The 56,863-nt window shown below is 69.5% G+C and carries 52 protein-coding genes (1 of these 52 cut by a window edge); 24 read left to right on the forward strand and 28 right to left on the reverse strand.

Annotated features, from left to right (window positions below):
• Positions 1 to 470 precede the first annotated feature (470 nt).
• Together ACLBYD_RS06885 and ACLBYD_RS06890 are read right to left on the reverse strand one after the other, a co-directional pair.
• Complete coding sequence (locus ACLBYD_RS06885; protein WP_447815873.1) at positions 471 to 1,211, reverse strand: DUF3159 domain-containing protein; 741 nt, start codon at positions 1,209 to 1,211, stop codon at positions 471 to 473.
• Between the two features lie 76 nt (positions 1,212 to 1,287).
• Entirely contained in the window at positions 1,288 to 1,662 is a 375-nt protein-coding gene (locus ACLBYD_RS06890; RefSeq protein ID WP_016694463.1) for an OB-fold nucleic acid binding domain-containing protein, read from the reverse strand.
• 183 nt (positions 1,663 to 1,845) lie between these two features.
• Here ACLBYD_RS06890 and ACLBYD_RS06895 point away from each other — a divergent pair, with 183 nt between their 5' ends.
• The gene (locus ACLBYD_RS06895; protein ID WP_447815874.1) at positions 1,846 to 2,577 is read left to right on the forward strand and encodes an alpha/beta fold hydrolase; all 732 of its coding nucleotides are present in this window, start codon (positions 1,846 to 1,848) and stop codon (positions 2,575 to 2,577) included.
• Between the two features lie 12 nt (positions 2,578 to 2,589).
• Here the strand turns inward: ACLBYD_RS06895 and ACLBYD_RS06900 are convergent, their stop codons facing one another.
• Together ACLBYD_RS06900 and dut are read right to left on the reverse strand one after the other, a co-directional pair.
• Entirely contained in the window at positions 2,590 to 3,462 is an 873-nt protein-coding gene (locus tag ACLBYD_RS06900) for a DUF3710 domain-containing protein (RefSeq protein ID WP_447815875.1), read from the reverse strand.
• A gap of 1 nt (position 3,463) precedes the next feature.
• A complete protein-coding gene (dut, locus tag ACLBYD_RS06905; protein WP_016694466.1) occupies positions 3,464 to 3,934 on the reverse strand; it encodes a dUTP diphosphatase in 471 nt (156 codons plus the stop codon).
• A gap of 126 nt (positions 3,935 to 4,060) precedes the next feature.
• Here dut and ACLBYD_RS06910 point away from each other — a divergent pair, with 126 nt between their 5' ends.
• The gene (locus tag ACLBYD_RS06910) at positions 4,061 to 4,513 is read left to right on the forward strand and encodes a DUF3093 domain-containing protein (RefSeq protein ID WP_060650904.1); all 453 of its coding nucleotides are present in this window, start codon (positions 4,061 to 4,063) and stop codon (positions 4,511 to 4,513) included.
• A gap of 168 nt (positions 4,514 to 4,681) precedes the next feature.
• Here ACLBYD_RS06910 and ACLBYD_RS06915 read toward each other — a convergent pair whose 3' ends face one another.
• Positions 4,682 to 4,984 (reverse strand): DUF4193 domain-containing protein, encoded by a 303-nt coding sequence (locus tag ACLBYD_RS06915; protein ID WP_006551346.1) that lies wholly within the window; start codon positions 4,982 to 4,984, stop codon positions 4,682 to 4,684.
• A gap of 360 nt (positions 4,985 to 5,344) precedes the next feature.
• Between ACLBYD_RS06915 and cei the strand changes: the two genes are divergently transcribed.
• Positions 5,345 to 6,028 (forward strand): envelope integrity protein Cei, encoded by a 684-nt coding sequence (gene cei / locus ACLBYD_RS06920; RefSeq protein WP_060650905.1) that lies wholly within the window; start codon positions 5,345 to 5,347, stop codon positions 6,026 to 6,028.
• Positions 6,029 to 6,114: 86 nt separating this feature from the next.
• On the opposite strand, the gene ACLBYD_RS06925 is transcribed toward cei, so the two are convergent.
• A complete protein-coding gene (locus ACLBYD_RS06925; RefSeq protein WP_447816055.1) occupies positions 6,115 to 7,008 on the reverse strand; it encodes an inositol monophosphatase family protein in 894 nt (297 codons plus the stop codon).
• A gap of 101 nt (positions 7,009 to 7,109) precedes the next feature.
• Here ACLBYD_RS06925 and ppgK point away from each other — a divergent pair, with 101 nt between their 5' ends.
• Together ppgK and ACLBYD_RS06935 are read left to right on the forward strand one after the other, a co-directional pair.
• Entirely contained in the window at positions 7,110 to 7,895 is a 786-nt protein-coding gene (ppgK, locus tag ACLBYD_RS06930) for a polyphosphate--glucose phosphotransferase (RefSeq protein ID WP_447815876.1), read from the forward strand.
• Between the two features lie 134 nt (positions 7,896 to 8,029).
• Positions 8,030 to 9,403 (forward strand): RNA polymerase sigma factor, encoded by a 1,374-nt coding sequence (locus ACLBYD_RS06935; RefSeq protein WP_447815877.1) that lies wholly within the window; start codon positions 8,030 to 8,032, stop codon positions 9,401 to 9,403.
• An 86-nt stretch (positions 9,404 to 9,489) separates the two neighbouring features.
• On the opposite strand, the gene ACLBYD_RS06940 is transcribed toward ACLBYD_RS06935, so the two are convergent.
• The 3 genes from ACLBYD_RS06940 to ACLBYD_RS06950 are packed head-to-tail and all read right to left on the reverse strand — an operon-like array spanning position 9,490 to position 11,587.
• Positions 9,490 to 10,704, reverse strand: coding sequence for a cation:proton antiporter (locus ACLBYD_RS06940; RefSeq protein ID WP_447815878.1), 1,215 nt, complete (start codon positions 10,702 to 10,704; stop codon positions 9,490 to 9,492).
• 9 nt (positions 10,705 to 10,713) lie between these two features.
• The gene (locus ACLBYD_RS06945) at positions 10,714 to 11,196 is read right to left on the reverse strand and encodes a cation:proton antiporter regulatory subunit (protein ID WP_060650909.1); all 483 of its coding nucleotides are present in this window, start codon (positions 11,194 to 11,196) and stop codon (positions 10,714 to 10,716) included.
• 10 nt (positions 11,197 to 11,206) lie between these two features.
• On the reverse strand, positions 11,207 to 11,587 hold the full coding sequence (locus tag ACLBYD_RS06950; protein WP_447815879.1) for a DUF952 domain-containing protein: 381 nt from the start codon (positions 11,585 to 11,587) through the stop codon (positions 11,207 to 11,209).
• A gap of 258 nt (positions 11,588 to 11,845) precedes the next feature.
• Between ACLBYD_RS06950 and ACLBYD_RS06955 the strand changes: the two genes are divergently transcribed.
• Complete coding sequence (locus ACLBYD_RS06955; RefSeq protein ID WP_006551338.1) at positions 11,846 to 12,040, forward strand: DUF7455 domain-containing protein; 195 nt, start codon at positions 11,846 to 11,848, stop codon at positions 12,038 to 12,040.
• A 70-nt stretch (positions 12,041 to 12,110) separates the two neighbouring features.
• Here the strand turns inward: ACLBYD_RS06955 and ACLBYD_RS06960 are convergent, their stop codons facing one another.
• Positions 12,111 to 13,838: a DEAD/DEAH box helicase gene (locus ACLBYD_RS06960; RefSeq protein ID WP_447815880.1), complete on the reverse strand. Its 1,728-nt coding sequence runs from the start codon at positions 13,836 to 13,838 to the stop codon at positions 12,111 to 12,113.
• Positions 13,839 to 14,049: 211 nt separating this feature from the next.
• Between ACLBYD_RS06960 and ACLBYD_RS06965 the strand changes: the two genes are divergently transcribed.
• Positions 14,050 to 15,387, forward strand: coding sequence for a YihY/virulence factor BrkB family protein (locus tag ACLBYD_RS06965; RefSeq protein WP_447815881.1), 1,338 nt, complete (start codon positions 14,050 to 14,052; stop codon positions 15,385 to 15,387).
• Here ACLBYD_RS06965 and ACLBYD_RS06970 read toward each other — a convergent pair.
• Positions 15,360 to 15,596 carry a DUF3039 domain-containing protein gene (locus ACLBYD_RS06970; RefSeq protein ID WP_006551335.1) on the reverse strand — a complete coding sequence of 79 codons (237 nt, stop codon included), beginning with the start codon at positions 15,594 to 15,596 and terminating at the stop codon, positions 15,360 to 15,362. The genes ACLBYD_RS06965 and ACLBYD_RS06970 overlap by 28 nt on opposite strands.
• Positions 15,597 to 15,669: 73 nt before the next feature.
• On the opposite strand from ACLBYD_RS06970, the gene ACLBYD_RS06975 reads away from it, so the two are divergent.
• The 3 genes from ACLBYD_RS06975 to ACLBYD_RS06985 all read left to right on the forward strand — a co-directional run bounded on the left by ACLBYD_RS06975 (position 15,670) and on the right by ACLBYD_RS06985 (position 18,676).
• Positions 15,670 to 16,029, forward strand: coding sequence for a DUF3099 domain-containing protein (locus ACLBYD_RS06975; protein ID WP_006551334.1), 360 nt, complete (start codon positions 15,670 to 15,672; stop codon positions 16,027 to 16,029).
• 37 nt (positions 16,030 to 16,066) lie between these two features.
• Positions 16,067 to 17,545 carry a DUF7782 domain-containing protein gene (locus ACLBYD_RS06980; protein ID WP_447815882.1) on the forward strand — a complete coding sequence of 493 codons (1,479 nt, stop codon included), beginning with the start codon at positions 16,067 to 16,069 and terminating at the stop codon, positions 17,543 to 17,545.
• Positions 17,546 to 17,713: 168 nt separating this feature from the next.
• Positions 17,714 to 18,676: a sigma-70 family RNA polymerase sigma factor gene (locus ACLBYD_RS06985; RefSeq protein ID WP_016692730.1), complete on the forward strand. Its 963-nt coding sequence runs from the start codon at positions 17,714 to 17,716 to the stop codon at positions 18,674 to 18,676.
• A 105-nt stretch (positions 18,677 to 18,781) separates the two neighbouring features.
• Here the strand turns inward: ACLBYD_RS06985 and ACLBYD_RS06990 are convergent, their stop codons facing one another.
• Both ACLBYD_RS06990 and ACLBYD_RS06995 read right to left on the reverse strand, forming a co-directional pair.
• Positions 18,782 to 21,550 carry a bifunctional acetate--CoA ligase family protein/GNAT family N-acetyltransferase gene (locus tag ACLBYD_RS06990; protein WP_447815883.1) on the reverse strand — a complete coding sequence of 923 codons (2,769 nt, stop codon included), beginning with the start codon at positions 21,548 to 21,550 and terminating at the stop codon, positions 18,782 to 18,784.
• Entirely contained in the window at positions 21,543 to 22,814 is a 1,272-nt protein-coding gene (locus tag ACLBYD_RS06995) for an acetoin utilization protein AcuC (protein ID WP_447815884.1), read from the reverse strand. Before ACLBYD_RS06995 ends, ACLBYD_RS06990 begins: the two co-directional genes overlap by 8 nt.
• Before the next feature lie 104 nt (positions 22,815 to 22,918).
• Between ACLBYD_RS06995 and ACLBYD_RS07000 the strand changes: the two genes are divergently transcribed.
• Both ACLBYD_RS07000 and galE read left to right on the forward strand, forming a co-directional pair.
• Entirely contained in the window at positions 22,919 to 23,605 is a 687-nt protein-coding gene (locus ACLBYD_RS07000) for a metal-dependent transcriptional regulator (RefSeq protein WP_016692727.1), read from the forward strand.
• A 45-nt stretch (positions 23,606 to 23,650) separates the two neighbouring features.
• Positions 23,651 to 24,643, forward strand: a complete 993-nt coding sequence (gene galE, locus ACLBYD_RS07005) for a UDP-glucose 4-epimerase GalE (protein WP_447815885.1) — start codon at positions 23,651 to 23,653, stop codon at positions 24,641 to 24,643.
• 19 nt (positions 24,644 to 24,662) lie between these two features.
• On the opposite strand, the gene ACLBYD_RS07010 is transcribed toward galE, so the two are convergent.
• Together ACLBYD_RS07010 and ACLBYD_RS07015 are read right to left on the reverse strand one after the other, a co-directional pair.
• Positions 24,663 to 25,799, reverse strand: coding sequence for a DUF4192 domain-containing protein (locus ACLBYD_RS07010; protein WP_447815886.1), 1,137 nt, complete (start codon positions 25,797 to 25,799; stop codon positions 24,663 to 24,665).
• Between the two features lie 171 nt (positions 25,800 to 25,970).
• Positions 25,971 to 26,717 carry a sensor domain-containing protein gene (locus ACLBYD_RS07015; RefSeq protein WP_447815887.1) on the reverse strand — a complete coding sequence of 249 codons (747 nt, stop codon included), beginning with the start codon at positions 26,715 to 26,717 and terminating at the stop codon, positions 25,971 to 25,973.
• 147 nt (positions 26,718 to 26,864) lie between these two features.
• Here ACLBYD_RS07015 and ACLBYD_RS07020 point away from each other — a divergent pair, with 147 nt between their 5' ends.
• From ACLBYD_RS07020 to ACLBYD_RS07035, 4 genes are all read left to right on the forward strand, one after another.
• Positions 26,865 to 27,887, forward strand: a complete 1,023-nt coding sequence (locus ACLBYD_RS07020; protein WP_016692723.1) for a proteasome assembly chaperone family protein — start codon at positions 26,865 to 26,867, stop codon at positions 27,885 to 27,887.
• A gap of 173 nt (positions 27,888 to 28,060) precedes the next feature.
• Entirely contained in the window at positions 28,061 to 29,098 is a 1,038-nt protein-coding gene (locus tag ACLBYD_RS07025; protein WP_060650917.1) for an alpha/beta fold hydrolase, read from the forward strand.
• A gap of 88 nt (positions 29,099 to 29,186) precedes the next feature.
• Entirely contained in the window at positions 29,187 to 31,691 is a 2,505-nt protein-coding gene (locus ACLBYD_RS07030; RefSeq protein WP_447815888.1) for a DEAD/DEAH box helicase, read from the forward strand.
• A 41-nt stretch (positions 31,692 to 31,732) separates the two neighbouring features.
• Positions 31,733 to 32,500 (forward strand): LysR family substrate-binding domain-containing protein, encoded by a 768-nt coding sequence (locus ACLBYD_RS07035; RefSeq protein ID WP_447815889.1) that lies wholly within the window; start codon positions 31,733 to 31,735, stop codon positions 32,498 to 32,500.
• A 10-nt stretch (positions 32,501 to 32,510) separates the two neighbouring features.
• Here the strand turns inward: ACLBYD_RS07035 and ACLBYD_RS07040 are convergent, their stop codons facing one another.
• Positions 32,511 to 33,440 carry a hydrogen peroxide-inducible genes activator gene (locus tag ACLBYD_RS07040; protein WP_064256232.1) on the reverse strand — a complete coding sequence of 310 codons (930 nt, stop codon included), beginning with the start codon at positions 33,438 to 33,440 and terminating at the stop codon, positions 32,511 to 32,513.
• A 67-nt stretch (positions 33,441 to 33,507) separates the two neighbouring features.
• Positions 33,508 to 34,218 (reverse strand): hypothetical protein, encoded by a 711-nt coding sequence (locus ACLBYD_RS07045; protein WP_447815890.1) that lies wholly within the window; start codon positions 34,216 to 34,218, stop codon positions 33,508 to 33,510.
• Between the two features lie 102 nt (positions 34,219 to 34,320).
• On the opposite strand from ACLBYD_RS07045, the gene ACLBYD_RS07050 reads away from it, so the two are divergent.
• Complete coding sequence (locus ACLBYD_RS07050) at positions 34,321 to 34,587, forward strand: hypothetical protein (RefSeq protein ID WP_088898209.1); 267 nt, start codon at positions 34,321 to 34,323, stop codon at positions 34,585 to 34,587.
• Here the strand turns inward: ACLBYD_RS07050 and ACLBYD_RS07055 are convergent.
• The gene (locus ACLBYD_RS07055; RefSeq protein ID WP_051424907.1) at positions 34,547 to 35,740 is read right to left on the reverse strand and encodes an aminotransferase family protein; all 1,194 of its coding nucleotides are present in this window, start codon (positions 35,738 to 35,740) and stop codon (positions 34,547 to 34,549) included. The two genes, ACLBYD_RS07050 and ACLBYD_RS07055, sit on opposite strands and share 41 nt — an antisense overlap.
• Before the next feature lie 124 nt (positions 35,741 to 35,864).
• On the opposite strand from ACLBYD_RS07055, the gene ACLBYD_RS07060 reads away from it, so the two are divergent.
• On the forward strand, positions 35,865 to 36,812 hold the full coding sequence (locus ACLBYD_RS07060) for a TIGR03621 family F420-dependent LLM class oxidoreductase (RefSeq protein ID WP_447815891.1): 948 nt from the start codon (positions 35,865 to 35,867) through the stop codon (positions 36,810 to 36,812).
• 67 nt (positions 36,813 to 36,879) lie between these two features.
• Positions 36,880 to 40,773 carry an ATP-dependent RNA helicase HrpA gene (hrpA, locus tag ACLBYD_RS07065; protein WP_447815892.1) on the forward strand — a complete coding sequence of 1,298 codons (3,894 nt, stop codon included), beginning with the start codon at positions 36,880 to 36,882 and terminating at the stop codon, positions 40,771 to 40,773.
• A 12-nt stretch (positions 40,774 to 40,785) separates the two neighbouring features.
• On the opposite strand, the gene nrdR is transcribed toward hrpA, so the two are convergent.
• Both nrdR and ACLBYD_RS07075 read right to left on the reverse strand, forming a co-directional pair.
• Entirely contained in the window at positions 40,786 to 41,256 is a 471-nt protein-coding gene (nrdR, locus tag ACLBYD_RS07070; RefSeq protein ID WP_059381265.1) for a transcriptional regulator NrdR, read from the reverse strand.
• 194 nt (positions 41,257 to 41,450) lie between these two features.
• Entirely contained in the window at positions 41,451 to 41,720 is a 270-nt protein-coding gene (locus ACLBYD_RS07075; RefSeq protein WP_447815893.1) for a LysM peptidoglycan-binding domain-containing protein, read from the reverse strand.
• A gap of 589 nt (positions 41,721 to 42,309) precedes the next feature.
• Here ACLBYD_RS07075 and lexA point away from each other — a divergent pair.
• Positions 42,310 to 43,020, forward strand: coding sequence for a transcriptional repressor LexA (gene lexA / locus ACLBYD_RS07080; RefSeq protein ID WP_258259327.1), 711 nt, complete (start codon positions 42,310 to 42,312; stop codon positions 43,018 to 43,020).
• 79 nt (positions 43,021 to 43,099) lie between these two features.
• Here lexA and ACLBYD_RS07085 read toward each other — a convergent pair whose 3' ends face one another.
• The 3 genes from ACLBYD_RS07085 to ptsP form a co-directional block, all read right to left on the reverse strand.
• Complete coding sequence (locus ACLBYD_RS07085; protein WP_060650925.1) at positions 43,100 to 44,242, reverse strand: acyl-CoA dehydrogenase family protein; 1,143 nt, start codon at positions 44,240 to 44,242, stop codon at positions 43,100 to 43,102.
• Between the two features lie 171 nt (positions 44,243 to 44,413).
• Positions 44,414 to 45,706 (reverse strand): uracil-xanthine permease family protein, encoded by a 1,293-nt coding sequence (locus ACLBYD_RS07090; protein WP_447815894.1) that lies wholly within the window; start codon positions 45,704 to 45,706, stop codon positions 44,414 to 44,416.
• A gap of 154 nt (positions 45,707 to 45,860) precedes the next feature.
• Positions 45,861 to 47,528 (reverse strand): phosphoenolpyruvate--protein phosphotransferase, encoded by a 1,668-nt coding sequence (ptsP, locus tag ACLBYD_RS07095; RefSeq protein ID WP_447815895.1) that lies wholly within the window; start codon positions 47,526 to 47,528, stop codon positions 45,861 to 45,863.
• Positions 47,529 to 47,660: 132 nt separating this feature from the next.
• Here ptsP and ACLBYD_RS07100 point away from each other — a divergent pair, with 132 nt between their 5' ends.
• The 4 genes from ACLBYD_RS07100 to ACLBYD_RS07115 all read left to right on the forward strand — a co-directional run bounded on the left by ACLBYD_RS07100 (position 47,661) and on the right by ACLBYD_RS07115 (position 51,874).
• A complete protein-coding gene (locus ACLBYD_RS07100; protein ID WP_447815896.1) occupies positions 47,661 to 48,428 on the forward strand; it encodes a DeoR/GlpR family DNA-binding transcription regulator in 768 nt (255 codons plus the stop codon).
• Complete coding sequence (pfkB, locus tag ACLBYD_RS07105) at positions 48,425 to 49,414, forward strand: 1-phosphofructokinase (RefSeq protein WP_447815897.1); 990 nt, start codon at positions 48,425 to 48,427, stop codon at positions 49,412 to 49,414. The genes ACLBYD_RS07100 and pfkB overlap by 4 nt, the downstream gene beginning before the upstream one ends.
• 8 nt (positions 49,415 to 49,422) lie before the next feature.
• Positions 49,423 to 51,513: a PTS fructose transporter subunit IIABC gene (locus ACLBYD_RS07110; protein WP_447815898.1), complete on the forward strand. Its 2,091-nt coding sequence runs from the start codon at positions 49,423 to 49,425 to the stop codon at positions 51,511 to 51,513.
• 103 nt (positions 51,514 to 51,616) lie between these two features.
• A complete protein-coding gene (locus tag ACLBYD_RS07115; protein WP_006551308.1) occupies positions 51,617 to 51,874 on the forward strand; it encodes an HPr family phosphocarrier protein in 258 nt (85 codons plus the stop codon).
• Positions 51,875 to 51,901: 27 nt separating this feature from the next.
• Here ACLBYD_RS07115 and ACLBYD_RS07120 read toward each other — a convergent pair whose 3' ends face one another.
• From ACLBYD_RS07120 to ACLBYD_RS07140, 5 genes are all read right to left on the reverse strand, one after another.
• Entirely contained in the window at positions 51,902 to 52,942 is a 1,041-nt protein-coding gene (locus ACLBYD_RS07120; protein WP_447815899.1) for a hypothetical protein, read from the reverse strand.
• The gene (hflX, locus tag ACLBYD_RS07125) at positions 52,942 to 54,408 is read right to left on the reverse strand and encodes a GTPase HflX (protein ID WP_447815900.1); all 1,467 of its coding nucleotides are present in this window, start codon (positions 54,406 to 54,408) and stop codon (positions 52,942 to 52,944) included. Before hflX ends, ACLBYD_RS07120 begins: the two co-directional genes overlap by 1 nt.
• Positions 54,409 to 54,513: 105 nt before the next feature.
• Entirely contained in the window at positions 54,514 to 55,380 is an 867-nt protein-coding gene (gene dapF, locus ACLBYD_RS07130; protein ID WP_447815901.1) for a diaminopimelate epimerase, read from the reverse strand.
• Positions 55,381 to 55,390: 10 nt separating this feature from the next.
• Complete coding sequence (miaA, locus tag ACLBYD_RS07135; RefSeq protein WP_447815902.1) at positions 55,391 to 56,353, reverse strand: tRNA (adenosine(37)-N6)-dimethylallyltransferase MiaA; 963 nt, start codon at positions 56,351 to 56,353, stop codon at positions 55,391 to 55,393.
• Positions 56,350 to 56,863, reverse strand: the 3' portion of a protein-coding gene (locus tag ACLBYD_RS07140; protein WP_447815903.1) for a hypothetical protein. It continues 200 nt past the right edge of the window; 514 of the gene's 714 nt are visible here — the last part of the coding sequence; its start codon lies off the right edge, out of view; it ends in the stop codon at positions 56,350 to 56,352. Before ACLBYD_RS07140 ends, miaA begins: the two co-directional genes overlap by 4 nt.

Below are 56,863 nucleotides of genomic sequence, written 5' to 3' on the forward strand. Positions count from 1 at the left end.
GACACCACCTGCTGGTCCTGACCGTGAGACACCAGCCGACGTCGACCTGGAGAAAGGACCCGAGAGCGCTGCCCCTTCCCGAAGCCCGACCGGGGTGTCACGCTGGAGGGGGTGAAGGGACCGGACTCGATGCCGATGCCGCTATGGCGGACCGCCCAGCGGTTACGCCGTGACTAGCTTGGCACCCGGCCCTTCGCCACTACAGCAGCCCGAACGACGCCAGATGACCCACCTCCGGCGAGGTCGCATACGTCAGCGTGGGCGCTTCGGCACCCCGATCCGGCGTCGATGCCTCCGGTCACACCGCGCTATCTCACCACGTCCGCCGCTCGGACGGCGCTACCGCACGTCACCACGAAGGATTGACAGGACCTATAGCCAGCTAGTCGCGGAGTCTGTGCCGACTAGTTGCAGAGCCGGTGCCGACTAGTCGCGGAGCCGGTGCCGACTAGTCGCGGAGCCGGTGCCGACTAGTCGCGGAGCCGGTGCCGACCGGGGAGCCGAGGCTGCCCGTCGTGCGCGCCGTGCTCGTCGCGGGGCTTGTTCGACAGCCCGTCGTCCGTCGCCGGATCGTCGGCCGGCGCGTCGCCGACCGTCTCCGCGGGCGCGGGTTCGACGATGCGGTCGGCACGCCGGACCGCCCAGAGGGTCACGAGCAGGGCAAGAGCGGTGAGCGGCCAGCCCATGCCTATCCGGGCCACCGCGAGCCAGCCGGTGCGGTCCTCGTCGTAGAGGTGGTTCTGCACGAGATAACGACCGAGGAAGACCAGGGTCCACGCGAGGGTCGCGACGTCGTAGGCGCGCACCGCGGTGGTATGCGAACGCCACCGCGATCCCTGGCCGTTGAGCATCCCCCAGATCACGCCCACGAGCGGTCTGCGGACGAGCACGGACAACAGGAATGCGCCCCCGTAGACCAGGCTCGCGTAGATCCCGAAGAGGAAGTATCCCTTCGCGTCGCCGGTGCGATGAGCGATGAAGGCACACAGGGCGACTCCGAAGAAGCCCGAGATCGCGGGCTGGATCGGGGTGCGCTGGATCAGGCGCCACACGAGCACCGCGAGGGCGACGCCCAGCGCGGACCAGATGGCGACGGTGAGGCCCCACAGGCTGTTGACGGGGACGAACACCAGCACCGGCAGCGTCGAATAGATCAACCCGCTGATCCCACCGAGTTGTTCGAGCATCGTCTGCTGGTTGGTGTCGCTCACTCCTACGAGCCTGCCACATCCGGCACAGGGGTACGACCCTGCGTGCACCAGGGGCACCACTCCGCGCCCACAGAGGTCAGGCGGGCTCGCGCAGCTCGTAGTAGGGGTTGTAGATCACCTTGCGTCCGTCGCGTTCGCCGACACGACCGCGGACCGTCAACGTACGCCCGGGCTCGATCCCCGGAATGCGCCGACGACCGATCCACACGAGCTGGATCGAGTCGGTCCCGTCGAAGAACTCCGCCTCGACGACGGCGGCAGCGGCACGCGAACACGACTCGACACTGCGAAGACGTCCGTACATGGTCACTTCCTGACCGCGGGCGCATTCGACGACGGGTAGGGCGCCCGTGGAGTGCGAGGATTCGGCCATCTCCTCGGCATCGAGTTCTTCGATGTCCTCGGTGAGCCGCCGTGTGAGCCGACGCAGGTAGCCGGCCGGGGAAGCCATAACACGCTCCTGTACGGAAGGGGCACGGATCTCGTGCCACCGGACTCTTCTTCGCCCGCCACTGTAGACCCATTCTCGCCGGATACAAGTTGCACGGTGCACACGCGCGTGCAGCCACCGGTCGTCCTGCTGTGCGGGCAGGTGAGCGCGGTCTCCGGGGTTCGATGGTGCAGGATCGTCCGCATGTCCCACAGCGAATCCCCGGTCCCCCCGACCGCCGGCACCGCGGTCGTGCTTCCCGGCACGGGTTCGGACGCATGCTTCGCCGAGAAGGCGTTCGGCGCCGAACTCCGACGGCGGAGCATCACCCCGATCGCCGTCGATCCGGATCCGCGCGGTGTGGTGGCGCGCTATCTCACCGCGCTCGACGAGGCGGCCGAGAACGGGCCGATCCTCGTCGGAGGGGTGTCGATCGGTGCAGCCGTCGCGTTGAGGTGGGCATACGACAATCCGGACCGGGTCGTCGGCGTCCTCGCTGCCCTACCTGCGTGGACCGGCGATCCGCGGGAGGCGCCGGCCGCCGCGAGCGCGCGGTGGACGGCCTCCGAACTGCGCGCCCACGGGCTCGATACGGTCACCGCTGCGATGACGGCGTCGAGTCCGCCCTGGCTCGCCCGGGAATTGACGCGCTCGTGGAGCGCCCAGTGGCCCGATCTCCCGTCCGCGCTGGACGAGGCCGCACACTACCGGGCACTCGACGTCGACGAACTGCGTGCCGTGACCGCGCCGGTCGGTATCGCCGCCGCGGTGGACGACGCGGTTCATCCGCTCGCAGTGGGGCGGCAATGGTCGCGGGAGATTCCTCACGCGGAACTCGCGACGGTGACACTCGAACAGGTCGGGGACGACCTCTCCGTGCTCGGGAGGTTGTGCCTCGCCGCGCTCGACAGGATCGTCCCCGTCCCGAACCGATGATCGGTACCGGCCTCAGAAGCCGAGTTGCTGCATCGCCGAACCGGATTCGCCGCGGCGTGGCGGCGTCTGCCGGGCGGGCGGGACCTGCTGCGTCTGCTGGGCGGGCTGTTCCGGCGGGGCCGTCCGCGGAGCGGGTTGCGCCGGAGCTGCGCCCTGTTGCTGCTGCGCGGCGGCCTGCTGTTGCTGCTGCGCGGCGGCCTGCTGTTGCTGCTCCTGCGCCGCGACGAGCTGGCGGGTGAGTGCCTCGGGCAACACGATCGGCAGCGGTGTACGGACCGGATGGGGTTCGGATCCGCGACGGACGACGGTGCCGGAGATCACCGACCGTGCGATCCCGACGAGTTCGGAGTCGGCTCCGGCGTTCCCCGATGGCGCCGCGACGACGCAGCGGATCATCCAGCGGAAGCCGTCGACACCGATGAACCGGAGATCCGCGTTCGTGGTCCTGCCGTGCAGTTCGCGACCCCACGGCCCCGATTCGATGCTGACCTCGGCCTTGTCGTTGCGCAGCGTCTCCGCGAGCTCGGCGGCGACCTCACGCCACTGTCCCGGCGACTTCGGTGCGGCGTACGCGGAGACCGTGATGCGCCCGAACTGGGTCACGAGATGGACGTTCTGCGGCGTCCCGTTCGGAGCCATCTCGACCTGGATCTGACCACCGGCCGGCAGCGGTACGAGCACGGATCCGAGGTCGAGACGGGAGGCGGTCACCGTCTCCTCGTCGACCTCGTCGATGTCGTACGGGCCGGAATCGGCCGCACTTCCGGTGGCGTACTCGTCGTACTTCTCGTCGGCGGGCTCGTCGTACGCGCCGAGGTCGCCGGCGGAAGCGGCGTCGGTCGCCTCGACGTTCGACCCGCGGTCCTTGCGGCGTCGTCCGAACATGTCAGGAACCCTCCTTCACGAGGCCGGCGTGCCCGCCGCTCGATCCGTATCCGCCGCTGCCCCGCGCCGTGTCGTCGAGCTCGTCCACTTCGACGAAATCGACGAGTTCGACACGCTGGACGAGCAGCTGCGCGATGCGGTCGCCTCGGCGGAGTTCGACGGCGCGCTCGGTGTCGTGGTTGATCAGACACACCTTGATCTCTCCACGGTAGCCCGCGTCGACCGTCCCGGGAGTGTTCACGACGGACAGGCCGAACTTGGCGGCGAGGCCCGAACGCGGGTGGATCAGGCCGACCGTGCCCACGGGCAGCGCGACGGCGATGCCGGTGCCGACGAGCGCCCGCTCCCCCGGGCCGAGGGTCACGTCGACCGACGTGCACAGGTCCACACCGGCGTCACCGGGGTGGGCACGAGTGGGCACGGGAAGCTCCGGATCGAGCCGGCGCAGCGGTATCGGGGGAAGATCGGTCACGTCGTCCGAGACTACTCGCGTGCCGGGTCGCTCCACCGAGGCGACTATCCTTACGGTGTGTCCCGTTCCTCGCGCACCTCACCGACTACCCCTCCGACGGCCGACGCTCCGACCTTCTCGGAGCGGATGTGGGTGCCGTGGTGGTGGTGGCCGATCGGGCTCGGTGTGGCCGCCCTGCTCGCGGCCGAGCTGCACATGGGCGCCCCGGGGATGTACGCGTGGCTTCCCTACGTCCTTCTGCTCCCGGTCCCGATCTGGGTCCTGACCTGGCTCTCACGCAGCCGGGTCGAGGTGGTCGGCGGCGAACTCGTCGTCGGTCGCGCACATCTGCCCGTCGACGTGATCTCGCGGGGTGTGGTGGTTCCGGCGTCGGCCAAGAGCGCCGCGATGGGACGCCAGCTCGATCCGGCGGCGTTCGTCCAGCACCGTCCCTGGGTGCGGACCATGGCGCTCGTCGTGCTCGACGACCCGGAGGATCCGACACCCTACTGGCTGGTGAGCACGCGGCGGCCTGCCGAACTGCTCGCGGCGTTGGGTTGCGACGAGTCGGGCCGCAAGGACGATCCGACCCGCAAGTAGGGCTGCTCGAACGGGCATCGGTCCCCGTATACGACAGGGCCCCGGATGCCGGGAACAGCAGAGGCTGCCGCGGCGCCGGGGCACACAGGAGGGAGACGCGGGTGACCACGGCGCACCGTCGTCACCCGGCCTCGTTTCGCACCTATGTCCTCACGCTGCCCTATGTCCTCACGCTGCACAGTCCCGGCAGATCATGACACCGTTCTCCTCGCTCGCGAGTCTGCTCCGGTGATGCACCAGGAAACAGCTCGAGCAGGTGAATTCGTCGGCCTGCTTCGGGACGACACGCACCGACAGCTCTTCGCCGGACAGATCCGCCCCGGGCAGCTCGAAGGACTCGGCGGTGTCCGATTCGTCGACGTCCACCACAGCGGACTGGGCCTCGTTGCGCCGGGCCTTCAGTTCCTCGAGTGAATCCTCCGACACATCGTCGCTGTCGGTCCGCCGGGGTGCGTCGTAGTCAGTCGCCATTTCCTCTTACCTTCTAGTACTCGTACCGGTAGCCGGCCGGGACACGGACGGTGCTCCCGGCCAGGGCAACGCACGGCCGTCCGTTGGAGTTCCCGACGGGTGTGCCATTGCTGTGGCATACCCGAATTCACTCTGTTTTCGCGCCGCACGCCCCTTCTTGGACGGTTCGGCCGCCGAACAATAGCCGACCTCACGCACGAATATGCAATCGATGCGTGGAAACGCCGGAAATTGTCTGGCAATCGTCATCAACAACACAACGACTCGTGACATTTCCTCGGGTCGGCGGTTCCACCGACCACGTCCGCGACCTCTACAGTGAGTGCGACGAACACGGCATGACACGAGAGGCAGGGCCGCGTGGTTTCCCTGATCACCGAAGGAAGCGCAACCGATGACCGCGGCCGTCCGTTCCGTCGGCGCCGGGTGGTCCCGGCCGCCGTGGCGGGTGCCGTCCTCGCCGCAGGCACCATCGTCGTGTGGTCCTCCGTGTTCACCTCGTCCGAGCCCGTCACGACCACCGTGGCGTGCAACGCTCCCCCGACCGAGGCCACCGACCCCGAAGGCCCGCAACCGGCTCCGCTCGGCGAGGTCGTGGACCGGTCGACGCTGCTCGAGGTCGAACCCGCTCCCCTGGCGGCCACCCGGGTGCGCGTCTACAACGCCAACGGCGAACGCGGCCAGGCCACGCACGTGGCCGCTCAGCTGAGCGATTACGGTTTCTCGAGCCCGCCCGACGTGCAGGCCGGCAACGATCCGGTCTACGTCGACCAGAACATGCAGTGCCAGGGGCAGATCCGCTTCGGCGAGGCCGGACGCGCTGCTGCGTCCTCGGTGTGGTTGCTCGCCCCGTGCGCCGAGTTGGTGCAGGACACACGCGAGGACGACACGGTCGACCTCGCGCTGGGAACCTACTTCCGGGACATCTCCCCCGGGGCGGATGCCGAGGAGGTCCTGCGGGCGCTACGCGAGGTCCCGGTGGGCGAGGAGACGGCTCCGCTCGACCTCGATCTGCTCACGGCCGCACGCAATGCCCGGTGCTGAATCTCTTTTCACAGACCGTGCATCCTGTTTTTCGTCACTGCTGCGGTAAAAGGTGACGAACGACAATTCTCGATGTGACGAATCGGTCAATTCGGAATTGCGTCGAGCGCTCCGATTTCGGTGAGCAGAGTTTCGAAATCGGCGGCGATCCCCGGCGCGGCCGCGACCGTGAGCTCCCCGTCGTCCCCGGTGCCGCTCGGGACACGCACCACCGCACCGGCTTCCGCGGCGACGAGCGCCCCCGCCGCCCAGTCCCAGGGACCGAGTCCGTGTTCGTAGTGGGCGTCGACCCTGCCGGCCGCGACCATGCACAGGTCCAGGGCGGCCGCTCCGACACGCCGGATGTCGCGCACCCTCGGTAGCAGCGCCGCCACCAGCTCACCCTGACGTGCGCGTCGTGCCGGCGAGTACGAGAAGCCGGTCGCCACGAGCGCCAGTCGCGGATCGGTCACGGGATTGCATCGCAACGGCACCCGCGTGCCGTCGACGTCCAGATGGGCACCGAGACCCTCTGCCGCCGAGAACGTCTCCCCCGAGGCGATGTCGACGACGGCACCGGCCACCGAGCGTCCGTCGACCCGCGCGGCCACCGAGACCGCCGAGGCGGGGAGTCCGTAGACGAAGTTGACGGTGCCGTCGATGGGATCGACCACCCAGACGACTCCGCTCGCGGCAGCCGACGTCCCGCCGTCGGTCCCGGTCTCCTCGCCGAGGAAGGCGTCGCCGGGCCGCAGTTCCGTGAGCCGGGCCCGGATGAGTTCCTCGCTCTCGGTGTCGGCGGCGGTGACGGGATCGGTCACCGTCGATTTCGTCCCCACACGGGCGGCCTCCCCCGAGCCCGGAGGACCGAACAGCTCGACCCGGCGTGCACGGACGTAGAAGGCGGCCTCACGTGCGACGGTCACCGCCACATCCCTCAACGCGGACAACTCGGATTCGGAGAGTGTTCTCTGTGCATGCACGAACCGATCCGAACACAGTGCCGACGGTTTCGCCACCGCCCCCGCACCCGGTGACACCGGGCATTATCGTTTCCACACGAGCGGAGCAGCCGGCCCCACCCAGCGAGAGGAAGTACGCAATGGCACAGGACGTCCCCACGGACCGATCGACTCCCGTCAACCACGGATTCGGAGTCGACATCGGGGGCAGTGGCGTCAAGGGTGCCGTGGTGGATCTCGACACGGGCCGTCCGGTCGGCGACCGCATCAGGATCCTCACTCCGCAACCGTCCACCCCCGAGGCCGTGGCGAAGACGGTGGCGCAGATCGTCGAACAGGCCAGCTGGACGGGTCCCGTCGGTGTGACCCTGCCGAGCGTGGTCACCGGAGGCGTCGCCCGCACCGCCGCCAACATCGACAAGTCGTGGATCGGCACCGACGCCGGATCCCTCTTCTCGCGGGTGCTCGGCGGCCGGGACGTCTCGGTGCTCAACGACGCGGACGCCGCGGGAATCGCCGAAGACCGCTTCGGTGCCGCCAAGGACACCGACGGCGTGGTGATCCTCCTGACCTTCGGCACCGGGATCGGTTCGGCCGTGCTGCACAACGGTGTACTGCTGCCCAACACCGAGTTCGGGCACATGGAGGTCGACGGCAAGGAGGCCGAGCACCGCGCCGCCTCGTCGGTCAAGGAGCGCAACGACCTGTCGTACAAGCAGTGGGCCAAGGAGGTCTCCCGCGTCCTCACCCGCTTCGAGGATCTGCTCTGGCCCGACCTGTTCATCGCGGGCGGCGGCATCAGCCGCAAGCACGAGAAGTGGATCCCGCTCCTGACCAACCGCACCCCGGTGGTCCCCGCCGAACTGCGCAACGCGGCGGGAATCGTAGGGGCTGCTTATGCTGCGAAAACAGGTGTCACTCCCTGAGTCCGGCGCATCGGCCGCCCGAGGGATCGTTACAATGGTCCCCAGCAGGCCGGAACCGGCTCTCATCCCGACAGACCTCTCCGCCGGAATCACTCTGGCGCGACGCCGCACTACCTCGTCACGAAAGGGCGTACGTGGCAGCCACCGACATCCACACCGCTGATTCCGCCAACGAATCGGCACCCGTTGCGGACGCTTCGAGCGTCGCAGGCGCTGCGGACTCCGCGGAGGGCACCGCACCCGGTGCCGAGCCGCCGGCGAAGAAGACCGCTGCGAAGAAGGCCCCCGCGAAGAAGGCAGCCGCCAAGAAGGCTCCTGCGAAGAAGGCAGCCGCCAAGAAGACCACCGCGAAGAAGGCAGCAAAGAAGGCCACGAAGGCTGCGGGTTCGGGCGACGAGGACTTCGACGCCACCGAGGAAGCGGACCTCGCAGACCTCGAGGTCTCGGAGGGTGATCTCGCCGGCGCCGAGGATGTCGTGGTCGACGACGACGAGCCCAGCGAGAAGGACAAGGCTTCGGGCGACTTCGTCTGGGACGAGGAGGAGTCCGAGGCGCTGCGTCAGGCACGCAAGGACGCCGAGCTCACCGCGTCGGCCGACTCCGTGCGCGCCTACCTCAAGCAGATCGGCAAGGTCGCCCTCCTCAACGCCGAGGAGGAGGTCGAGCTCGCCAAGCGCATCGAGGCCGGTCTGTACGCGACCCACATGCTGCAGCAGCTGGCGGAGAAGGGCGAGAAGCTCCCCGTCGCCCAGCGCCGCGACCTGAACTGGATCTGCCGCGACGGCAACCGCGCCAAGAACCACCTGCTCGAGGCGAACCTCCGTCTCGTCGTCTCGCTCGCCAAGCGTTACACCGGCCGCGGCATGGCGTTCCTGGACCTGATCCAGGAAGGCAACCTCGGTCTGATCCGCGCGGTCGAGAAGTTCGACTACACCAAGGGTTACAAGTTCTCCACCTACGCCACCTGGTGGATCCGTCAGGCCATCACCCGCGCCATGGCCGACCAGGCCCGCACCATCCGTATCCCGGTGCACATGGTCGAGGTCATCAACAAGCTCGGTCGTATCCAGCGCGAGCTGCTCCAGGATCTGGGCCGCGAGCCCACGCCCGAGGAGCTCGCCAAGGAAATGGACATCACGCCGGAGAAGGTGCTGGAGATCCAGCAGTACGCGCGTGAGCCCATCTCGCTCGACCAGACGATCGGCGACGAGGGCGACAGCCAGCTCGGCGACTTCATCGAGGACTCCGAGGCCGTCGTGGCCGTCGACGCCGTCTCCTTCACCCTGCTGCAGGATCAGCTGCAGTCGGTGCTCGAGACCCTGTCCGAGCGCGAAGCGGGCGTCGTGCGTCTGCGCTTCGGCCTCACCGACGGCCAGCCGCGCACCCTCGACGAGATCGGTCAGGTCTACGGCGTGACGCGCGAGCGCATCCGTCAGATCGAGTCGAAGACCATGTCGAAGCTGCGCCACCCGTCGCGGTCGCAGGTGCTGCGCGACTACCTCGACTGACATCCGGAACGAAGAACGAGGGCCATCCGATCGGGTGGCCCTCGTTCTTCGTTCCNGGACCGCGGGGCCCGCCGGAGAAGGGGCCGCTAGAGAAGCTCCGGTTCGTCTCCGGGAAGGCGCTGTCGCCCGTCGCCTCCGGGGAGTCGCGTGGATGCGAACCGCATCACCGGTTCGACGACCCGCGCGGCCACCGGACCGAGCACGGCGGTGATCATCACGTATGCCGAAGCGATCGCCGCGAGGCGACTGTCGACGTGTCCGGAGGCGACGGCCAGACCGGCGATCACGATGGAGAACTCTCCCCGGGCGATGAGTGCCGCGCCGGCGCGCGCCCGGCCCATCACGGCGATACCGTGACGGGCCGCCGCGATCCATCCGGTGACGAGCTTCGTCAGCGCGGTCAGCACGGCCAGCAGGATCGCCCAGCCGAGCACCGGCGGTATCGCCGTCGGATCGGTGTTGAGTCCGAAGAAGACGAAGAAGATGGCGGCGAACAGGTCGCGGAGCGGTTCGAGGACCCGGACCGCGTTGTGTGCCGTCGAACCGGAGATGGCGATGCCCAGCAGGAAGGCGCCCACGGCCGCGGACACCTGCAGAGCCGACGCGATCCCCGCCACCAGCAGCGCTGCGCCGAGCAGCTTGAGCAACAGCGTTTCCCGATCGGGGCTGTCGAGCACGACCGAGACGTAGCGCCCGTATCGCACCACCAGCACCAACACCACGGTGACGAGACCGAGTGAGATCGCGACGGCTTCGAGGCCGCCGAGCAGACTCACGCCCGCCAGGATCGCGGTGAGGATCGGGAGGTAGACGGCCATCGCGAGATCCTCGAAGACGAGGATCGACAGGACGACCGGTGTCTCGCGGTTGCCGAGGCGCCCCAGATCGGCGAGGACCTTCGCCACGATCCCGGACGACGAGATGTATGTGACACCCGCGAGCACGAAGGCGCCGATGGGTCCGAGACCCAGGATCAGCGCGACGGCGGCTCCCGGCACCGCGTTCAGGGCGAGGTCGAGCAGGCCTGCCATCCGCGAGCGTCGCAGGCCGCTGATCAATTCGTTCGCGGTGTACTCGAGACCGAGCAGCAACAGCAGCAGGACCACGCCGATCTCGCTGGCGATGTGACTGAATGCCCCGATGTCGCCGAGCTGGATGAAGCCACCGTTGCCGAAGCACAGGCCGCCGATCAGATAGAACGGGATCGGCGACATGCCGATCCGCGCCGCGAGCCGTCCGAGGACGCCGAGTCCGAAGAACACCGCACCCAGTTCGATGAGTGCGAGTGTCGTCGTGTCCATTCTGCGGGATCAGCCGTTGCGCAGGATCCTGGCGGCCGCGTCGAGACCGTCGGCCGTGCCGACCGCCACCAGGATGTCCCCACCCGTGAGAACGAAGTCGGGTGTCGGAGACGGCATGACCTGACCGGCACGCATCACGGCCACCACCGACACGCCGGTGCGGGTGCGCAACGCGGTGTCGCCCAGTACCGCTCCGTCGAACCGGGAATCCTCGTTGATGTGGAGCTGGCGGGTGAGGATTCCGGGCAGGTCGCGGTGGTCCTCACGCAACTGGGCGACGAGCTGTGGGGCACCGAGCAGATTGCTGAGCGTCGCCGCCTCCTCGACCGTGAGGGGCAGGGAGGCCGCACACGCGTCGGGGTCGCCCGCCTTCGAGATGATGAGGTCGCTGTGACCGTCCCGATGGGTGATGACCCCGATGCGGCGCCCGGAGGCCAGTTCGAAGTCCTTGCGTACACCGATCCCGGGAAGCGGCGTCACGTCGACGATCATGGTCGAAAGACTAGTCCTCCGGACCGACGGCGTCCGCTCGCTCCCGGTCCAGGGGCGGGAACCGACCGTCCGGTCCCGGCAGGTAGGGCGTCACCTCCACGACGGCGTCGACGGGCAGCGGCCCGTAGAGGTGAGGAAAGCGCATCGACTCCGGGTCCTCCGGTACGCCGGGTTCGAAACGGAGCGGGTCGACGAGTCGCGTCGGGTCGACGCGCAGCAGGAGGAGGTCCGTGCGGCCGGAGTACAACCGGTCGGCGGGCAGGTGCACCTGGTGCGGCGTGGACAGGTGGACGAAACCCTGGGTCCCGAGGGAGTCCGGCGCAACCGCCCCGAGGGGTCGGAAGCGGTCCCAATCGTCGCGGGAGATGAGGTGCAGCAGGGTCTCGGTCATGGCGTCATTGTGCGTCGGACAGCTCGTCCGGGGCGTTCCCGGCCCCCTCGAGCTCTGCGCTGTGAGCGAACACACTGTGCGGAAAATGGCCATGTCGCAGCGTTTTCGCTGTTCGATGCGTGAAACACGCCACCATTGGGCATCCAGGGGAACAACACGTGAATACGAATCGTCTGTCAGAGTAGATCCACCGCGCCGGCCGGTGCGGCGGACCAGACCCCGGCACCCGATATGAGCGGTGGCCAGTTTGGAGGAGTCATGCCCGGTACGTTGACCAGCCCGAAGTTGACCGCTGCAGATCGCTGCGATCGGTGCAATGCCGCCGCTCGTGTCCGCGCCGTCCTTCCGACCGGCGGAGAACTGTTGTTCTGCGGGCACCACGCGAACGAGCACACCGACCGCCTCCGTGAACTCGGAGCGACGATCGTGAGCGAGTCCGACGCCACCGTGTGATCCGCCGTCCGGAACCACGGTTCCGAGACCCGACCGAACGGGCGANCGAGGTGGTCGCCCGTTCTCGTCGTCACCAGCTGCGCAGGATCGCGATCCGGTCGCGCAGTTGCTCGGCGGTCGCCATCGCCGTCGGCGGACCCCCGCACTGGCGACGCAGTTCGCCGTGGATCACCCCGTGCGGCTTCCTGGTCCGGTGGTGCACGACCGCGACGAGCGAGTTGAGTTCGCGGCGGAGCTGGGCGAGGGTGTCGGCGGTCTCGACACGCTCGGTCACCTGGGGCGGCGGCGTGGGTGCCGGTTCGGACTTCGGCTTGTTCAGCTGCTGTTCCTGACGCTGCCGCAGCAGCGCCCGCATCTGTTCCGCGTCGAGCAGACCCGGGAGCCCCAGATAATCGGCCTCCTCGTCGGAACCCGCGAATGTCGCGGTGCCGAACGAGGATCCGTCGTAGATGACCTGATCGAGTTCGGCGTCCGCCCCGAGCGAATGGTAGGCCTTCTCGTCCTCGCCGGGCTCGTCCTTGCGCCGGTTCGCGTCGGCGAGCAGCTCGTCGTCGAAGCCCTCCTTGACCCGGTGCGGCTTGCCGAGGACGTGGTCGCGCTGGGCCTCGAGCTGGCTGGCGAGCTCGAGCAGCACCGGCACTGACGGCAGGAAGACGCTGGCCGTCTCCCCCTTACGCCGCGACCGCACGAAGCGGCCGATCGCCTGCGCGAAGAACAACGGGGTCGAGGCGCTGGTCGCGTACACACCCACCGCCAGTCGCGGGACGTCGACGCCCTCGGACACCATGCGCACGGCGACCATCCACCTCTGGTTGCCCTCGCTGAACTGCGAGATGCGGTCGGAGGCGGTGGGATCGTCCGAGAGCACGACGGTCGGCATCTCGCCGGTGATCGTCTCGAGGATCTTCGCGTACGCACGCGCGGTGGTCTGGTCGGTGGCGATGACGAGCCCACCGGCGTCCGGCATGCCGCCGGCACGCAGCTGCTGCAGACGGGTGTTCGCCGCCCCCAGCACGGCAGGAATCCAGTCGCCCTGGGGGTCGAGGGCCGTCCGCCACGCCCGGGCGGTCTGCTCGGCGCTGAGGGGCTCTCCCAGTCGCGCGGTGAACTCCTCCCCCGCACTCGTGCGCCAGCGCGCCTCGCCCGAGTACGCGAGGAACACGACGGGGCGCACGACGCCGTCGGCGAGTGCGTCGGCGTAGCCGTAGGCGTGGTCGGCCTTGGACTGCAGCAGACCGTCCTCGTTCGGCTCGTAGCTCACGAACGGGATCGCACTGTCGTCGCTGCGGAAGGGCGTACCGGTCAGCGCCAGACGGCGGGTCGCGTCCCCGAACGCCTCGAGAATGCCCTCACCCCAGCTCTTCGCGTCGCCACCGTGGTGGATCTCGTCGAGGATCACCAGGGTGCGACGCGCCTCCGTGCGCACACGGTGCTTGAACGGGTGCGAGGCGACCTGCGCGTAGGTGACCACGACGCCCTGGTAGTCGCTCGACGTCTGCCCGGTGGAGTTCGTGAAGTTCGAGTCGAGCGCGATGCCGATGCGGGCCGCGGCACCCGCCCACTGGTGCTTGAGGTGCTCGGTGGGGGCGACCACCGTGATCTGGTCGACAGTCCGGTCGCGCAGCAATTCCGACGCCACCCGGAGGGCGAAGGTCGTCTTACCGGCACCGGGGGTCGCGACGGCGAGGAAGTCGCGCGGCTTCGTCGCGAGGTACTTGGTGAGGGCGCGGCGCTGCCAGGCACGCAGCTGGGCCACAGGGGCGGAGGTCGTAGCTTGTCCGACGGTTTCGGTGCTCACCGGTTTCTCGTGCTCCTTGTCCGCTTCGCTCGGGTCGGTGCCACCGCACTCGTCCGGGCGCCGACCGTCATGCAGCCTATCGTCTCGGAGCCCGCGAACCCGCCGAAGCCGCGGCGTCGGCGGGTTCTCCGAGGACTGCGTGGCAGAATTCGAGACGCCCTCACCTGCCTGTGCGCGCACGCGAGCGTGTCTTCAGGAATTCTGGAAGTAGATGAACGACACACCACGATCCCCCGCACAGGCAACCTCCGGCCGCGTTCGCCGCGCGGTCGGAAAGGGCTGGGAGGTCGTGACGCACACCCTGTCGTCGGCCTGGGACCACTCGATCTTCAGCAAGGCGGCGACCGCGGCCTTCTGGCAGACCCTCTCGCTGCCGCCCCTGGTGCTCGGTCTGCTCGGCAGTCTCGGTTACGTCGGTGGCTGGTTCGGTCCCGACACGGTGGAGATCATCACGTCGAAGACCGTCACCTTCCTCCGCTCGGTCTTCAGCGACAGCGTGGTCGACCAGATCATCGAACCCACCGTCGAGGACGTCCTCCGTCGGGGTCGCGCCGACGTGATGTCGTTGGGCTTCGTGTTGTCGCTGTGGGCAGGATCGTCGGCGATCTCGACGTTCGTGGATTCGATCGTCGAAGCGCACCACCAGCAGGACCATCGCCACCCGGTGTGGCAGCGGATCTTCGGTCTGCTCCTCTACGTGGTCTTCCTGATCCTGGCGGTGTTCACGATGCCGCTCGTCGCGCTCGGACCCACCCTGATCGGCCGGTTGCTGCCCGACGCCTGGTTCGATGTCGGCTCACGGATCATCGACACCTTCTACTTCCCCGCGGTGGGCCTGCTCCTGCTGATCGGTCTGACGACCCTGTACAAGGTGGCGCTGCCGAAGTCACTGCCGTGGCACCGACTGCTCGGTGGCGCGGTGCTGGCCGGGGTGTTCTTCCTCGCGTCGAGCGTGATCCTGCGGTGGTACCTGACGTGGGTCGCGGCCACGGGCTACACCTACGGCGCGCTCGCCGCCCCGATCGCGTTCCTGCTGTTCACGTTCTTCCTGGGTTTCGCCGTGGTCCTCGGAGCGGAGTTCAACGCCACGGTGCAACAGTTCTGGCCGGCGCGCGCCACGCGTCTGGAGCAGTGGCGGATCTGGCTCGCGGAGCAGTCGGCCCGTGATCCGTCGCCCGACAGCGGGCCGGTGACGAACCTCACCCGCCGGTTGACGAGCTCCACGACCATCCGGCTGTCGGACCTGATCCGGCCCGGGGATCGCCAACCCGAGTCGTGGCCGATCGACGGGAAACCCGCCGAGTCGGATGCGGCGCCGGACGACCGGCCTGCCCCCCACGACGACACTGCCTCGCACGACAACGCTGCCTCGCACGACGACAAGGCCGGGGGATCCGAAGTTCCCCCGGCCCAGACCGAACTTCCGCCGGTGGAGGCAGTATCACCGTCTTCGCCGGCAGCAAGACCGTCGCCGGAATCACCCGACGCCGCGGCGGACGACGAGGTGTTCCACCAGGTGTCTCAGTCGCCCTTGCGCAAACCGTCGTAGACTTTCTTGCATTCGGGGCACACCGGCGAGCCGGGCTTCGGCGACCGGGTCACCGGAAAGACCTCACCGCACAGCGCGACCACATGGGTACCCATGACCGCACTCTCGGCGATCTTGTTCTTCTTCACGTAGTGGAAGAACTTCGGGGTGTCGTCGTCGGTCGTTTCGTCGGTGGTGGTATCCGGCCGTTCCTTGATATCCGTGCTCACGTGTCCATGATGCCGCACGGAAGGGCCGGATGTGTATGTGCGTGCGAGGGCCCGGCGTGGGAAGGTGGAAGACATGGCGAGAACTCACGGTTTCGGCGGATCCCCCGAGAACGGATCGCCCGACAACCCGGTTCTGATCACCGCGGCGGAGGCGTCGCTCGAGGATCAGCACCGAGCACGGGTTCGCAAGTACCTCACCATCATGTCGGTCCGCATCCCCGCCCTGTTGCTGGCGGCGATCGCGTACGGCGTATGGGCCAATCCCTGGATCTCGATGGCGATCATCGGGGTGTCGATCCCGCTGCCGTGGATCGCCGTCCTCATCGCCAACGACCGGCCGCCGCGTCGCAAGGACGAACCGAGCCGCTGGGACGGCCGCTTCGACGACGCCCCGGCGATCGAGTCGTCCCGACACCATGTGATCGACGGCTGAGAGGGACCCCCGACGGGGCGCTTGCGAGAATGTCGTGGTGGACCGCGACCTTCTCCTGTCTCTCTGCCCGGCTCTGCGCACCGCACTGATCCGGTGCCGCTACGACCTCGACACCGTGCGGGAACTGCTCGGACCCGAGGCGCACGCCGCCCTCGGACGCAGTGAACCCGTCCCCGCCCGGCGCATCGCGCGTGGTGCGGGCGATCTCGGCGTGCTCGTGCGACTGTTCCTCCTCCAGGACACCTGCCCCGAGGACGAGGTCGCGCAGGCTCTCGCTCCGGTGACGACGGAACAGGCCGTGCAGGCGGGGCTCGTCGAACGCGACGGCGACGGTGTGCGGGCCGCGCTCGACCTGCGACCGCTCGACGCCGGGACCGGTAGCCGCTGGGTGCTGTCCGATCTCGACGGCTCGATCCGGCCCGTCCCGACCCGCCCCGATCACGTCCTCGGCGTCGGTCAGGCCTCCCTGTCGCTGCTGCAGGCCACCCCGACCGATCGGGTCGGTTCGGTGCTCGACCTCGGCACCGGTTGCGGGGTGCAGGCCATCCGCGCCGCGGACCACGCGGACGAGGTCACCGCCACCGACATCAATCCCCGTTGCCTGACCCTGGCCGCCGCGAGCGCCGCGCTGAACGAGATCGACATCGATCTTCTCGAAGGGTCGTGGTTCGAGCCGGTCGCCGACCGGACCTTCGACCGCATCGTCGCGAACCCGCCGTTCGTGGTGAGCGCGGGACGCGTCGAGCACAGCTACCGCGACTCCGGTCTCGACCTCGACGGCGCCAGCCGGCTCATGATCTCGCAGGCCGCCGAGCACCTGAATCCCGGCGGCACCGCCGCGATGCTCGCGTCCTGGGTGCACGTCGAGGGTGAGGACTGGCGGGCGCGGGTCGCATCGTGGTTGCCGTCACACGGCGTCGATGCCTGGGTCGTGCAACGTGATGTCGCCGACCCTGCCCTGTACGTCGGGACGTGGCTGCGCGACGGCGACGCCGATCAGCGCGAGCCGGAGGTCGCGGTGCGCGCCGAGCAGTGGCTCGACCACTTCGAGGAGCACGGCGTCGAGGGCGTCGGGTTCGGGTTCGTCTACCTGCGCCGCACCGACCTGCCGTCCGACGTGATGGCCGAGGATCTGCGGCACGCGTTCACCGATGCGCTGGGTGACGAGGCGGTCGACTACTTCCGTCGCCTCGACTGGCTGCGTACGCACGAGGTGCTCGACGCCCGTTTCGCGGTGCGGCCCGACACGGCCCTCGAGCGGGTGCACCTGCCCGGCGAGGACGGGTGGGACCAGGTGGTCGTGCGGGTGCACCGCAGTGGCGGTCCGGCCTGGCAGCACGAGGTGGACGATCTCGCGGCCGCCCTGCTCGGCGGCATGCGCGCCGACGGTCTTCCGCTCGGGGATCTCGTTTCGCTGCTCGCGGCCGCGCACGACGAGGACGAGGACGACCTCCTCACGCAATCGGTGGGCCTCGTGCACGGCTTGGTGCGGCACGGGTTGATCGAGCCCGTCTGACCCCCTTCGGGGCGTTCCTGAGGTTCCACGATTCGGTTCTCTCAGCAACTTCTCAGGAGCTCATCGGGTTGGTGCAGGTCAGCGCGGTGGTACTCGGAGACCGACGGGAACTCCACCGCTTCGCCGGTCGTTGAACCCTGTGAGACACCACCGATGAGGAGGCACGTCATGGCACGCCCCGAAACCACCGCTCGCTTCGATTCCGACCTGGACGGTCAGAGCCCCGCAGCCGATCTCGTTCGCGTCTACCTGAACGGCATCGGACGGACTGCTCTGCTCACCGCAGCCGACGAGGTGGAATTGGCCAAGCGGATCGAGGCCGGCCTGTATGCCAAGCACCTGCTCGAGACGAAGAAGCGTCTGTCGGCGGCGAAGAAGCGCGACCTCGCGATCATCGTCCGCGAAGGACAGGCCGCTCGCAGCCACCTGCTCGAGGCGAACCTGCGCCTCGTCGTCTCGCTGGCGAAGCGTTACACCGGACGCGGTATGCCCCTGCTGGACCTCATCCAGGAGGGCAACCTCGGCCTGATCCGTGCGATGGAGAAGTTCGACTACGCGAAGGGCTTCAAGTTCTCGACCTACGCGACGTGGTGGATCCGTCAGGCCATCACCCGCGGAATGGCTGACCAGAGCCGCACGATCCGGCTCCCCGTCCACCTCGTCGAACAGGTCAACAAGCTCGCCCGCATCAAGCGTGAGCTGCACCAGCAGCTCGGCCGCGAGGCGACCGACGAGGAACTCGCCAACGAGTCGGGTATCCCCGTCGAGAAGATCGCCGACCTGCTCGACCACAGCCGCGACCCGGTGAGCCTCGACATGCCCGTCGGCAACGACGAGGAGGCCCCGCTGGGCGACTTCATCGAGGACGCCGAGGCGACGTCCGCCGAGACCGCCGTCATCGCCGGCCTCCTGCACAGCGACGTCCGCAGCGTCCTCGCGACGCTCGACGAGCGCGAACAGCAGGTCATCCGGCTGCGCTACGGCCTCGACGACGGCCAGCCCCGCACCCTCGATCAGATCGGCAAGCTCTTCGGGCTGTCCCGTGAGCGTGTCCGCCAGATCGAACGCGAAGTAATGGCCAAGCTCCGCGAAGGAGACCGCGCCGAGCGCCTTCGCGCCTACGCCAGCTGACCGGGCGCGTCAGCGGTATCCGATCCCCGAGAACCGGGCTGGGTTCTCGGGGATCGTTGCCGTTCGAGGGCCTTTTCCGGCAGGTGGTCGGCCACCGGACTGCCGTCAGCGCAGACGGCGCGGTCCGAGGTCGAGCGGGTGCGGTTCGGGCCCGATCCGCACGTGCGCGTCGGTGAGTTCGGCTCCCACCACCGAGGCCAGGACCGGTTCGCACACCAGTTCACGCACCTCGGGCAGGTCGTCGGCGAGCGCCGAGATCCGCTGGACGAAGTCGACGAGTGCCGGCTTGTTCACCGGTGCGGCATTGCGATAGCCCGAGAGCAACGGCGCCGCCTTCGGCGCGTCGATCAACTCGACCGCCTCGTCCTCCGTGAGCGGAAGAACCCGGTAGGCGCGGTCGCCGAGCAGGTCGGAGATCACACCGGCGAGACCGAACGAGATGAGCGAACCGAACGACGGGTCGTCCTGCACACGGATCGCGCAACCGATGCCCTTGTGGGCCATCCGCTGCACGTGCATCAACGGCTCCCCCGACACCGCGGCCAGGTCGCGATAGGCGATCCGTACCGAATCGGCGTCGACGAGATCGAGCCGGACCCCGCTCAGATCGGGCCGGTGCCGCCACTGCGCACCGGTGGCCTTGACCGCCACGGGGAAGCCGATCTCGTCCGCCGCCGCGACCGCCTCCTCCTCGGTGGTGACGGCGCGGAAGTCCGCGACCTCGACTCCGTAGCAGGACAGCAGCAGGGCCGCCTCGGTGTCCGACAGGTAGCGACCCTCGGGAGTCGTCTCGAGCCAGCCGTCCACGAGCGCACGGGCGCGCTCGGGATCGATGCCCGCCGGTCGCACGACCTGCGAGGGTGGACGACTGCGCCACTTCGCGTACCGCCACGCCCGCCCCAGGGCGAGCGCGGCTCGTTCCGGCCCGGGATAGGACGGCACGGATCCGCGCATCGGAGTGCCGTCCGGTCCGCGTACGGCCAGCACGTCGGGGATGCCCTCTGTCGCCAGGAAGGTGGTGACCACGGGCTTCTCCGACCCGGCGACGGCGTCGCGCAGGGCCTGGGCGTAGGGCTGGACGTCGACGGCGACCGGCGGGACGAAGACCGCGATGACCGAGTCGACGTCGGGTGAGTCGAGCGCCCGGGCGACGGCGTCGGCGAACTCCTCCGGCGACGCCTGCGCGCCGAGATCCACCGCGTCCGGTGCCTGCAGGCCCTGTCCGCGGGCGGCGTCGACGGCGAGCAGGCCCAGGGCGGTGGAGTTGCCGACCACGGCGACGCGGGGACCGGCGGGCAGCGGCTGGTAACCGAACAGCAGCGCCGAGTCGAAGAGCTGGCCGATGGACTCGACCTGGACGACGCCGGCCTGCTCGAACAGGTATCGCACGATGGTGTCGTCCATCTCCCCCGTGCGGGCGGCGAGCGCCGGGGGCACCGCGTGGCGGCCGCTCTTGACGGCGACGATCGGCTTGCTGCGCGCCACCCGCCGCGCGATGCGCGAGAACTTGCGCGGGTTGCCGAAGCTCTCCAGATACAGCAGCACCACTTCGGTGGCAGGATCGGTGTCCCAGTACTGGAGCAGGTCGTTGCCGGACAGGTCGGCACGGTTACCGGCCGAGACGAAGGACGACAGTCCGACACCCGTCTTGGCAGCCTCATCGAGGATCGCGATGCCGAGGGCGCCGGACTGGCAGAAGAAACCGACGTTGCCGGACGCCGGAAGTACCGGCGCGAGGGTCGCGTTGAGCCGGATGGCGGGATCGTTGTTGGCGACACCGAGAGCGTTCGGACCGATGAGCCGCATACCGTGCGACCGCGCGGCCAGGGTGAGCCGCCGCTCGGCGTCGCGGCCCTCCGGTCCGGTCTCGCCGAAACCGGACGAGACGACGAGCAGCGCCTTGACGCCCTTCGCGAGACAGTCGTCGAGCACCGAGTCGATCGATTCGGCGGGTACGGCGGCGACCGCGAGGTCGATCTCGTCGGGGATGTCGCGGACAGTCGGGTAGGCGCGGACACCCCGGACGGACCGGTGTTCGGCGTTGACCGGGTAGACCGGCCCGGTGAACCCGCTGCGCAGCATGTTCACCAGCACCGCGTTGCCCACCTTGCGGCTGTCGGTGGAGGCACCGATGACGGCGACACTGCCGGGACCGAGGATGTTGCGCACGCTGCGCGCCTCGGCAGCGCGTTCGCGGGCGTTGCGGACCGAGACGAGGGCCTCGGTGGGGTCGATCGCGAACTCGAGCCGGACGACTCCCCCTTCGAAGCTGCGGCTGACCTGGTAGCCGGCCTCCCGGAAGACCGTGATCATGTGCCGGTTCTCGGCGAGGACCTCGGCGACGAAGGTGTGCAGTCCGTTCTCGGCGGCCGCGCCGGCGAGATGTTCGAGCAGGATCGGACCGAGACCGCGTCCCTGGTGGGCGTCGGCGACGGTGAAGGCCACCTCGGCGGAGAGGCCGTCGCCCTCGTGCGAGAGTCCCTCGTACCGCCCGACGGCGATGATCTCGTCGCCGAGCACCGCGACGAACGCCACTCGCGACTTGTGGTCGACGACCGTGAAGTTGAACAGGTCCTTCTTCGAGATCGTCGGGTACGGACCGAAGTACCGCAGATAGCGGGTGCGTTCGGACAGCTTGCCGTGAAAGGCGACGATCCCGTCGGCGTCCTCGGGGACGATCGGCCGTAGGTGCACGACACCACCGTCCGAGGCCAGCACGTCGGCGACCCAGTGCCGCGGATAGTCGCGGGCGCGCGCCAGCGCCGCCTCGCGCGCGGGGTCGGTCTCCCCCGTCGTCCAGGCGCCCTGTGCGGGTGCGGGCCCCGCCGCAGACGCGGAGTCCGGTGCCGCCGCGGGATTCTGCCGGTCAGTCACGGGGGTCCTCCGGGTCCAGGCCGAGCAGCGGGAAGGCCGCCCGCCTCGTGGCGATGATCGCCGAATCGATGCGGGTCAGTGCACGGTCCAGGGAGGCGATTCCCGTTTCCGGGGTGCCGCCGGGACCGTCCCACGGCAGGTACGAGACGTCGGAGCCCTCCCCCATGACGGTGGGCAGTTCGACGCTCGGCGTGAGAGCGCCGACGCGCTCGCTCCAGTCCGCCGGGATCGGGGTGCTCAAATCGATCTCGCGGTCCAGCGCTGCGGCGATCAGGTGGGTCCACGCACGCGGCACCACCCGCACGAGGCCGTAACCGCCGCCGCCCACGGCGAGCCAGCGGCCCTCGCAGTAGCGATCGGCAAGATCGCGCATCGCGAGATACGACGCGCGCTGGCCGTCGACGGTCAGGGACAGGTCGGCCAGGGGGTCCTCGCGGTGGCTGTCGGCACCGCACTGACTGATGAGGATCTGGGGGCGGAACGCCGCGACCGCGCCCGGTACGACGGCGTGGAAGGCGCGCAACCACAGGGCGTCCACGGTGCCCGGCAGCACCGGCAGATTGATCGCGGTGCCCTCGGCCGGACCCGAGCCGACCTCGCTGGACCAGCCGGTGTTGGGCCACAGCGTCGCCGGATGCTGGTGCAGGGAGATGGTCAGGACGCGGGGATCGCCGAGGAAGGCGTGCTGGACGCCGTCGCCGTGGTGGGCGTCGACGTCGATGTAGGCGATGCGGTCGTAACCGTGGTCGAGCAGCCACGAAATCGCGATGGCGGCGTCGTTGTAGACGCAGAATCCCGCGGCCCAGTCGGCCATCGCGTGATGCATGCCGCCCCCGATGCTCACCGCGCGGCGGGCCCGGCCGCTCGCGATCTCGCGTGCGGCGGCGAGGGTTCCTCCGGCGAGCGTCGCGCTGGCCTCGTGCATGCGGGGGAAGATCGGGTTGTCCTCGGTGCCGAGACCGTGGGGGGCGTCGGCCGGGGGTGCCGCTCCCTCGGGGGCGGAGCCCGCGCGCTTGACCGCGTCGACGTAGGACGAGGTGTGGATGCGCAGCAGATCGGTGTCGTCCGCAGGGGACGGGCGCACCGTCTCGACGCCTTCGAGGAGACCGAGACTGCGGGACAGCGCCATCGTGAGATCGAGACGCGTGGGATTCATCGGATGTGTCGGACCCCACCGGTAATCGAGGTAGTCGGGGCTCCACACCACTATCCGATCGCCGCTCAGCTGTGTCGTACCGCCCGCCGCGGTGGAGCTCGTGGTCATGGACACAGACGCTACTGGTCCACCCACGGACATGCGAGCCTCGGAGGGCGCCCCCACCGTCCTGTTCGCACGGTTAGAATCGGCCCAGACGAAGGGGTGTGAGAGTGAAGGACCTGGTCGATACAACGGAGATGTATCTCCGGACCATCTACGACTTGGAAGAGGAAGGCGTGGTGCCGCTGCGCGCGCGTATCGCCGAGCGCCTCGAACAGAGCGGACCGACGGTCAGCCAGACCGTGGCCCGTATGGAACGCGACGGCCTGCTCCGGGTCGCCGGCGACCGCCACCTGCAGCTCACCGAGAAGGGCCGCGATCTCGCGGTCTCGGTCATGCGCAAGCACCGGCTCGCGGAACGGCTTCTCGTGGACGTGATCGGTCTCGACTGGGAGAACGTGCACGCCGAGGCGTGCCGCTGGGAACACGTGATGAGCGAGGAGGTCGAGCGCCGCCTCGTGGAGGTGCTCAACAACCCGACCACCTCCCCCTACGGCAACCCCATCCCGGGATTGGCCCAGCTCGGTCTCGACCGCACGGCGGTCCTCGACGAGAAGCTGGTGCGGCTGACGGAGATCCCGCACGGCAAGCCGACCGCGGTCGTGGTGCGCCGGCTCGCGGAGTACGTCCAGTCCGACCCCGAGGTCATCGCGCGGCTGCGTGAGGCCGGTGTGGTCCCGGACGCGCGGGTTACAGTCGAGACGCGACCGGGCTCGGTGTCCATCACCGTGGCCGGTCACGACAGCTTCGAGCTTTCCGACGAGATGGCCCACGCCGTGCAGGTGAAGCAGGTCTGACCCAGACCCCTTTTCGCATGTCCGGTACGGGCGTGCGAAAAGGGGATGTCCAGCGTGAGACTTCTGGTGACCGGCGGCGCCGGCTATGTGGGCAGCGTGTGCACGACCGTGTTGCTCGAGCAGGGCCACCACGTCGTGGTCGTCGACGACCTGTCCACCGGGAACGCCGAGGCGGTCCCCACCGGCGCCGAGTTCGTCGAGGGCGACATCGCGGCCGTCGCCGACGAACTGCTCTCCGGATCCCGTTTCGACGGTGTCCTCCACTTCGGTGCACAGTCGCTGGTCGGCGAGTCGGTGGAGTTCCCCGAGAAGTACTGGCAGGGCAACGTGGTGACCACCCTGGCCCTGCTCGAGGCCGTCCGCCGCTCGGGTACCCCACGGTTGGTGTTCTCCTCCACCGCCGCGACCTACGGCGAACCCGAGAGCGTGCCGATCACCGAGGACGCACCCACCCGGCCGACCAACCCGTACGGTGCGTCGAAGCTCGCCATCGATCACGCGATCTCGTCGTACGCGCACGCTCACGGTCTCGCGGCGACGAGTCTGCGGTACTTCAACGTCGCCGGCGCCTACGGCGGTGCCGGGGAGAACCGGGTCGTCGAGACGCATCTGATCCCACTCGTGCTGCAGGTCGCTCTCGGTGTGCGCGATCACATCTCGGTCTTCGGCACCGACTGGCCGACCAAGGACGGCACCGCGGTGCGCGACTACATCCACGTCAAGGATCTCGCCGACGCCCACGTACTGGCACTGACGAAGTCCGAACCCGGCCGCCACGGCATCTACAACCTCGGCAGCGGAGAGGGCTTCACCGTCCGCGAGGTCATCTCGGCGTGCGAGCGGGTCACGGGCCTGCCGATCGCAGCGGTCGACGCGCCGCGCCGCGCCGGTGATCCGGCCGTGCTCATCGCCTCGAGCAGCCGCGCGATCTCCGAGCTCGGGTGGAACCCCCAGCACACCGATCTCGACGAGATCGTCTCCGATGCGTGGGAGTTCACCCGGTCTCTCGGCGACCGGCTGCACGCCGCTCGACGCTGATCGAGGACACGGCTCCGGTTCAGGACGGTTCGTCGCCGCGCGGCAGTTCGAGTCCCAGCCGCGCCGCGATCTCGTGTCCGGTCTCCGCGAGGCCACGGATCGACTCGGGACGCAGTCCCGCCTGCAGGGCCTGGTCGAGCAGATCCGAAAGCCGGTGGCGGGGATCGGATTCGAGGGCCGCTGTGAGCGCGACCCCGGCGAGCGGACCGTCGCCGCGCACGTAGGCGCCGAAGCCGACGAGCGCGGCGGCATCGGCCCGTTCGGGATCGGGCAGGGCCCGGGCGAGCTCGGTCCACAGACGCTCCGCCGGCCGTGCGAGCGGTCCGGTCGCGAGTCCCATGGCGGCGTCGCGCACCGTGCGGTTGGCGAGCAGGACGGCCAGCTCGGCGATGTCGGACGCGCTGGGATCCGTTCCGCCGGCGTACGTCTCGATGTGTGCGAGCACGGTTTCGAGTTCGAGACGGTCGGCGCGTTCGCCGCCGCCCTCGCGGGCACAGCGTTCGTACTCGCGGTCGCGGGTCTCGACGACCTCGTCGATACACCGCGCGACCTCCTGCCTCACCGCCGGCGGATACGGCGCGAGCAGTGCGGCGAGTTCGGTGCGGGAGCCGCGGATCGGGCTGCCCTCGAACACCCGGGCCGCCGCGACCACCGAGGACCCGGGATCGGCCACGCTGCCGGTGATGTCCTGGCCGGGCACGAACCAGGTCGCTCCACCGGTGATCTCCGGCAGCGCGTACACCCCCGCCAGGTCGATGCCGACGGCGTCGAGATGGTCGGCGAAGTCGTCGACGAGTCTGCACACGTCGGTGATCACCCGATCGTGCCGGTCGGCGAGATCGTCGTCCACGAGAACGGCCACCACAGATTCCGCGCCCTCGCGGGCACAGACGGCGCAGAAGCGCCGGAACGCCGCGCGCATGAGCTCGGGGACCGGTTCCCCGGGCCGGGGCAGGACGAGGTCGTGTCGCATCACCGCACCGATGCTCGCCACCCTGCCGTTCGGGCGGGTCGGAGCGTCACCGGTCGGGGTCAGGCACATCACGACGATCGAACGCATCGGCGGGAAGCCCATGAGGGCGGGCAGGGCGGCGATCACGTCACCGACATCGGTGAGACGGAGTGGGTGCGACGACGAAGGCGTGGAAGTTGTCATGCTCGAACCGTGGCCCATCGGTCCGAGCGGAAAGCGGCTCCCGGGGCCGTTCCGGGGCCTTCTGGGGATGAACCGGCCGGCTGTGGACAACTTCGAGACCGGCACCGTGATCGGGTGTCGAGCGGACGATCCCGTCGGCGGGCGCTGTTAGGGTGCCACGCCCGGCCCGCGTCAGGGGCGGGCGGCGAAGTCGACGGCCTCCCGGAACACGCGGTCGAGATTGTCGGTGTCGGGCGATGCCGCGTCGAAGGACATGTACGTGACCGTCACACGCACGTCCTCGATCTGTGCGATGCGCGTGGCCATCGACTGCGTCAGGCCGCCCGATCCCCGGCCGGAGTCGACCGTCCGCGTCAGGGCCAGCGTCCCGGCTCCGTCGACGGGCGCAGCGGGATCGTCGCCCAGGACGGTCGAGACGGTCGAGGTGATCCCCCGCACGGTGGCGTCCACCTGCGAGCACTCCGTCAGATAGGTGCGGTACTCGGCGAAGTCCGGAGCAGGCCGGGTGACCTCGACGCTGATCGTCGCGCGACTGGCGTTGTCGGTACCGACCACCATGGCGGTGCTCTCGGGGTCGTAATTCTGCGCGGGCGGCAGACATCCGCCCGGATCGACCCTCGAGCCGGGCTGGATCCCGGTCAGGTCGGGCGCCGCCTGCGCCACGGCCTCCGGTGGGAGGACCACCGCGACGTACGGTTCGGGAAAACGTTCGGGAGGAAGCACCAGTTCGCCCGGTGCCCGGACGATCGCGGGTGCAGGTGCAGGTGCAGGCGCGGTTCCCGTCAGGGCCGCCGGTTCGGGCCGGGGGTCGCCGGAGACGGTCTGGGAGCAGGCGGATGCGAGCATCAGGCACGCTGCCGCCACCGCGCTCCGGGCGGCCGATGCGCGGCGCCTCGGACGAGTGTCGCGTCGGGTCACCCGAACCTCCCTCGGTCGTCGACGTCGGGCAGGATGTGCGCCCCGGAATCGGTCGTCGTGGCGTCAATTAGACTCGAACACCACCATGCCACGTCGGGTGACCCCGGCGGAGATGCCGAGACTGAGTGTGATCGGAGTGGTTCGCAGATGGACGAGCAGTCCCGCATGTACGAGCTGGAATTCCCGGCTCCGCAGCTCACCTCCCCGGACGGTGAGGGGCCCGTCCTCGTGCACGGTCTCGAAGGGTTCGCCGACGCGGGACACGCGGTGCGCCTGGCGACCACGCACCTGCGCGAGAGCCTGGAGACCGAGCTCGTCGCGTCGTTCGCCGTCGACGAACTGATCGACTACCGGTCGCGTCGGCCGCTCATGACGTTCAAGGCCGACCACTTCTCGGACTACGCCGAGCCCGAACTGAACCTGTACGCACTCATCGATGAGGCCGGCACCCCGTTCCTGCTGCTCGCGGGTGCCGAGCCGGATCTGAAGTGGGAGCGTTTCATCACCGCGGTGCGGTTGCTCGCCGAGCAGTTCGGGGTGCGGCGGACCATCGGGCTCAACGCGATCCCCATGGCGATCCCGCACACCCGGCCGTTGGCGGTCACCGCGCACTCGACGAACAAGGACCTCATCGCGGGGCATCACCGCTGGTCGGGTGAGCTGCAGGTGCCCGCGGGGGTGTCGTCGCTGCTCGAATACAGGATGGGGCAGCACGGGCACGAGTCCGTGGGCTTCTCCGTGCACGTGCCGCACTATCTCGCCCAGACCGACTATCCGGCTGCCGCCGAGACGCTGCTGACGAACGTCGCCGAGGTCGGGGGCCTCGAGTTGCCGCTGCAGGCGCTCGGCGAGGCCGCGGCACGGGTGCGGGAGCAGATCGACGAGCACATCGAGGACAACGCCGAGGTCCTCGGGGTGGTGCATGCGCTCGAGCGGCAGTACGACAGTTACGTCGCCGCCCAGGAACAGCAGACCTCTCCCCTGCCGACCGACGAGAGTCTGCCGACGGGTGAGGAGATCGGGGCGGAGTTCGAGCGGTTCCTCGCCGAATACGACCGGCGCGGCACCGATCCCGGCGGCGATCTCCCCGGTCCGGACGACGGAGGAACCGGCGACGGCGGGTTCGGCGAGTTCGGCCCGGACGACGGGGACGATTCCGCTCCGCGTTGACACCACGGCGGGTTCGCCGGATGTTTCATGATCGTCACAATCGTCGTTGTCGACGTCACATACAGACGGTACGCTTCGGCGACATGCCACAGTGGTAGCTGTGTCCGGTTCCCCGCGACGGGTCGGGCAGCCCGGCTACCACCACGCGATCACCGACGTCGCAGGAGACGCTCATGGTTCCACCGCGCGCCCGGACGCTTCGCCCGGTTCCGGACAACGAACCCCGCATCGTGTTCCGCACGATCCACGGGTACCGACGCGCGTTCCGCATGGCCGGCAGCGGTCCCGCACTGTTGCTCGTGCACGGCATCGGTGACGACTCCTCGACCTGGCAGGACGTGATCCCGCACCTGGCGGAGAAGTACACCGTGATCGCCCCCGACCTGCTCGGGCACGGTCGATCCGACAAGCCGCGGGCCGACTACTCGGTGGCCGCCTATGCGAACGGCATGCGCGACCTGCTGTCGGTCCTCGGGATCGAGTCGGTCACGGTGATCGGTCATTCGCTCGGCGGCGGGGTGGCGATGCAGTTCGCCTACCAGTTCCCGCACATGGTCGAGCGTCTGGTGCTCGTCGCGTCCGGCGGGGTCACCAAGGACGTTCATCCTGCCCTGCGGCTGATCTCGGTGCCGATCGTCAGCGAAGCGCTGCGGGTCCTGCGACTGCCCGGGGCCATGCCGGTCCTGCGCGCCGCCGGTGCCGTGCTGAACCGGGTCAACGGATCGCCGCTGCGGCCCGGTGCCCTGCTGCACGACACCTCGGATCTGGTGCGCGTGCTGGGGAACCTCCCCGACCCCACGGCCTACGAGGCGTATCTACGCACTCTGCGGGCGGTGGTCGACTGGCGTGGTCAGGTCGTGACCATGCTCGATCGCTGCTATCTGACGGAGAACCTCCCAGTCCAGCTCATCTGGGGCGATCACGACAGCGTCATCCCGATCGCCCACGCCTATCTCGCGCACTCGGCCATGCCCGGTTCACGTCTCGAGATCTTCCGGGGCTCCGGCCACTTCCCGTTCCGCGACGACCCGCTGCGTTTCCTGCGGGTGGTCGAGAACTTTTTGGAGACCACCTCTCCCCTGGAGTTCGACCTCGACCGTTGGCGCCGACTGCTCGTGTCGGGTGTGAGTGAGTCGCAGATCAGCGGCGGCCCGGAGACCCGCATGGCGGTGCTCGGCGCGATGGGTTCGGACGAGCGCAGCGCCACCTGACCTGCACCGCCTGCAGGGCCCGACCTGCACTGCACGCAGGGCCGCGACCCGCGCGGGTGGGTCGGCTCCTTCCGACTAGCCTGGAGAAGTGCTGCTTCCCGATCTGATACCCGACCCCGTCGACGACGACGCGCTGTTCGACGCGTTCACCACCTGGACGACGGATCGGGGCATCTCGCTGTATCCGGCGCAGGAGGAAGCGCTCATGGAGCTCGTCGCCGGCTCCAACGTCATCCTCGCCACGCCCACCGGCTCGGGTAAGTCGATGGTGGCGCTCGGCGCGCACTTCTTCGCGCTCGCCGCGGGGAAGCGCACCTTCTACACCGCCCCGATCAAGGCCCTGGTGAGCGAGAAGTTCTTCGCCCTGTGCGACGTCTTCGGCGCCGACAAGGTCGGCATGATGACCGGCGACGCGTCGGTCAACGCCGGAGCACCGATCATCTGTGCGACCGCCGAGATCGTCGCGAATCTCGCGTTGCGCGAGGGACCGGACTCCGACATCGGCCAGGTCGTGATGGACGAGTTCCACTTCTACTCCGAACCCGACCGCGGGTGGGCATGGCAGGTTCCGCTCATCGAGTTGCCGCACGCACAGTTCCTGCTCATGTCCGCGACGCTCGGCGACGTGACCTTCCTGCAGAAGGATCTGACCCGGCGCACCGGACGGCCGACGGCGGAGGTCTCGGGCTCCGAACGCCCGGTCCCGCTGACCTTCTCGTACTCGCAGGCACCCATCGGTGAAGCGATCGAGGAACTCGTCACCACGCACCAGGCGCCCGTCTACGTCGTGCACTTCACCCAGGCCGCGGCCCTCGAGCGCGCCCAGGCCCTGACCAGCGTGAACATGTGCACGAAGGCCGAGAAGGAGGCGATCGCCACCGCGCTGGGCGACTTCCGGTTCTCCACCGGCTTCGGCAAGACCCTCTCGCGTCTCGTCCGGCACGGTATCGGCGTGCACCATGCGGGCATGCTGCCGAAATACCGGCGCCTGATCGAGAAGCTCGCACAGGACGGGTTGCTGAAGGTCATCTGCGGCACCGACACGCTCGGCGTCGGCATCAACGTGCCGATCCGCACCGTGTTGCTCACGGGCCTGACGAAGTTCGACGGCACCCGCACCCGGCAGCTCAAGGCCCGCGAGTTCCACCAGATCGCCGGTCGTGCAGGTCGCGCCGGATACGACACGATGGGCACGGTCGTCGTACAGGCCCCCGAGCACGAGATCGAGAACGTCCGGGCCCTCGCCAAGGCCGGGGACGACCCGAAGAAGCGCCGGAAGGTGCAGCGCAAGAAGGCACCCGAAGGGTTCGTCTCGTGGGGTGAGGGCACCTTCGACAAGCTGATCGCGGCGTCGCCCGAACCACTGCAGTCGCGGTTCTCGGTGAGCAACTCGATGCTGCTCAACGTCATTGCGCGACCGGGCAACTGCTTCGACGCGATGCGGCATCTGCTCGAGGACAACCACGAACCCCGTCCGGCGCAGCGCAAGCACATCCTCAAGGCGATCTCGCTGTATCGGGGGCTGCTGCAGGCGGGGGTGGTCCAGCAGCTCGACGAGCCGGACGAGTTCGGGCGCCGGGCCCGTCTCACCGTCGACCTGCAACGCGACTTCGCGCTCAACCAGCCGCTGTCGCCGTTCGCGCTCGCAGCGATCGAACTGCTCGACGTCGACTCCCCCACCTACGCGCTCGATGTGGTGTCGGTCATCGAATCGACGCTCGACGATCCGCGTCAGGTGCTCATGGCGCAGCAGCACGCCGCGCGCGGTGAGGCCGTCGCGCAGATGAAGGCCGACGGCATCGAGTACGACGAGCGGATGGAACTGCTCGAGGAGATCACCTGGCCCAAGCCGCTCGTGGAGCTGCTCGAGCCGGCCTTCGAGACGTACCGGGGTGGGCATCCCTGGGTATCGGAGTTCCCGCTGTCCCCGAAGTCGGTGGTGCGCGACATGATCGAGCGCACCATGACCTTCTCCGAGCTGGTCTCGCACTACGGTCTGGCCCGCTCCGAGGGATTGGTCCTGCGCTATCTCGCCGACGCCTACCGCGCGCTGCGGCAGACGGTGCCGGACGCCGCGCGCACGGAGGACCTCGAGGACATCATCGAGTGGCTCGGTGAGCTGATCCGCCAGGTCGACTCGTCGTTGCTCGACGAGTGGGAGTCGCTGACCCACCCCGGGGCGGAATCCGACGAGCAGCAGATCGCGTTCGGCGCCGACTCCCCTCGCCCGTTGTCCGCGAACGTCCGTGCGTTCAAGGTCATGGTCCGCAACGCGATGTTCAAGCGGGTCGAACTGGCCTCGCGTCGGCGCTGGGACGAACTCGCGGCCCTCGGCGACGGTCTCGATGCCGAGGACTGGGAGGACCTGCTCGAGTTGTACTTCGAGGAGTACGACGAGATCGGCACCGGCCCCGACGCGCGCGGGCCGTTGTTGTTCAACGTCGAGACGGGTCCGGAACTGTGGCGGGTGCGTCAGACCCTGCACGACCCGCAGGGGGATCACGGCTGGGCGTTGATCGGCGAGGTGAATCTCGGTGAGTCCGATGCCGCCGGCGAAGTGGTGTTCGACGAGTTCGAGATCGTCGAGGGTTGATCGTCGCAGGCGGCGGGTCCCGGGAGCGGTAGCCTGACTCGGTGAGCGAACCGACCGTGCAACCCTTCCGCTTGGCCTACGTCCCGGGTGTCACCCCCGCGAAGTGGGTGCGGGTGTGGAACGAGCGGATGCCGGACGTCCCGATCGAACTGGTCCCCGTCGAACCGACGGCAGGTGCGGATCCGCTGCGCGAGGACGTCGCCGACATCGCGCTGCTGCGCCTGCCGCTGCAGCGGGACGGCCTGTCGGTCATCCCGCTCTACACCGAGGTCTCCGTCGTGGTCGTGCCCAAGGAGCACGTGTTCGCGGCGGTCGACGAGGTGTCGGTGTCCGACCTCGCGGACGAGACGGTGCTGCATCCGCTCGACGACGTGCTCGACTGGGTCGCCCTCCCCGGTGAGGAGGCCTTCGAACGGCCCGCGACCACCGAGGACGCGATCTCGCACGTCGCCTCGGAGGTGGGTGTGCTCGTCACGCCGCAATCGCTCGCCCGCCTGCATCACCGCCGCGACCTGACCTACCGTCCCGTCGTCGACGCGCCGGCGTCCCAGGTGGGTCTCGTGTGGATCACCGACCGGACGACCGATCTCGTCGACGAGTTCGTCGGGATCGTCCGGGGGCGGACGGCCAACAGTTCTCGTGGACGCCGCAGTGATTCCGAGCCGGAAGCCGAGTCGGGCGGCACCTCGCGTCGTGGCGAACGCAAGGGCTCGACCCCGAAGCGCCGCGCGCCGGAACCCAAGACGTCGCGCCGGGCGGGGGCGTCCGCGCGGAAGCGCCCCGGGAAGCCCCGGCGTGGTCGGCGCTGAGGGGTCTTCGTCAGGAGACGGGGCGGCAGGTCGGCGGGACGCAGCCGCGGATGGTCTCGGCGAGGATGCGGTAGTCGACTCCGCGCGGGGACGACGAGCGGAACACCAGTCCGATGCGGCGGCCGGGTGCCGGGTCCGCGAAGTGCGCGACCTCGAGGTCTCCCCGGGCGGTTTCGACGGCGACCGCGGAGGCCGGGACGAGGGTGATACCCAATCGTCCTGCGACGCAGCGCACCACGGTGGACAGGGAGGTCGCGCGGGTGTCACCGAGTGCCGGTCGCGCGTCGACGGACCGGCACAGGTCGAGTGTCTGGTCGCGCAGGCAGTGGCCTTCGTCGAGTAGCAGCAGTTGCGCGTCGTCGAGTGCGGAGACCGAGAGATCGGTGCGCCCGGCGAGTTCGTGTCCGGTCGGCAGGACGAGGACGAAATCCTCGTCGTACAGCGGAACTTCGATCACACCCGAGACGTCGGCGGGCAGTGCGAGGACGGCGACGTCGAGGGTTCCGGCGCGCAGTGCGTCGAGGAGCCGCGCGGTCTGGTCCTCGACGACCTGCAGCGACAGGGCCGGCATCGCTTCGTCGAGTGCGGGCAGGATCTCGGGCAGGACGTAGGGCGCGACGGTGGGGATCAGCCCCACCCGCAGCGGGCCCGACAGTCCGTCGGATACTCCTGCCGCCGCGTCGACGAAGCCGTCGGCTGCGTCGAGCACCACCTCCGCGTAGGGAAGCAGGCGTGCACCCACCGGTGTCACCAGCACACGGCGGGTGCTGCGCTCGATGAGCTGGACGCCGAGGCCGTTCTCGAGAGCCGCCAGACCCTGCGACAGGGTGGGTTGGCTGACCTCGAGTCGCGCTGCGGCCGTGCCGAAGTGGCGGTAGGTGGCCACCGCGACGAAGGCACGCAGCTGCGAGAGGGTGGGCTGGTAGCTCTGATCGGTCACGCCTATCAGTGTAGAACGACCTATCGCCTTTACCTTTCGCAACTATCGGACTACGCCGGCCCGGGCCCTACGACGCCGAGCCTGCCGCATTTCCGGCAGCGAGGTCGTCCTCGTCGAGCACGACCTGGATCTCGCCACCGAACTCCACCCCGGGAGCGAGCGGCAGCCGATCGCCGCTCCAGAACCGGCCGGGGTCGTACCAGTTGCTTCCCCGGTGCCGTTGCTGCAGCAACCCCATCTCCTCCAGTGTCAACCCGACCACCTCGGCGCAGTACGCGCTCTCGAGCCCACCCGACGGGACGGCGGCCCGGCGACGACGTGGGAGCCGGCCCGCGAACCATCGCCCCGTGAGTTTCGTCGTCGACGGGAACGGTGTGCCGTCGAGCCTCGCGATCGTACGCAGCAGCTGATCCTCCTGATCCGGGGTGACCGCCACCGAGATCTGCCGCAACCAACCGCGCTGCCCGTAACGCGCGGCCCACACCTGCACCGCACTGCGCAGGTCGTGCAGCTGCACGCCGCGCTGGTGCCGCCCCGTCCACATGTCCGGGAGGCTGCGTCCGAGCTCGGCGTGCCACATCAGCGGCGGCAGGTCCTCGAGTGCGACCGTCATCCCCACGTGGTTCACCGGCGCGTTGGTCAGCGTCTGGATCGCTCGGTCGGCCGGGGTGGCGCCGCGGAAGATCCACAGATCCCCCGTGCGGGTCGTCGCCACGGCCTCGTCGAGGGTGAGACGTGAACGTGCGCCGGCGGACCGCTCTGCCGACGAAGTGTCCATGCCGTCAGCCTGCCATGCCCGACGGCCGCTGGGGTCGTCCGCACGGCCCCGACGGCCGCTGGGGTCGTCCGCACGGCCCCGACGGCCGCTAGGGTCGTCCGCATGGCGCTACGCGGTGGCAAGTGGTGGAAACTCGTCGGACTCGCCGGGATCGTGGGAGTCGCGGCGACCGGTGCCGTCGCCGCCCGCAACGAGCGGCAACGACGGAACTACAGCCCAGACGAGGTGCGGTCGGTGCTGCACGAACGCTATGCCCGTTCGCTCGCCGCACGCGACGGCAGCGCCGAACTCCCCCTCGCCGAGGTACCGGTCGGGCCGAAGGAACGGATCAGCCGAGTGCTGCGGCGATTCCGTCGGCGAGATCGGTGATCTGCTCGTCGGTCATCACGAACGACGGGGAGATCTGCATCGCGCCCTGACCGGCCGCGCGTCCCGAGATCCCGTGCTGCCGCAGGGTCTTGACGAAACCGAGCGCCTCGGACGGATCGGTGAGCTGCACGGCCGCCACCGCACCGAGGCCGCTGCGCACCTCCGCCACCCGCGGGTGGTCCGCCAGCGGAGCGAGCTTCTCGTGCAGCGTCCGCTCGATCCGCGCCGCCTCGGCGAGCAGATTCTCACGCTCGATGATGTCGAGGTTGGCGAGGGCGGCCGCTGCGGCTGCAGCATGCCCGCCGTAGGTGTATCCGTGGCGCCACCACACGCCTCCGGCGAAGAACGGTTCGGCGACCCGCGGAGCGACGAACAGGGCGCCCATCGGCAGGTAGCCGGAGGTGAGTCCCTTGGCGGTGGTGACCATGTCGGGCTCCAGGTCGAATCGCGACGACGCGAACCACGAACCACCGATACGACCGAAGCCGGTGACCACCTCGTCGACGACGAACAGGATGTCGTGGTCGCGGCAGATGTCGCGGATCTCGGCGAGATAGCCGTCCGGCGGCAGGTACACCCCGCCCGCACCGATGACGGGTTCGCAGAAGAAGGCCGCGATGGAGTCGGCACCGACCGAATCGATGAGTTCGAGCAGCGCCTTGGCGTCGTCCCATGCAACCCGCGCGGTGTCCTCCCACAGGCGGCCGTAGCCCTCACCGTTGACGGGGATACCGGCGAGCGAGGTGCCGCCGACGTGCATGCCGTGGTACGCCTTCTCGCGCGAGACCAGCAGCCGCTTGCCGGGCTTCCCGACCTCCTGCCAGTACCGCCGCGCGAGCTTGGCCGCCGAGTCGACGGAGTCGGATCCACCGGAGGTGAAGAAGATCTTGCTGCCCGGAACCGGGGCGATCCCCGCGAGACGCTCGGCGAGTTCGACGGCGGGTTCGGAGGTCAGATCGCCGAAGTTCGAGTAGTGGGCGAGCTTGGCGACCTGCGCTGCGATCGCGTCGCCGATCTCGGTGCGGCCGTGACCGACATTGGTGAACCACAGTCCGGCGGTGGCATCGAGGTAACGGTTGCCGGCGTCGTCCCAGATGTACGCGCCTTCCCCGCGCGACACGACGAATGCGCCGTCCCGTTCGATCGCGCCCATATCGGCGAATCCGTGCCACAACGCACCCACGACCAACTCCCGTCCACGACGATCACGACACCCGTCATCGTATGCGGAGGAAACGACTCTGGCGCCGGAGGCCCGTACCCGCCACCCTGGTGCCATGACCGAGTTCCGCTTCTCCGTCAACATCTTCGAGGTCGGGTCTCCCGATGCGTTCGTTCGCTGGTGCCGCGCCGTCGAGGACGCGGGTTTCGACGCGGTGTACGCGGCCGACCATCTCGGTGTCCCCGCGCCGTTCCCCGTCCTGGTCGCCGCCGCCGGTGCCACCGAGCGTCTGCGGGTCGGCACGATGGTGCTCAATGCCGGTTTCTGGAATCCGGCACTGCTCGCCCGCGAGATCGCGACCACCGATCTGCTCACCGGCGGCCGGCTCGAGGTCGGCCTCGGCGCAGGCCACATGAGATGGGAGTTCGAGGCGGCCGGGATCGAGTGGGAGCGCTTCGACGAGCGCGCCGAGAGACTCGAATCCACCGTGCAGGAACTGCAGCGATCGTTCACCGGGTCCGGCTTCGACGAGCAGGCAGCGCTGCGCGAAGCGTTCGACCTGCCCGTACTCCGGCCGATGCAACGGCGCGGATTCGGCGGCTACGGTCCGCCCCTGATCGTCGGAGGCACCGGCGACCGGATCCTCGCCGTCGCCGCCGCCCATGCCGACATCGTGAGCGTCGCCGGCGCCGTCCAACTCCCGGGGAGGCCACCGGGGACGTTCCGCATCGCCACGGCGGCCGAGGCCGACGACCGGGTCGCGTTCGTGCGGGCACGGGCCGGCGACCGGGTGGAGGACATCGAGTGGCACACCCTGCTCCAGGCGGNCGAGACCGACGACCGGGTGGGCACCGCCGCCGCGCTCGCCGAGCGATTCGAGCACACCGTGAGCGCCGACGACCTGCTCGACTCGCCGTTCGTGCTGATCGGCACGGTCGACGAGATGGCCGGGCAGATCCTGCACAGCCGGGAGCGCTACGGGTTCACCCACTTCACGGTCCACGCCCCGTACCGGGAGATCCTCGGTGAAGTGATCGGCCGGGTGCGTGCCCTGGCGGGCTGACCACCTGGCCTGCCTGCCCTCCCCGACCGGCCCCGACCGGGTCGTTTCGCTAGGCTGTGTGATCAGCATGTCCATCTCCCCCGCCCCGAATCGTCGCGAACTGCGCGCTGCCCTGTCCGAGGTCTCCCTCCGCGACGAGAACCGCCTCCGTCGCAGGCTCGACCGGGCGCGGGGCGGCGAGGCGCTGACCGAGGTCGCCGCCGAGATCGAGAACGCCCGCACCCGGCTCGCGTCCCGTGCGTCGTCGGTCCCGGAGATCCGTTATCCCGAGGACCTACCGGTCTCGCAGCGCAAGGACGACATCGCCGCCGCGATCCGCGACCACCAGGTCGTGGTGGTCGCCGGTGAGACCGGTTCGGGCAAGACGACGCAGATCCCGAAGATCTGCCTCGAACTCGGGCGCGGGGTTCGCGGCCTGATCGGCCACACCCAGCCGCGCCGTATCGCCGCGCGCGCCGTCGCCGAGCGACTCGCGGAGGAACTGGACACCGAGCTCGGCGACGCCGTCGGATACACGGTGCGCTTCAACGATCAGGTCACCGAGTCGACACTCGTCAAGCTGATGACCGACGGCATCCTCCTCGCCGAGATCCAGCGCGACCGCCTGCTGCGCCGGTACGACACGCTCATCATCGACGAGGCGCACGAGCGCAGCCTCAACATCGACTTCCTGCTCGGCTACCTCGCGCAGCTGCTTCCGCGTCGCCCCGACCTGAAGGTGATCATCACCTCGGCGACGATCGACCCCGAACGTTTCGCGCGCCACTTCGCCGACGCGAACGGCACGCCTGCCCCCATCGTGGAGGTCTCCGGCCGCACCTATCCCGTCGAGGTGCGTTACCGGCCGCTGACCGTCGAGGTGGGCGACACGCTGGTCGACCGCGACCCCGTCGACGCGGTGTGCGAGGCCGTCGAGGAACTCCAGCGCGAGGGCGACGGCGACATCCTGGTCTTCCTCTCCGGCGAGCGCGAGATCCGCGATACCGCCGACGCACTGCGCGACCGCAAGCTCCGCAACACCGAGATCCTCCCGCTCTACGGACGCCTGTCGGCGGCCGAACAGCACCGTGTCTTCGCACCGCACACAGGACGCCGGGTCGTGTTGTCCACCAACGTCGCCGAGACGTCCCTGACGGTTCCCGGCATCCGCTACGTCGTCGACCCCGGCACCGCACGTATCTCGCGGTACTCGGTGCGGACGAAGGTGCAGCGACTGCCGATCGAGCCGATCTCGCAGGCCTCGGCACGTCAGCGCGCCGGGCGCTGCGGTCGTGTGGCCGACGGCATCTGCATCCGCCTGTACTCCGAGGACGACTTCGACGGCCGGCCGGAGTTCACCGAACCCGAGATCCTGCGCACCAATCTCGCGTCGGTGGTGCTGCAGATGACGGCGCTCGGTCTCGGCGACATCGAGGCGTTCCCGTTCGTGGAGGCACCGGATCCTCGCGCGATCCGCGACGGCATCGCTCTGCTCGAGGAACTCGGCGCGCTCGAACCTGCGAAGAAGGGCGAGACGCCGCGCCTGACCGCGACGGGCCGCGAGATCGCCCGGCTGCCCGTCGATCCGCGCATGGCCCGGATGATCGTCGAGGGCCACCGCAACGGATGCCTGCGCGAGGTGCTCATCATCGTCGCGGCCCTGTCGATCCAGGACGTGCGCGAACGCCCGACCGAGTTCCAGCAGGCCGCCGACGAGAAGCACGCCCGGTTCGCCGTCGAGGGCTCGGACTTCCTGGCCTTCCTGCGGCTGTGGGACTACCTGAAGGAGCAACGGCGGGAACTGTCGTCGAGCAGGTTCCGCAAGTTGTGCCGCGACGAGTTCCTGCACTGGCTGCGGATCCGTGAGTGGCAGGACCTGCAGGGGCAGCTCCGTCAGATCACGGTCGACATGGGCTGGCAGACACACCACCGCGACGTGAATCCCGACGACGTCCACAAGTCGCTGCTCGCAGGCCTGCTGTCGCACATCGGTCTTCGCGAGGGCGACAAGCGCGACTTCCTCGGTGCCCGCGGCGCACGGTTCGCCGTCTTCCCGGGATCGTCGTTGTTCAAGAAGCCTCCGCGCTGGGTCATGGCCGCCGAACTCGTGGAGACCTCACGGCTGTGGGCGCGGACGGCCGCGCGCATCGAACCCGAATGGGTCGAGAAGCTCGCTCCGCACCTGGTCAAGCGCACCTACTCGGAGCCGCACTGGTCGACGCGCCGCGAGTCGGCGATGGCCTACGAACGCGTCACGCTCTACGGCATCCCGTTGATCGCCCAGCGTCCCGTGCCGTACGGACGGATCGATCCGGAGGTCTCGCGCGAACTGTTCATCCGCCACGCCCTCGTGCAGGGCGAATGGCGCACGCAGCACAAGTTCTTCCACGACAACCGGGCGCTGCTCGAGGACGTCGAGGAACTCGAACACCGTGCGCGCCGGCGCGACATCGTCGTCGACGACGAGACCCTGTTCGACTTCTACGACCAGCGGGTCGGCCCGGAGGCGATCTCGGCCCGGCACTTCGACACGTGGTGGAAGAAGACCCGCAGGCAGCAACCCGACCTGCTGACGTTCACGCCGGACACCGTGGTGAACCAGGACGCCGCCTCGGTGCTCGAGGGCGACTACCCGGATGCGTGGCGCCAGGGCGAGATCCAGTTCCCCCTCACCTACCAGTTCGAGCCGGGCACGGAGGAGGACGGCGTCACCGCCCGCGTCCCCGTCGCGCTGCTCGCGAACCTCAAGTCCGTCGGTTTCGACTGGCTCGTACCCGGGATGCGGACCGAGCTGGTGACGGCCCTCATCAAGACCCTGCCGAAACACCTTCGGAGGCAGGTCGTCCCGGCTCCCGATTTCGCAGCGGCCGCCCTCGCCTCGGTGACGCCGCGCTCCGAACCGCTCGTCAATGCGATGGCCCGCGAGCTGTCCCGACTCGGCCGGTGCACGATCGAGCCCTCGGACTTCGATACCGGTGCGTTGCCCGACCATCTGCGGATGACCTTCGCCGCGGTCGACGAGCGCGGCACCGTGCTCGGCCGCAGCAAGAGCCTGGCGGCCCTGCGGAAGAAGTTGGCTCCGCGGGTCGAAGCGGAGGTCTCGCGCGCCGCTGCGGGCACCGAACGTCCCGCGGCGGTGGTGTGGACGGCCGAGACCCTCGGGAACCTGCCGGAGACCGTCACCCGCGAGGTCGGCGGCCGGAAGGTCACCGGTTACCCTGCCCTGGTCGCGGAGAAGGACGGCGTCGCGGTGCGCGTGCTCAGCACACCGCAGGCCCAGCAGAACGCGACGCGTCAGGGGTTGCGTGCCCTGCTTCTGTCGTCGGCACCGACGAAGGCGAAGGCCGTGACCTCGGGGCTGACCAACATAGAGCGGCTCGCGCTCGGGCGGAACCCCGACGGATCGTTCGAAGCGCTGATCGAGGACTGCCGTGCCTGCGCGGTGGACGAACTCATCGCCGCGCACGGAACTCCCGTGCGCACACCCGAGGAGTTCGAGGCGCTCGCGGCCACGGTGCGGTCACACCTGCCGGGGCGCGTGGCCCGTCTGTTGAAAGCGGTTGTGCCCGTGCTGTCCCGCGCCCACGAGGTGGGTGTGCTCCTCGATCGGTCGAACGGCGAGGCTGCCGACGACGTACGCGAACAGCTGCAGTCGTTGCTGTTCCCCGGCTTCGTCACCGATCTGGGGTCGCGGCGGATCGCCGACCTGCCGCGCTATCTCACCGCGGCCGCGCAACGCCTGGAGGCGTTGCCGGCGAGTGCGCATCGCGATGCCGCGGGAATGGATGTGCTCGATCGCGTCTACGGCGCCTACGACAAGCTGCTCGCACGACTGCCGGAGGAGCGGCGCGCCGCGCCCGAGGTGGTCGAGATCTACTGGATGATCGAGGAACTGCGCGTGAGCCTGTTCGCGCAGGGTCTCGGAACGCGGATCCCGGTGTCGGAGAAGCGCGTCCTGAAGGCGATCGACGGGATCCGGTAGCGGCCGGGACGGTCAGTCGGTCGCGTCCGAGCGGGACTTCTTGTGCTCGCGCAGTTCCTGGATCTCGCGTTCGAAATCCTCTGCGGAGCTGAAGGAACGGTAGACCGAGGCGAATCGCAGATAGGCGACCTCGTCGAGATCGCGTAGGGGTCCGAGGATCGCCAGTCCCACCTCGTGGCTCGGGACCTCGGGCGATCCCTTCGCTCGCACCGCGTCCTCGACCTGCTGCGCGAGCTTGTTGAGCGCATCGTTGTCGACATCGCGTCCCTGGCAGGCGCGGGCCACGCCGCGCACGACCTTCTCGCGGCTGAACGGCTCGGTCACGCCGCTGCGCTTGACGACGGACAGCACGGCCGTCTCGACTGTGGTGAAGCGGCGCCCGCATTCGGGACACGCCCGCCGACGACGGATCGCGGCACCCTCGTCTGCCTCGCGCGAATCGACCACCCGGGAATCGGGATGGCGGCAATACGGGCAGTACATGTCGGTTCCTTCGTCGTGCCCGTGCGGGTCGCGACGTCGGCGCCGAAGCAATGTCTCCCGACCGGAACCGTCTCCACCCGCGAGTGGGCCGACACCGCCGCAACCACACGGAGTGGTGTGACTGACAGTGTTAGACAATACCCGCCTGTCCGGTTCGGGAGCGGATCGCGGGTCGGGCAGGGCCACGACAACCCTCATCCCCGGGTGGAATCCGGCACGAGGAGGCGGCTTCCGGCCTGCACGGCCGTACCGTCGAGCGAGTTGAGGTCGGCGATCCTCGCGACCGTGACGTCGACCGGGGCGTCGGGCCACCTGCGAGCGGCCAAGGCCTCCAGGCTCTCCCCCTCTCGCACGACCGTGACCGTGGTGCCGGCGCTCTGCGAGATCACCTCATCGGTGCGCACGTGGGCCAGCACGAGGAGCATCGTGGTCGCGAGCGCGGTGAGGAGCACCGTCGTGGCCATCTGCCGCCAACTCGTCCCCTCCGCAGGCCGGCGACTGCGCGGTGTGATCTCCGAACGGCGGTGCAGGGGTTCGCGCGAGGGCGCGGCGCCACATTCGCGCGAAGGCGCGGCGACGCGCGGTCTCGTCCGCGCCGGGACACGGGTGCGATGGTGCAGCGTCGACGTTGCGATCGGCCGGATGCGATACGCCGCCGCCCCGGGTGCACCTGCTCCGGGCGGGCCCGCGACGGTCCGTCCTGCCGTGCTCGTCCGGACTGAGGCACCGGTTCGGGTCACAGCGCCCTGTCGCGCCGTACCCACCGGAACCGCCGTGTCGATCCGAACCGCTCTGCTCATCGGAAATCCTCCGTGTCGCTGTGCGTGGTCTTCCGACCCCGTCCGTGTCGCTGTGCGTGGTCTTCCGACCCCGTTCGATCACTCGATCATGTGTTCGAACGAAAGTCTGTTCGAATGTTCTACCACGAGTCGCACCCCGACGACAGCTCCTCGGAGGGTGAATCTCGAACATCTGTTTGATATACGCGCGGGATCTCGATAGATTCGAAAGGCAACTTGCAACCCATCCGACACTCGCCGCACGGAGGTCACGATGAAGGCGGACGGAACATCCACAGCCCGCCGGGGCGGACCCGCGACCGACGATCCCACCGCGAGCCTCACCGAGCGTCAGCGTCGTGTGCTCGAGGTCATCCGCGATTCCGTCAGCGAACGGGGGTACCCACCGAGCATCCGCGAGATCGGCGACGCCGTCGGACTCAACTCCACGTCGTCCGTCGCGCACCAGCTGCGCACGCTCGAACGGAAGGGCTTCCTGCGCCGGGATCCGAACCGTCCGCGTGCCGTGGACGTCCGCGGTCTCGAGCCCACCCCCGCACCGGAGTCCTCCCCCGAGGTGGTCGCCGGCTCGTCGACCGACGACATCCCTTCGGCGGCAATGGTTCCCGTCGTCGGCCGGATCGCAGCCGGTGGCCCGATCCTGGCCGAGGAATCGGTCGAGGACGTCTTCCCGCTGCCGCGCGAACTCGTCGGTCAGGGCTCGCTGTTCCTGCTCAAGGTCGTCGGCCAGTCGATGATCGACGCAGCCATCTGCGACGGCGACTGGGTGGTCGTCCGGCAGCAGAACGTCGCCGACAACGGCGACATCGTCGCCGCGATGCTCGACGGCGAGGCCACCGTCAAGACGTTCAAGCGGGTCGACGGCGACGTCTGGCTCATGCCGCACAACCCGATGTTCGAACCCATCCCGGGCAACGACGCAGTCATCCTCGGCAAGGTCGTCACCGTCGTCCGCAAGATCTGATTCCCGGGCCCACCCGGAGACGAACGAGGCCGGGGTGGCTGCGCTGAGCGGAGCCACCCCGGCCTTTCTCGTACGTGCCTCAGACGTTGAGGCCGCGCCCGATGACTTCCTTCATGATCTCGTTCGTGCCGCCGTAGATCTTCTGGACGCGGGCATCGAGGTACGCCTTGGCGACCGGGTACTCGCGCATGTAACCGTAGCCGCCGTGCAGCTGCAGGCAGCGGTCGATCAGCTCGACCTGCTTGTCGGTGGTCCAGTACTTGGCCATCGCGGCCTCCTGGACGGTGAGCTTCTTCTCGTTGAGCAGCTCGATGCACCGGTCCACGAACACCCGGGCCAGCTGGGTCTCGGTGGCGAGCTCGGCGAGCTCGAAGCGGGTGTTCTGGAACTTGCCGATCGGCTTGCCGAACGCCTTGCGGTCGCGGCAGTACTGGATCGTGTCGTCGAGCACGCGCTCCATCGCAGCAGCGGCGACGACGGCGATCGCGAGACGTTCCTGCGGCAGGTTCTGCATCAGGTAGATGAAGCCCATGCCCTCCTGGCCGAGGAGGTTGGCCGCCGGGACGCGAACGTCGTTGAAGCTGAGCTCCGCCGTGTCCTGCGCGTCGAGGCCGATCTTGTCGAGGTTGCGTCCCCGCTCGAAACCCGGCATGCCGCGCTCGACGACGAGCAGCGAGAAGCCCTGGGCGCCCTTCTCCGGGTCGGTGCATGCGACGACGATCACCAGATCCGAGTGGATGCCGTTGGTGATGAACGTCTTGGCGCCGTTGAGGACCCAGTCGTCACCGTCGCGCACCGCGCGGGTCTTGATGCCCTGCAGGTCGCTGCCGGTGCCCGGCTCGGTCATCGCGATGGCCGTGATCAGCTCACCCGAACAGAAGCCCGGGAGCCAACGCTTCTTCTGCTCCTCGTCGGCGAGCTCGAGCAGGTAGGGAGCGACGACATCGTTGTGCAGCATGAAGCCCAGACCGCTGAAGCCCAGCTTGGTGGTCTCCTCGGCCATGATGGCGTTGTAGCGGAAGTCGTCCATGCCACCGCCGCCGTACTCCTCCGGCACCGCCATGCCGAGGAAGCCCTGCGCGCCGGCCTTCTTCCACACCTCACGGTCGACGATCTTGTCCTTCTCCCACTGCTCGTGGAAGGGGGCCACCTCCTGTTCGAGGAACTTCCGGTACGACTCCCGGAAGAGGTCGTGCTCGGGCTCGAAAAGGGTGCGTTCCATCTGCGCTCCTGTGTGAGACGTCGTTCGACATACTCACGGTATGCAGACGAGGGCCCGGTGACGCTGACACAACCGAGCGCATTTTGTGACCCGGACGACCCCGGCGGGTACGCGTCGGTATCGAACGACCCGCGGGCGCGTGTCGGTGTCGGCCGATGCGCCGGGTTCCGGTCAGCGGCGCAGATCCGCGAGTCTGCGCAGCAGCGGGTACGCGACGAGGATGCCGATCGAACCCCAGGCGATACCGCCGAGTTCGACCGAGCCGATCGACAGGGTCAGGTCGCCGATGCCGGCGACGAGCGCCGCGGCCGCGACCGTGAGGTTGACCGGATCCGTGAAGTCGACCTTCGCCTCCGTCCAGATGCGGACACCGAGGATACCGATCAGGCCGTAGAGCACGAGGGTCGCGCCGCCGAGGACACCGTCGGGCACGGTGAACACCAGCGCACCGAACTTCGGCGAGAAGGCCAGCACGACGGCGGTGACCGCCGCAACGGCGTATGCAGCGGTCGAGTACACGCGCGTGGCCGCCATGACGCCGATGTTCTCGGCGTAGGTGGTCGTGCCCGAACCGCCGCCCGCACCGGCGAGGGTGGTCGCAAGGCCGTCGGCGATGAGCGCATTGCCGGCCATGTCGTCGAGGTTCCGACCGGTCATCGCGGCGACCGCCTTGACGTGGCCGACGTTCTCCGCGACCAGCACGACGACGACGGGCAGCGCCAGCAGCACGACCGACAGTTCGAAGGTGGGGCCGTGCAGATCGGGCAGGCCGAACCAGGCCGCGTCGCGCATGGCGTCGATGCGTTCGGACGCGATCGCGCCGGTGAACGCCGCAAAGATCCATCCGACGATCACACCGACGAGGATGCCGAGGCGGCCGAGCATGCCCGGGCCGGCCACCGTCACGAGCAGCGTGACCACGAGCGTGATGGTGGCGACGAGCGGTTGGGCTTCGAACGATCCGGTGGCGGTCGGCGCGAGGTTGAGGCCGATGAGGGCGACGATCGCCCCGGTGACCACCGGCGGCATGACCGCGTCGATGATGCGCGAACCTGCCGCCTTGACCACGAGACCGATGAGCACCAGCACGATGCCGACGGCGACGATCCCGCCGAGCTGCGCTGCCGGACCGGAACCGGCCGAAGCGCTGAGCGGCGCGATGAACGCGAACGACGAGCCGAGATAGCTGGGCACCCGGCCGCGCGTGATGATCAGGAACAGCGCGGTGCCGATTCCGGAGAACAGCAGCGTGGTCGTGACGGGGAAGCCCGTGATCGTCGGCACGAGCAGGGTGGCGCCGAACATCGCGATGACGTGCTGCATCCCGATGCCGATGGTGCGCGGCCACGACAGTCGCTCGTGCGGTGCGACCACCGCACCGGGATTGATACGACGCCCGTCGCCGTGCAGGGTCCAGCCGCGGCGTGTGGTCGTGCGTCCGGTCGTGTTCGCTCGTTCGGTCACGACAGGTCATCGTAGAACCGGCAGCCTCATCGGCGTAGAACAGGCCGTCCCGGCCGCGTAGAACAGGCCGTCCCGGCCGCGTAGAACAGGCCGTCCCGGCCGCGTAGAACAGGCCGTCCCGGCCGCGTAGAACAGGCCGTCCCGGCCGCGCCGCTCAGTCCAGCAGTTTCGCTGCCGCGGCACGTGCCGCGACGGGGTCGTCGCTCGCGAGGACCGCCTCGGCCGCCTCACGGCAACGGTCCATCGGGACCGAGGAGAGCCTGGCCCCGACGCCCGTCACCGCCGACGCGGCGCACGACAGGGACGTCACGCCCATTCCGGTCAGGACGCAGGCGAGGAGCGGGTCGGCCGCCGCCTCGCCACACACCCCCACCGGCTTGCCCGCGGCCGCCCCGGCCTGTGCCGCGCGGGCCACCAGCGCGAGCACCGCGGGCTGCCACGGGTCGGTGAGTGCGGCCAGCTGCGGCGACATCCGGTCGGCCGCCATCGTGTACTGGGCGAGGTCGTTGGTGCCGATCGACAGGAAGTCCAGGTGTTCGAGCAGCCGGTCGGCGAGCAGGGCTGCGGACGGAACCTCGATCATGACGCCCGGTGACAGTCCGCGCTCGCGCACGCGCGCGGCGAAATCGGCGGCCTCCGAAACGGTCGCCACCATCGGCGCCATGACCCACGGCATGGCGCCGGTGCGCGAGGCCGCCACGGCCACCGCGTCGAGCTGACGATCGAGGACTCCCGGCGCCGTGGTCGTGATGCGGATACCGCGGACGCCGAGGGCGGGATTGTGCTCGTCGGGGTGGTTGGCGAACCGGAGGGGCTTGTCGGATCCGGCGTCGAGGGTCCGCAGGACGACCTTATTTCCTTCGAACGCCTCGAAGACCTTCGCATAGATGTCGGCCTGCTCGTCCACCGTCGGTTCGGTGTCGCGGTCGAGGAAGCACAGCTCGGTGCGGAACAGTCCGACGCCCTGCGCCGGCGTCCGGCGCGCCGCGACGGCACCGGCTCCGTCCTGCACGTTGGCGAGGATCTCGACCGGGTGACCGTCGGCGGTGGCGCCGGGGCCGGACCAGCCAGCCACCCGCTCGCGCTCGACGCGGTCGCGTTCGACCTCGGCTGCGGCCTCGGCGCCGTCCGGGGAGAGCACGATCCGGCCCGTCGCGCCGTCGACCAGCACCTCGGTGCCGGCCGGGACATCGTCGAGACCGGCCACCGCGACGACGCACGGGATGCCGAGCTGGCGCGCGATGATCGCGGTGTGGCTCGTGGGTCCTCCGAGGGAGGTGGCCAGCGCGACGACGACGGACGGGTCGAGTCCGGCGGTGTCGGCGGGTGCGAGATCGGCCGCGAGGAGCACGGACGGCGAATCGGGCATCTCGAGACCGGGTTCGGGGGCGCCCTGCAGTTCGGCGATCACGCGGTCGCGGATGTCGAGCAGGTCGGTGACCCGCTCGGCCTGCAGCCCGCCCATCTTCTCGAACAGGGCCGCGAACTGGTCGGTGGCGGCGACGGTGGCGCCGACCGCGTCGGATCCGGACCGGATCTTCGTCGCGGCCGCCCCGCGCCAGGCGCGGTCCTCGACCAGCACAGCGGTGGCTTGGAGCACTTCTGCCGCGGCACCCGATGCACGCGAGGCGCGGGCCCGCAGCCGCTCGGCCACGACCTTCGCGGCGTCCTCGAACCGGCCCACCTCGGCCTCGCGCGCCGTGTCGGGGATCGAGGCGCCCTGCGCCGGGACCACAGGACGCGCGACGGGACGGATGACCGGCCCGTATCCGATACCGGGGACGACGGGGGTGCCGTGCAGGACGGACGCCGACTGCTCCATGGAGATCTCCTCACCGCAGTAGTTCGTTGTGACTCAGATTACTCGGAAGCCTTGACATGTCAACACAGACGGGCGTAAAACAACATAAACCAACATTGTTTCCCCACAAGTCGGGTACCCCCAGGAGTGTCGGTGTACGCAGAGGAACGGCAGCAGGCGATCGCAGCGCTGGTGGCGGCACGTGGCCGCGTGTCGGTCGCAGTGCTCGCCGACCGGTACGGCGTCACCACCGAGACCGTGCGCCGCGACCTCGCACACCTCGAACGCCTGGGCCTCGTGCGGCGGGTCCACGGCGGCGCGATCCCGGCCGCCTCGCTCTCGGTGGCCGAGCCTGCCCTCTCCGAGCGCGAACACACCCGCGCCGAACACAAGGACCGCATCGCCGCCGCCGCGACGTCCTTCCTCCCGCCGTCCGGCGGAAGCGTGCTCTTCGACGCCGGCACCACGACCGGCAGGATCGTCGGAGCGCTGCCGCCCGACGTCGACCTCACCGTCGTCACCAACTCGGTGCCGATCGCCGCGCGCCTCGCCGCGATGAGCACCGTGCAACTGCACCTGCTCGGCGGTCGCGTCCGCGGTGTCACGCAGGCCGCGGTGGGTGCCGAGGCCCTCGCCACCTTGTCGACGGTGCACGTCGACGTGGCGTTCATCGGCACCAACGCGCTGAGCATCGACCACGGCCTGTCCACCCCCGACGCCGACGAGGCCGCGGTCAAGCGCGCGATGGTGCGCACCGCCGACCGGGTCGTCGTGGTCGCCGATTCGTCGAAGGTCGGTCGGCGCAATCTGCTGAGCTTCGCGTCGCTCGAACCGATCGACGTCCTGGTCACCGACACCGATCTCGACGACACCGACCGTCGGCAACTCATCGAACACGGAATCGAGGTGGTGACGACATGATCGTCACGCTCACGGCCAACCCCAGTCTCGATCGCACGGTCGGGCTGACGGGCCCACTCGAGCGCGGGAGGGTGCATCGCACCGAGCGATCCACCGTCGATCCGGGCGGCAAGGGGATCAACGTCGCCCGTGTGCTGCACGCCGCGACGACCGAGGTCGTCGCCGTTCTCCCGGCCAACGCCGGCGATCCTCTGCTCGCCGCGCTGGACGAGCAGGGCATCGCCCATCGGGCCGTGCCCACCTCCGGGCCGACGCGCAACAACATCACCGTCGCCGAACCCGACGGCACCACGACCAAGCTCAACGAACCCGGAACCCCCTGCACCGGACGCACACTCGGCGAGTTGCACGCAGTCCTGCTGGAATGCGCGCAGGGAGCCGCGTGGACCGTCCTGTCCGGTTCTCTTCCTCCCGGTGTGCCCGAGTCGTGGTATGCCGATCTCGTGGGTGCCCTGCGCGGTCTCGGATGCCGCATCGCGGTCGACACCTCCGAGCGGCCACTGCTCGCCCTCGCCGAGCGGTTCCCCGCGGCGGCCCCGGACGTGATCAAGCCGAACGCCGACGAACTGGCCCAGCTCACCGGCGCGGACGCCCACGAACTCGAATCCGGCGCCGCCGCAGGAGACGTCGGCGCCGTGGTCGACGCGGGACGGGTGCTGGTGGAACGCGGGGTCGGCGCGGTACTCGCGACCCTCGGCGGTGCGGGCGCGGTGCTGGTCACCGCCACCGGCGCGTGGCGGGCCACCGCCGACGACGTCACGGTCCGCAGCACGGTCGGCGCGGGCGACTCGTCGCTCGCCGGATATCTGCTCGCCGAGCAGGCCGGTCACACCCCCGACGAGTGCCTGCGCCTCGCCGTGGCGTACGGGACCGCAGCCGTCACGCTCCCCGGAACAGCCCTGCCCACACCCGATTCCGTCGATCCATCCCGAGTGCACGTCACCGACGTCCACCGCCGACCCCGACCGCTCCCCTCCCACTCCTAAGGAACGTCATGTCCGACACCACCTCCGGCTCCGCAGGCGGTTCCTCGATCATCGGCACGGAACTCGTCTCGCTCGATGTCGACCTGGGATCCGACAAGAACTCCGTCATCGCCGCGCTCGCCGAGCGTCTCGCAGCGAACGGTCGCGCGTCCGACGCCGACGCACTCACCGCGGCCGTTCTCGAACGGGAGGCCAAGTCCGCCACCGGCCTTCCCGGCGGGATCGCGATCCCGCACGCACGCAGCGAAGCGGTGACCACGCCGTCGCTCGGTTTCGCCCGGCTGTCCCCGAAGGCCGACTTCGGTGCGCCCGACGGACCCGCCGACCTCGTCTTCCTCATTGCCGCGCCCGAAGGTGCGGGCGGCGACCACATGAAGCTGCTCACCGCTCTCGCTCGTGCACTCGTGCGCCCGGACTTCGTCGCGTCGCTGCGCGCGGCCGCGTCCGCGGACGAGGTCATCGCGCTGGTCGAGGACGTCCTCCCGCCCCGACCGGAGTCGTCGAGCAGCGCTCCTGCCGGCTCGACCGCAGCGCCGGAACAGCCGTCACCGACAGCCTCCGCGAAGCCGGCGGTCGCGCCTCCGCAGAGCGCGGAACAGCCCGGAGGCCGCACGATCGTCGCGGTCACCGCGTGCCCGACCGGTATCGCGCACACCTACATGGCCGCCGACGCGCTGGCAGCCGCCGGTGAACGCGCGGGCGTGACGGTCCGGGTGGAGACGCAGGGATCGAGCGGCAGCACTCCCCTGCCCGCCGACGTGATCGCCGGCGCCGACGCCGTCATCTTCGCCACCGACGTGGGCGTCAAGGGCCGCGAACGGTTCGCCGGGAAGCCCGTGATCGCATCGGGCGTCAAGCGCGCGATCAACGAACCGGACACCATGGTCGACGAGGCCCTGCGGGCCGCCACCGATCCGTCCGCACGCACCGTCGAGGGCACCGCGGGCGCCCCGGCGGGTGAGTCGGAGAGCGGCAGCGACCTCGGTTGGGGTACCCGGCTGCGGCAGATCCTGCTCACCGGTGTGAGCTACATGATCCCGTTCGTCGCGGCCGGTGGTCTGCTCATCGCTCTGGGCTTCCTGCTCGCCGGTCCCGACATCACCGACTCGGCCGCCGACATCGTCCTCGACAACACGCTCACCAACCTGCCCGAGGGTGGGCTCGGCACCTATCTCGGTGCGGTGCTGTACCAGATCGGCTCGTTGGCGTTCTCGTTCCTCGTCCCGGCACTGGCCGGGTACATCGCCTTCGCGATCGCGGACCGTCCGGGTCTGGCTCCGGGCTTCACCGCCGGTGCGGTGGCCGTCTTCGTCGGCGCCGGTTTCATCGGCGGTCTGGTCGGCGGCATCATCGCCGGCTTCGCGGCCCTGTGGGTCGGCCGTATCCCGCTGCCCACCTGGGCTCGTGGCCTGATGCCCGTGGTGATCATCCCGCTGCTCGCGAGTCTGATCGTCGGTGGGCTCATGTTCCTGCTGCTCGGTCGCCCGCTCGCCGCGATCACGACCGGTCTCACCGACTGGCTCAACGGTCTGTCCGGTGGTTCCGCGGTGCTGCTCGGTGCGATCCTCGGCCTGATGATGTGCTTCGACCTCGGCGGACCGGTCAACAAGGCCGCCTACGCCTTCGCAGTCGCGGGTCTCGACGTCGCCAACACCGGTTCGCTCGAGATCATGGCGGCGGTCATGGCCGCCGGTATGGTTCCGCCGCTCGCCATGGCGCTGTCGTCGCTGGTGCGTCCGCGTCTCTACAGCACGGCCGAACGCGAGAACGGCAAGGCCGCCTGGCTGCTCGGTGCATCGTTCATCTCGGAGGGCGCCATCCCGTTCGCGGCGGCCGACCCGTTCCGGGTCATCCCGTCGATGATGCTCGGCGGCGCCGTGACCGGCGGCATCGTCATGGCGACGGGTGTCACGCTCACCGCTCCCCACGGCGGATTGTTCGTGCTGTTCGCGATGGACCGCGTCGTGTGGTTCCTGATCGCACTGGCGGCCGGCACGGTGGTCGCCGCACTCGCGGTCAGTATCGCCAAGTCGATCACGCGTCCCGCCCGGGTCGCCGCCGACGAGGCGAACCCCCAGCCCGTAGCGGCACGCTCCTGATCACAGCGGCACGCCCCTGATCACAGCGGCACGCCCCTGATCACAGCGGCACGCTCCTGATCTACCCGACTTCCTGCACTTCCCCACCACGAAGGAGATTCACATGCCCAGCACCACGGTTGCCGTCGGTTCGTCCATCGGCCTGCACGCCCGTCCTGCAGGGATCATCGCCGAGGCCGTGGTCGCGGCCGGTGTCCCCGTGACCCTCGCGGTCGACGGCGGCGAGCCCGTCGACGCCGGTTCGGCCCTGATGATCATGACGCTCGGCGCAGAAAAGGGCACGCAGGTCACGATCTCGTGCGATGACGACGCGGTCCTCGCGCAGGTCGCGGAGCTGGTCGCCGCAGACCTCGACGCTTGACCTCGGCCGCGATCGCGGCATCTGATCTCAGCCGCGGGCGCGGCGCCGGACGACGAGTCCGAGGACCCCGAGGGCGATGACCCCGGCGGCCACGCCCGCACCGACGACCGGCAGTGCCGCGGACGACATCTCGTCCGCGGCATCGTCGTCCGCGGGTGCGAAGAGATCGGTCGCACCGCGACGGATATGGATCGGTGGATTCTCCGTGCCTGCCGCGCCGCGCTCGGACGCGGTGACCAGGTCACCGTCGGCGGTGAAGGCGACCGCTTCGCCCTGCGGTTCGTCCGGGACCGGGACGCGGAAGCGCGGACCGGCGACCAGAGCCGACGCGAGATCGCCGTCGGGGACGTGGAACAGGTAGACGTCGGTGTAGGTGCGGACCGCCGCGACCGTCCCGTCGGCGCTGACCGCACCGCCGGTGATCATCGAGGAGGACGCACCGGGAATGGGACCGCCGGGGGTGTCCGACGGTCCGAGTGCCAGCGACCCGACCTTCTCGAGGGGGGCAGGTCCCGGGACGGGGAGGCCGTCGATCGTGAGTCCGCGTGCGGGCCGGTAGACATTGCTCGAGCCGAACAGCGCCTTCGTCACGATCACAGGTTCGCCCGTCGAGGAGACGAGCACGGTCTCGGCGTCGCGGGGACCGTCGGGATAGGTCAGCCGGTGCAGATCTCCCTGCCCGGTGTCGGGGTCGAGGGAGATGAGCGCGATCGTCTCGCGGACACGGGAGTTGTCGCCGAGATCCCCGAGCCACAACCGGCCGTCGGGCCCCGCGGCGAGATCCTCGACGTCGTAGGGATCGACGGGCGACGGAACGCGTTGCAGCACCGAGCAATCGCCGTCGAGTTCGACGATGCGTTCGTCCTCCCCGGCATCGGGCGTCGCAAACAGCCGGTCGCCGATCGTCGCGAGGCCGGATAATTCGGCGAGCACGGGATCGTCGGGGGTACACAGCATCTCGGTCGGCAGATCCGCGACCGGAATCCCGGCGTCCTGCGCGCCTGCGTGCGAGACCGGCACGAACGCCGCGACGGCAGCGAGCAGCGCCGCCCGGCGCACGACCCGCATCAGGCCGCGAAGTCTACCAATGCCGACGCCAGCGCTGCCGGCACCTTCGCGTGCACCCGCGTGCCGTCCACCTCGTGCTCGGACGACAGGATCTGACCGTCCGAATGGATGCGCGCGAGCAGATCACCGCGGGTGTACGGCAGGAGCAGCTTCACCTCGACGTCGGGATCCTTGAGCAGACCCGCGAGCTGGGTCTGCAACTCCTCGACGCCCTCGCCGGTGTGCGCGGAGACGAACACCGCGCCGGGGATCGCGCTGCGCAACTGCGTCAGGGTGACCGGGTCGGCGGCATCGATCTTGTTGACGACGATCAGTTCCGGCGGCGGCGGTGCGTCCGATTCGCGGAGCACCTCGGTGACGACCTCGCGCACCGCCTTGATCTGCTCGGTGGGCATCGGGTCGGAGCCGTCGACGACGTGGAGCAGCACATCGGCGTCGGCGACCTCCTCGAGGGTCGACCGGAACGCCTCGACCAGCTGGGTCGGGAGGTGCCGGACGAAACCGACGGTGTCGGTGAGCACGTACTCGCGGCCGTCGGGCAGCGCCGACCGGCGGGTCGTCGGGTCGAGGGTCGCGAACAGTGCGTTCTGCACCAGGACGCCGGAGCCGGTGAGCTTGTTGAGCAGGCTCGACTTACCGGCGTTGGTGTATCCCACGATCGCGACGGACGGGATCTTGTTGCGCAGACGCCGGGTGCGCTTGGTGTCGCGCGCGGCCTTCATCGCCTTGATCTCGCGACGGAGCTTGGCCATCCGCTCACGGATCCGGCGACGGTCGGTCTCGATCTTCGTCTCACCGGGACCGCGCAGGCCCACACCGCCGTTGCTGCCGGCACGGCCACCGGCCTGCCGCGACATCGATTCGCCCCAGCCGCGCAGACGCGGGAGCATGTACTCCATTTGCGCGAGGGAGACCTGTGCCTTGCCCTCTCGCGAGGTGGCGTGCTGGGCGAAGATGTCGAGGATCAGCGCGGTCCGGTCGATGACCTTGACCTTGACGACCTTCTCCAGCGCGGTGAGCTGGGCGGGGGTGAGTTCGCCGTCGCAGATCACGGTGTCGGCGCCGGTGGACAGGACGATCTCCCGGAGTTCGTCGGCCTTGCCGGAGCCGATGTAGGTGGAGGCATCGGGCCGGTCGCGACGCTGGACCAGGCCTTCGAGGACCTCGGAGCCCGCGGTCTCGGCGAGCGCGGCCAGCTCGGCCAGGCTCGCTTCCGCCTGGGCGGCCGTTCCGCCCGTCCAGACACCGACGAGCACGACACGCTCGAGTCGGAGCTGGCGGTATTCGACCTCGGTGATGTCCTCGAGTTCGGTGGACAGACCGGCCACACGCCGCAACGCGCTACGGTCTTCGAGTTGCATCTCGCCGACGGACGGATCCTCGGCGGTCCAGCCTCCGGATGCGTCGTACGCGGTCGGAGTGCTGTCATCTGTGGTTGCGCGATGCATGCGCTGTGTGTTCGTCATACACCTCCATGGTGTCACGAAGCCCGAATCGGTGCATTCGAGTTTTTCTGCCGCATCCGCGCGGGGGGTACCCGAGTGCGCGCCGGCCGGGCCGAGCGGCGCCGATCAGATCGGCGCCGACCACCAGGTGTCGTCGAGTTCACCCGTCGCGACCAGCACAGACGGCCCGCGCAACCAGGCGCGACCGTCCTCGATGCGCACCTCGACCGAGCCGCCGGGGATCCGCACCCGCACCGCGCCCTCGGATGCGCCGTCGAAGCGCAGGGCCGCAGCAGCCGCGGCCACCGTGCCGGTTCCGCACGAGCGGGTCTCCCCCACGCCGCGTTCGTGGACGCGCATGTGGACCGTCCCGGCCGCGATCGGGGTCAGGAACTCGATGTTGACCCCGTGCGGGAAGAAGCCCGGGTCGAAGCCGGGCGAGGTGAGGTCGAGACCGGCAAGGCTCGTGTCGTTCAGGTGCGGGTCCACACACGCGAGGTGCGGGTTGCCGACGTCGATGCCGATGCCCGGATAGACCCGCCCGTCGATGGTCGCCGCCGACTCGCCGAGGGTGCGCACCGTCCCCATGTCCACGGTCACCTCGCCGAGGACCGGTCCGGTCTCGTGCACGGTGACGGGCTTGCCTCCCGCCCGGCTGCCGACGACGAACTCGCGGCGGTCCTCGAGCCCGTGCGCGGTCAGATAGTGCGCGAACACCCGCACACCGTTGCCGCACATCTCGGCGATGGATCCGTCGCCGTTGCGGTAGTCCATGAACCAGTCGTCGGCGTCGGTGCCCTCGGGCAGTTCTCCGAGCACGCCCGCCGACACCAATGCCCCGGCCCGGGCCACGCGGAGCACACCGTCGGCGCCGAGCCCGCGACGCCGGTCGCACAGGGCGGCGATCCGGCCTGCGTCGAGGTCCAGGCGGGCGTCGGGATCCTGAAGGATCACGAAGTCGTTCTCGGTTCCGTGCCCTTTGCTGAACTCCATGCGCGCTACCTTATCGGGCTGGTGAGGCCGGTGATGTGCGTGCGTCCCGGACGGCCCGCAACGCGACGTCGAGCAGGTGGGGGTCGGCGCCGTCCAGCCAGTGGATGCGCGGGTCGCGGCGGAACCACGAGCGTTGCCGTCGCACGTAGCGCCGGGTCCCGATGAACGTCCGCTCGCGTGCGTGGTCGAGGTCGTACTCCCCGTCGATGTACGCGAGCACCTGTGCGTAGCCGATCGCGCGACGTGCAGTGACGCCCTCGCGCAGGCCGACTTCGAGGAGTCCGTGCACCTCGTCGACGAGGCCGCGTTCGAACATCAGGTCGGTGCGCCGCGCGATGCGGTCGTCGAGTTCGGCGGTGTCGCGGTCGACGCCCAGGATCACGGTGCCCCAGCGGGGCTCACCGATCGTCGGCTGCGACGCCGCGAACGGTTGCCCGGTCAGCTCGACGACCTCGAGCGCGCGGACCATGCGGCGGCCGTCGGTGGGCAGGATCGTCGCCGCGGCGGCGGGATCGGCGCTCTGCAGGGCCCGGTGGACCGCGGCGAGCCCCTCGGTCTCGAGCACCGCCTCCCACTTGGCACGGACCTGCGGATCCGTCGCCGGGAACTGCCATTCGTCGAGCAGTGCCTGCACGTACATCATCGATCCGCCGACGACGATCGGGAGGCGACCACGGCCGAGGATCGCCTCGACGTCGGCGATCGCGGCCTGCTGGTAGCGGGCGACCGTCGCGGTCTCGGTGACGTCGAGGACGTCGAGTTGATGGTGCGGGATTCCGCGACGCTCGTCCGGTGCCAGCTTGGCCGTCCCGATGTCCATCCCGCGGTACTGCTGCATCGCGTCGATGTTGACGATTTCGCCGCCGAGCGCTTCGGCGAGGTCCAGTCCGAGATCGGACTTGCCCGTGGCGGTGGGGCCCACCACCGCGATCGGTACGAGCGTGTCGGCGGGGCCGGTGCTGCCTGCGCTCACGGTGTCCAGATCCCCACGTGGTAGCCCACGCCGTAGGGCGCGGCGGAGTAGGTGACGGACGCCGAACGCGGGCGCGCGCCGAGGGTGGCCGCCAGGACGTGCCAGGCGGCGCGTCCGGTCAGCTTGATGTCCGAACACAGCTCGGGGTCGAGTGCCGCGAGCGCCTCCGGATCGCCGGCGCCGAGCGCCGCGGCCAGGGCCGCCTCGACCTCCTCCGAACGCGGATCGTAGGCGCCGGGCGCCTTGGCCGTGAGGGTCGTCGCTCCGTCCGCGACGACGAGCAGCGCTCGCGGCCGATCGTCGCGGTCGAGCTCCGCACGCAGGTCGCGGCCGAGATCGGCGCAGTGGGCGGCGTCGGCGTCGGCGGCCACCACGTGGGTCGTCACGCGGGTGCCGGGTGCCGTGCGGTCGCGGATCCAGCCGGCCACCAGAGCGGTCAACGCGAGCGCGGGATCGGGTTCGCCGGCGGCTTCGGGACCGAGCTGGACCGTGACGTCGACACCGAAGCCG

Source organism: Rhodococcus sp. C26F (genome assembly GCF_053345925.1).

Coding starts and splice junctions, on each gene's coding strand:
- ACLBYD_RS06890 (WP_016694463.1), bottom strand. CDS start 1,662: ATGGCTTCCCCGGCCGGCTACCTGCGTCGGCTCACACGGCGGCTCACC.
- ACLBYD_RS06895 (WP_447815874.1), top strand. CDS start 1,846: ATGTCCCACAGCGAATCCCCGGTCCCCCCGACCGCCGGCACCGCGGTC.
- ACLBYD_RS06900 (WP_447815875.1), bottom strand. CDS start 3,462: ATGTTCGGACGACGCCGCAAGGACCGCGGGTCGAACGTCGAGGCGACC.
- ACLBYD_RS06910 (WP_060650904.1), top strand. CDS start 4,061: ATGTGGGTGCCGTGGTGGTGGTGGCCGATCGGGCTCGGTGTGGCCGCC.
- ACLBYD_RS06915 (WP_006551346.1), bottom strand. CDS start 4,984: ATGGCGACTGACTACGACGCACCCCGGCGGACCGACAGCGACGATGTG.
- ppgK (WP_447815876.1), top strand. CDS start 7,110: ATGGCACAGGACGTCCCCACGGACCGATCGACTCCCGTCAACCACGGA.
- ACLBYD_RS06940 (WP_447815878.1), bottom strand. CDS start 10,704: ATGGACACGACGACACTCGCACTCATCGAACTGGGTGCGGTGTTCTTC.
- ACLBYD_RS06945 (WP_060650909.1), bottom strand. CDS start 11,196: ATGATCGTCGACGTGACGCCGCTTCCCGGGATCGGTGTACGCAAGGAC.
- ACLBYD_RS06950 (WP_447815879.1), bottom strand. CDS start 11,587: ATGACCGAGACCCTGCTGCACCTCATCTCCCGCGACGATTGGGACCGC.
- ACLBYD_RS06955 (WP_006551338.1), top strand. CDS start 11,846: ATGCCCGGTACGTTGACCAGCCCGAAGTTGACCGCTGCAGATCGCTGC.
- ACLBYD_RS06965 (WP_447815881.1), top strand. CDS start 14,050: ATGAACGACACACCACGATCCCCCGCACAGGCAACCTCCGGCCGCGTT.
- ACLBYD_RS06975 (WP_006551334.1), top strand. CDS start 15,670: ATGGCGAGAACTCACGGTTTCGGCGGATCCCCCGAGAACGGATCGCCC.
- ACLBYD_RS06985 (WP_016692730.1), top strand. CDS start 17,714: ATGGCACGCCCCGAAACCACCGCTCGCTTCGATTCCGACCTGGACGGT.
- ACLBYD_RS06995 (WP_447815884.1), bottom strand. CDS start 22,814: ATGACCACGAGCTCCACCGCGGCGGGCGGTACGACACAGCTGAGCGGC.
- galE (WP_447815885.1), top strand. CDS start 23,651: ATGTCCAGCGTGAGACTTCTGGTGACCGGCGGCGCCGGCTATGTGGGC.
- ACLBYD_RS07010 (WP_447815886.1), bottom strand. CDS start 25,799: ATGACAACTTCCACGCCTTCGTCGTCGCACCCACTCCGTCTCACCGAT.
- ACLBYD_RS07020 (WP_016692723.1), top strand. CDS start 26,865: ATGGACGAGCAGTCCCGCATGTACGAGCTGGAATTCCCGGCTCCGCAG.
- ACLBYD_RS07025 (WP_060650917.1), top strand. CDS start 28,061: ATGGTTCCACCGCGCGCCCGGACGCTTCGCCCGGTTCCGGACAACGAA.
- ACLBYD_RS07045 (WP_447815890.1), bottom strand. CDS start 34,218: ATGGACACTTCGTCGGCAGAGCGGTCCGCCGGCGCACGTTCACGTCTC.
- ACLBYD_RS07050 (WP_088898209.1), top strand. CDS start 34,321: ATGGCGCTACGCGGTGGCAAGTGGTGGAAACTCGTCGGACTCGCCGGG.
- ACLBYD_RS07055 (WP_051424907.1), bottom strand. CDS start 35,740: ATGGGCGCGATCGAACGGGACGGCGCATTCGTCGTGTCGCGCGGGGAA.
- hrpA (WP_447815892.1), top strand. CDS start 36,880: ATGTCCATCTCCCCCGCCCCGAATCGTCGCGAACTGCGCGCTGCCCTG.
- nrdR (WP_059381265.1), bottom strand. CDS start 41,256: ATGTACTGCCCGTATTGCCGCCATCCCGATTCCCGGGTGGTCGATTCG.
- ACLBYD_RS07075 (WP_447815893.1), bottom strand. CDS start 41,720: ATGGCCACGACGGTGCTCCTCACCGCGCTCGCGACCACGATGCTCCTC.
- lexA (WP_258259327.1), top strand. CDS start 42,310: ATGAAGGCGGACGGAACATCCACAGCCCGCCGGGGCGGACCCGCGACC.
- ACLBYD_RS07085 (WP_060650925.1), bottom strand. CDS start 44,242: ATGGAACGCACCCTTTTCGAGCCCGAGCACGACCTCTTCCGGGAGTCG.
- ptsP (WP_447815895.1), bottom strand. CDS start 47,528: ATGGAGCAGTCGGCGTCCGTCCTGCACGGCACCCCCGTCGTCCCCGGT.
- pfkB (WP_447815897.1), top strand. CDS start 48,425: ATGATCGTCACGCTCACGGCCAACCCCAGTCTCGATCGCACGGTCGGG.
- ACLBYD_RS07110 (WP_447815898.1), top strand. CDS start 49,423: ATGTCCGACACCACCTCCGGCTCCGCAGGCGGTTCCTCGATCATCGGC.
- ACLBYD_RS07115 (WP_006551308.1), top strand. CDS start 51,617: ATGCCCAGCACCACGGTTGCCGTCGGTTCGTCCATCGGCCTGCACGCC.
- ACLBYD_RS07120 (WP_447815899.1), bottom strand. CDS start 52,942: ATGCGGGTCGTGCGCCGGGCGGCGCTGCTCGCTGCCGTCGCGGCGTTC.
- hflX (WP_447815900.1), bottom strand. CDS start 54,408: ATGACGAACACACAGCGCATGCATCGCGCAACCACAGATGACAGCACT.
- dapF (WP_447815901.1), bottom strand. CDS start 55,380: ATGGAGTTCAGCAAAGGGCACGGAACCGAGAACGACTTCGTGATCCTT.